General features: G+C 65.1%; 61 protein-coding genes and 2 riboswitches (2 of these 63 cut by a window edge). Of the genes, 30 read left to right on the forward strand and 31 right to left on the reverse strand.

What is annotated here, in order from left to right:
• The 8 genes from GGR40_RS02370 to GGR40_RS02405 form a co-directional block, all read right to left on the reverse strand.
• Positions 1-286 carry the 5' portion of an SRPBCC domain-containing protein gene (locus GGR40_RS02370; protein ID WP_429274590.1) on the reverse strand. The gene continues 161 nt to the left of window position 1, outside the view, so 286 of the gene's 447 nt are visible here — the first part of the coding sequence; its start codon is at positions 284-286; the stop codon falls past the left edge of the window.
• A 27-nt stretch (positions 287-313) separates the two neighbouring features.
• The gene (locus GGR40_RS02375; protein WP_429274591.1) at positions 314-964 is read right to left on the reverse strand and encodes a glutathione S-transferase family protein; all 651 of its coding nucleotides are present in this window, start codon (positions 962-964) and stop codon (positions 314-316) included.
• 13 nt (positions 965-977) lie between these two features.
• Entirely contained in the window at positions 978-1,469 is a 492-nt protein-coding gene (locus tag GGR40_RS02380; protein ID WP_429274592.1) for a VOC family protein, read from the reverse strand.
• Positions 1,466-2,092: a glutathione S-transferase family protein gene (locus GGR40_RS02385; protein WP_429274593.1), complete on the reverse strand. Its 627-nt coding sequence runs from the start codon at positions 2,090-2,092 to the stop codon at positions 1,466-1,468. Before GGR40_RS02385 ends, GGR40_RS02380 begins: the two co-directional genes overlap by 4 nt.
• Before the next feature lie 71 nt (positions 2,093-2,163).
• Complete coding sequence (locus GGR40_RS02390) at positions 2,164-2,976, reverse strand: VOC family protein (RefSeq protein WP_429274594.1); 813 nt, start codon at positions 2,974-2,976, stop codon at positions 2,164-2,166.
• Positions 2,977-2,979: 3 nt separating this feature from the next.
• Positions 2,980-3,351: a DUF1428 domain-containing protein gene (locus GGR40_RS02395; protein WP_429274595.1), complete on the reverse strand. Its 372-nt coding sequence runs from the start codon at positions 3,349-3,351 to the stop codon at positions 2,980-2,982.
• 14 nt (positions 3,352-3,365) lie between these two features.
• Positions 3,366-4,037: a glutathione S-transferase family protein gene (locus GGR40_RS02400; protein ID WP_429274596.1), complete on the reverse strand. Its 672-nt coding sequence runs from the start codon at positions 4,035-4,037 to the stop codon at positions 3,366-3,368.
• 29 nt (positions 4,038-4,066) lie between these two features.
• Positions 4,067-4,495 carry a VOC family protein gene (locus tag GGR40_RS02405; protein ID WP_429274597.1) on the reverse strand — a complete coding sequence of 143 codons (429 nt, stop codon included), beginning with the start codon at positions 4,493-4,495 and terminating at the stop codon, positions 4,067-4,069.
• Between the two features lie 71 nt (positions 4,496-4,566).
• Between GGR40_RS02405 and GGR40_RS02410 the strand changes: the two genes are divergently transcribed.
• The gene (locus GGR40_RS02410) at positions 4,567-5,283 is read left to right on the forward strand and encodes a winged helix-turn-helix transcriptional regulator (protein WP_429274598.1); all 717 of its coding nucleotides are present in this window, start codon (positions 4,567-4,569) and stop codon (positions 5,281-5,283) included.
• A gap of 63 nt (positions 5,284-5,346) precedes the next feature.
• Positions 5,347-6,336, forward strand: a complete 990-nt coding sequence (gene cobS / locus GGR40_RS02415; protein WP_429274599.1) for a cobaltochelatase subunit CobS — start codon at positions 5,347-5,349, stop codon at positions 6,334-6,336.
• 60 nt (positions 6,337-6,396) lie between these two features.
• Here the strand turns inward: cobS and GGR40_RS02420 are convergent, their stop codons facing one another.
• From GGR40_RS02420 to GGR40_RS02450, 7 genes are all read right to left on the reverse strand, one after another.
• On the reverse strand, positions 6,397-7,056 hold the full coding sequence (locus GGR40_RS02420; RefSeq protein ID WP_429274600.1) for a retropepsin-like aspartic protease family protein: 660 nt from the start codon (positions 7,054-7,056) through the stop codon (positions 6,397-6,399).
• 42 nt (positions 7,057-7,098) lie between these two features.
• A complete protein-coding gene (locus GGR40_RS02425) occupies positions 7,099-7,731 on the reverse strand; it encodes a retropepsin-like aspartic protease family protein (RefSeq protein WP_429274601.1) in 633 nt (210 codons plus the stop codon).
• Positions 7,728-8,900 carry a CCA tRNA nucleotidyltransferase gene (locus tag GGR40_RS02430; RefSeq protein ID WP_429274602.1) on the reverse strand — a complete coding sequence of 391 codons (1,173 nt, stop codon included), beginning with the start codon at positions 8,898-8,900 and terminating at the stop codon, positions 7,728-7,730. Before GGR40_RS02430 ends, GGR40_RS02425 begins: the two co-directional genes overlap by 4 nt.
• On the reverse strand, positions 8,893-9,537 hold the full coding sequence (locus tag GGR40_RS02435; protein ID WP_429274603.1) for a CoA pyrophosphatase: 645 nt from the start codon (positions 9,535-9,537) through the stop codon (positions 8,893-8,895). Before GGR40_RS02435 ends, GGR40_RS02430 begins: the two co-directional genes overlap by 8 nt.
• Positions 9,534-10,076, reverse strand: coding sequence for a DUF1285 domain-containing protein (locus GGR40_RS02440; RefSeq protein ID WP_429274604.1), 543 nt, complete (start codon positions 10,074-10,076; stop codon positions 9,534-9,536). Before GGR40_RS02440 ends, GGR40_RS02435 begins: the two co-directional genes overlap by 4 nt.
• A 51-nt stretch (positions 10,077-10,127) precedes the next feature.
• A complete protein-coding gene (locus GGR40_RS02445; protein WP_429274605.1) occupies positions 10,128-10,658 on the reverse strand; it encodes a GNAT family N-acetyltransferase in 531 nt (176 codons plus the stop codon).
• A 288-nt stretch (positions 10,659-10,946) separates the two neighbouring features.
• On the reverse strand, positions 10,947-12,119 hold the full coding sequence (locus tag GGR40_RS02450) for a PQQ-dependent sugar dehydrogenase (RefSeq protein WP_429274606.1): 1,173 nt from the start codon (positions 12,117-12,119) through the stop codon (positions 10,947-10,949).
• Positions 12,120-12,129: 10 nt separating this feature from the next.
• Between GGR40_RS02450 and GGR40_RS02455 the strand changes: the two genes are divergently transcribed.
• A complete protein-coding gene (locus tag GGR40_RS02455) occupies positions 12,130-12,762 on the forward strand; it encodes a ribonuclease HII (protein WP_429274607.1) in 633 nt (210 codons plus the stop codon).
• On the opposite strand, the gene GGR40_RS02460 is transcribed toward GGR40_RS02455, so the two are convergent.
• Positions 12,759-12,920 (reverse strand): hypothetical protein, encoded by a 162-nt coding sequence (locus tag GGR40_RS02460; RefSeq protein WP_429274608.1) that lies wholly within the window; start codon positions 12,918-12,920, stop codon positions 12,759-12,761. The two genes, GGR40_RS02455 and GGR40_RS02460, sit on opposite strands and share 4 nt — an antisense overlap.
• 342 nt (positions 12,921-13,262) lie before the next feature.
• Between GGR40_RS02460 and GGR40_RS02465 the strand changes: the two genes are divergently transcribed.
• The 3 genes from GGR40_RS02465 (at position 13,263) to GGR40_RS02475 (ending at position 16,203) form a co-directional block, all read left to right on the forward strand.
• Positions 13,263-14,396: a site-specific DNA-methyltransferase gene (locus GGR40_RS02465; protein WP_429274609.1), complete on the forward strand. Its 1,134-nt coding sequence runs from the start codon at positions 13,263-13,265 to the stop codon at positions 14,394-14,396.
• Between the two features lie 87 nt (positions 14,397-14,483).
• On the forward strand, positions 14,484-15,608 hold the full coding sequence (gene folP, locus GGR40_RS02470) for a dihydropteroate synthase (RefSeq protein ID WP_429274610.1): 1,125 nt from the start codon (positions 14,484-14,486) through the stop codon (positions 15,606-15,608).
• Positions 15,609-15,834: 226 nt separating this feature from the next.
• A complete protein-coding gene (locus GGR40_RS02475) occupies positions 15,835-16,203 on the forward strand; it encodes a hypothetical protein (RefSeq protein ID WP_429274611.1) in 369 nt (122 codons plus the stop codon).
• A gap of 100 nt (positions 16,204-16,303) precedes the next feature.
• On the opposite strand, the gene GGR40_RS02480 is transcribed toward GGR40_RS02475, so the two are convergent.
• A complete protein-coding gene (locus GGR40_RS02480) occupies positions 16,304-17,722 on the reverse strand; it encodes a sigma-54-dependent transcriptional regulator (RefSeq protein WP_429274612.1) in 1,419 nt (472 codons plus the stop codon).
• 210 nt (positions 17,723-17,932) lie between these two features.
• Here GGR40_RS02480 and GGR40_RS02485 point away from each other — a divergent pair, with 210 nt between their 5' ends.
• The 13 genes from GGR40_RS02485 (at position 17,933) to GGR40_RS02545 (ending at position 29,109) form a co-directional block, all read left to right on the forward strand.
• Entirely contained in the window at positions 17,933-18,076 is a 144-nt protein-coding gene (locus GGR40_RS02485; RefSeq protein ID WP_429274613.1) for an aa3-type cytochrome c oxidase subunit IV, read from the forward strand.
• A 14-nt stretch (positions 18,077-18,090) separates the two neighbouring features.
• On the forward strand, positions 18,091-19,212 hold the full coding sequence (locus GGR40_RS02490) for a Re/Si-specific NAD(P)(+) transhydrogenase subunit alpha (RefSeq protein ID WP_429275201.1): 1,122 nt from the start codon (positions 18,091-18,093) through the stop codon (positions 19,210-19,212).
• Positions 19,209-19,607, forward strand: coding sequence for an endonuclease domain-containing protein (locus GGR40_RS02495; RefSeq protein ID WP_429274614.1), 399 nt, complete (start codon positions 19,209-19,211; stop codon positions 19,605-19,607). The genes GGR40_RS02490 and GGR40_RS02495 overlap by 4 nt, the downstream gene beginning before the upstream one ends.
• A complete protein-coding gene (locus GGR40_RS02500; protein ID WP_232492118.1) occupies positions 19,607-19,891 on the forward strand; it encodes an NAD(P) transhydrogenase subunit alpha part 2 in 285 nt (94 codons plus the stop codon). Before GGR40_RS02495 ends, GGR40_RS02500 begins: the two co-directional genes overlap by 1 nt.
• The gene (locus tag GGR40_RS02505) at positions 19,891-21,306 is read left to right on the forward strand and encodes an NAD(P)(+) transhydrogenase (Re/Si-specific) subunit beta (protein ID WP_429274615.1); all 1,416 of its coding nucleotides are present in this window, start codon (positions 19,891-19,893) and stop codon (positions 21,304-21,306) included. Before GGR40_RS02500 ends, GGR40_RS02505 begins: the two co-directional genes overlap by 1 nt.
• A 91-nt stretch (positions 21,307-21,397) precedes the next feature.
• Positions 21,398-21,634: a hypothetical protein gene (locus GGR40_RS02510; RefSeq protein ID WP_429274616.1), complete on the forward strand. Its 237-nt coding sequence runs from the start codon at positions 21,398-21,400 to the stop codon at positions 21,632-21,634.
• Positions 21,635-21,678: 44 nt separating this feature from the next.
• Positions 21,679-22,851 carry a deoxyguanosinetriphosphate triphosphohydrolase gene (locus tag GGR40_RS02515; protein ID WP_429274617.1) on the forward strand — a complete coding sequence of 391 codons (1,173 nt, stop codon included), beginning with the start codon at positions 21,679-21,681 and terminating at the stop codon, positions 22,849-22,851.
• Between the two features lie 9 nt (positions 22,852-22,860).
• Complete coding sequence (locus GGR40_RS02520; protein ID WP_429274618.1) at positions 22,861-23,532, forward strand: NAD(P)H-binding protein; 672 nt, start codon at positions 22,861-22,863, stop codon at positions 23,530-23,532.
• Between the two features lie 94 nt (positions 23,533-23,626).
• A riboswitch (glycine riboswitch) is annotated at positions 23,627-23,726 on the forward strand.
• Between the two features lies 1 nt (position 23,727).
• Positions 23,728-23,848, forward strand: a riboswitch (glycine riboswitch).
• A 37-nt stretch (positions 23,849-23,885) separates the two neighbouring features.
• Positions 23,886-25,052 (forward strand): glycine cleavage system aminomethyltransferase GcvT, encoded by a 1,167-nt coding sequence (gene gcvT, locus GGR40_RS02525; RefSeq protein WP_429274619.1) that lies wholly within the window; start codon positions 23,886-23,888, stop codon positions 25,050-25,052.
• Positions 25,053-25,082: 30 nt separating this feature from the next.
• Complete coding sequence (gene gcvH / locus GGR40_RS02530; protein ID WP_429274620.1) at positions 25,083-25,454, forward strand: glycine cleavage system protein GcvH; 372 nt, start codon at positions 25,083-25,085, stop codon at positions 25,452-25,454.
• Positions 25,455-25,598: 144 nt separating this feature from the next.
• The gene (gcvPA, locus tag GGR40_RS02535) at positions 25,599-26,969 is read left to right on the forward strand and encodes an aminomethyl-transferring glycine dehydrogenase subunit GcvPA (protein WP_429274621.1); all 1,371 of its coding nucleotides are present in this window, start codon (positions 25,599-25,601) and stop codon (positions 26,967-26,969) included.
• Positions 26,966-28,564: an aminomethyl-transferring glycine dehydrogenase subunit GcvPB gene (gene gcvPB, locus GGR40_RS02540; RefSeq protein ID WP_429274622.1), complete on the forward strand. Its 1,599-nt coding sequence runs from the start codon at positions 26,966-26,968 to the stop codon at positions 28,562-28,564. Before gcvPA ends, gcvPB begins: the two co-directional genes overlap by 4 nt.
• Before the next feature lie 5 nt (positions 28,565-28,569).
• Entirely contained in the window at positions 28,570-29,109 is a 540-nt protein-coding gene (locus GGR40_RS02545; protein ID WP_429274623.1) for a DUF1453 domain-containing protein, read from the forward strand.
• A 15-nt stretch (positions 29,110-29,124) separates the two neighbouring features.
• Here GGR40_RS02545 and GGR40_RS02550 read toward each other — a convergent pair whose 3' ends face one another.
• The 3 genes from GGR40_RS02550 to GGR40_RS02560 all read right to left on the reverse strand — a co-directional run bounded on the left by GGR40_RS02550 (position 29,125) and on the right by GGR40_RS02560 (position 30,476).
• Positions 29,125-29,256 (reverse strand): entericidin A/B family lipoprotein, encoded by a 132-nt coding sequence (locus tag GGR40_RS02550; protein ID WP_429275202.1) that lies wholly within the window; start codon positions 29,254-29,256, stop codon positions 29,125-29,127.
• A gap of 123 nt (positions 29,257-29,379) precedes the next feature.
• The gene (locus tag GGR40_RS02555; protein WP_429274624.1) at positions 29,380-29,511 is read right to left on the reverse strand and encodes an entericidin A/B family lipoprotein; all 132 of its coding nucleotides are present in this window, start codon (positions 29,509-29,511) and stop codon (positions 29,380-29,382) included.
• A gap of 71 nt (positions 29,512-29,582) precedes the next feature.
• The gene (locus GGR40_RS02560; RefSeq protein WP_429274625.1) at positions 29,583-30,476 is read right to left on the reverse strand and encodes a DMT family transporter; all 894 of its coding nucleotides are present in this window, start codon (positions 30,474-30,476) and stop codon (positions 29,583-29,585) included.
• Here GGR40_RS02560 and GGR40_RS02565 point away from each other — a divergent pair.
• Positions 30,451-30,789, forward strand: a complete 339-nt coding sequence (locus tag GGR40_RS02565) for a hypothetical protein (protein WP_429274626.1) — start codon at positions 30,451-30,453, stop codon at positions 30,787-30,789. The genes GGR40_RS02560 and GGR40_RS02565 overlap by 26 nt on opposite strands.
• Positions 30,790-30,911: 122 nt before the next feature.
• Complete coding sequence (locus GGR40_RS02570) at positions 30,912-31,520, forward strand: YceI family protein (RefSeq protein WP_429274627.1); 609 nt, start codon at positions 30,912-30,914, stop codon at positions 31,518-31,520.
• 665 nt (positions 31,521-32,185) lie between these two features.
• On the opposite strand, the gene GGR40_RS02575 is transcribed toward GGR40_RS02570, so the two are convergent.
• Complete coding sequence (locus GGR40_RS02575; RefSeq protein ID WP_429274628.1) at positions 32,186-33,700, reverse strand: CpaF family protein; 1,515 nt, start codon at positions 33,698-33,700, stop codon at positions 32,186-32,188.
• A 109-nt stretch (positions 33,701-33,809) separates the two neighbouring features.
• On the opposite strand from GGR40_RS02575, the gene GGR40_RS02580 reads away from it, so the two are divergent.
• Positions 33,810-34,088: an HNH endonuclease gene (locus GGR40_RS02580; protein ID WP_429274629.1), complete on the forward strand. Its 279-nt coding sequence runs from the start codon at positions 33,810-33,812 to the stop codon at positions 34,086-34,088.
• 72 nt (positions 34,089-34,160) lie between these two features.
• On the opposite strand, the gene ilvC is transcribed toward GGR40_RS02580, so the two are convergent.
• From ilvC to miaA, 4 genes are all read right to left on the reverse strand, one after another.
• Positions 34,161-35,180 (reverse strand): ketol-acid reductoisomerase, encoded by a 1,020-nt coding sequence (gene ilvC, locus GGR40_RS02585; protein WP_429274630.1) that lies wholly within the window; start codon positions 35,178-35,180, stop codon positions 34,161-34,163.
• An 81-nt stretch (positions 35,181-35,261) separates the two neighbouring features.
• A complete protein-coding gene (ilvN, locus tag GGR40_RS02590; RefSeq protein WP_103729682.1) occupies positions 35,262-35,780 on the reverse strand; it encodes an acetolactate synthase small subunit in 519 nt (172 codons plus the stop codon).
• Between the two features lie 15 nt (positions 35,781-35,795).
• Positions 35,796-37,538: a biosynthetic-type acetolactate synthase large subunit gene (ilvB, locus tag GGR40_RS02595; protein WP_429274631.1), complete on the reverse strand. Its 1,743-nt coding sequence runs from the start codon at positions 37,536-37,538 to the stop codon at positions 35,796-35,798.
• A 170-nt stretch (positions 37,539-37,708) separates the two neighbouring features.
• A complete protein-coding gene (gene miaA, locus GGR40_RS02600) occupies positions 37,709-38,689 on the reverse strand; it encodes a tRNA (adenosine(37)-N6)-dimethylallyltransferase MiaA (protein WP_429274632.1) in 981 nt (326 codons plus the stop codon).
• On the opposite strand from miaA, the gene serB reads away from it, so the two are divergent.
• Positions 38,682-39,563: a phosphoserine phosphatase SerB gene (gene serB / locus GGR40_RS02605; RefSeq protein ID WP_429274633.1), complete on the forward strand. Its 882-nt coding sequence runs from the start codon at positions 38,682-38,684 to the stop codon at positions 39,561-39,563. The two genes, miaA and serB, sit on opposite strands and share 8 nt — an antisense overlap.
• A gap of 37 nt (positions 39,564-39,600) precedes the next feature.
• Here serB and GGR40_RS02610 read toward each other — a convergent pair whose 3' ends face one another.
• Positions 39,601-40,062, reverse strand: coding sequence for a GreA/GreB family elongation factor (locus GGR40_RS02610; protein ID WP_429274634.1), 462 nt, complete (start codon positions 40,060-40,062; stop codon positions 39,601-39,603).
• Positions 40,059-41,939: an ABC-F family ATP-binding cassette domain-containing protein gene (locus tag GGR40_RS02615; protein ID WP_429274635.1), complete on the reverse strand. Its 1,881-nt coding sequence runs from the start codon at positions 41,937-41,939 to the stop codon at positions 40,059-40,061. Before GGR40_RS02615 ends, GGR40_RS02610 begins: the two co-directional genes overlap by 4 nt.
• A 283-nt stretch (positions 41,940-42,222) precedes the next feature.
• On the opposite strand from GGR40_RS02615, the gene GGR40_RS02620 reads away from it, so the two are divergent.
• From GGR40_RS02620 to GGR40_RS02640, 5 genes are all read left to right on the forward strand, one after another.
• The gene (locus GGR40_RS02620) at positions 42,223-42,534 is read left to right on the forward strand and encodes an FtsB family cell division protein (RefSeq protein WP_429274636.1); all 312 of its coding nucleotides are present in this window, start codon (positions 42,223-42,225) and stop codon (positions 42,532-42,534) included.
• A gap of 173 nt (positions 42,535-42,707) precedes the next feature.
• Positions 42,708-43,775 carry a pyruvate dehydrogenase (acetyl-transferring) E1 component subunit alpha gene (pdhA, locus tag GGR40_RS02625; RefSeq protein WP_429274637.1) on the forward strand — a complete coding sequence of 356 codons (1,068 nt, stop codon included), beginning with the start codon at positions 42,708-42,710 and terminating at the stop codon, positions 43,773-43,775.
• A gap of 1 nt (position 43,776) precedes the next feature.
• Positions 43,777-45,168 (forward strand): pyruvate dehydrogenase complex E1 component subunit beta, encoded by a 1,392-nt coding sequence (locus GGR40_RS02630; RefSeq protein WP_429274638.1) that lies wholly within the window; start codon positions 43,777-43,779, stop codon positions 45,166-45,168.
• Between the two features lie 108 nt (positions 45,169-45,276).
• A complete protein-coding gene (locus tag GGR40_RS02635) occupies positions 45,277-45,978 on the forward strand; it encodes a hypothetical protein (protein ID WP_429274639.1) in 702 nt (233 codons plus the stop codon).
• A gap of 68 nt (positions 45,979-46,046) precedes the next feature.
• Positions 46,047-46,499: an EF-hand domain-containing protein gene (locus GGR40_RS02640; protein WP_429274640.1), complete on the forward strand. Its 453-nt coding sequence runs from the start codon at positions 46,047-46,049 to the stop codon at positions 46,497-46,499.
• Positions 46,500-46,508: 9 nt separating this feature from the next.
• Here the strand turns inward: GGR40_RS02640 and trmFO are convergent, their stop codons facing one another.
• Positions 46,509-47,849 (reverse strand): methylenetetrahydrofolate--tRNA-(uracil(54)-C(5))-methyltransferase (FADH(2)-oxidizing) TrmFO, encoded by a 1,341-nt coding sequence (gene trmFO, locus GGR40_RS02645; RefSeq protein WP_429274641.1) that lies wholly within the window; start codon positions 47,847-47,849, stop codon positions 46,509-46,511.
• A gap of 81 nt (positions 47,850-47,930) precedes the next feature.
• Between trmFO and GGR40_RS02650 the strand changes: the two genes are divergently transcribed.
• Positions 47,931-48,587 carry a hypothetical protein gene (locus tag GGR40_RS02650; protein WP_429274642.1) on the forward strand — a complete coding sequence of 219 codons (657 nt, stop codon included), beginning with the start codon at positions 47,931-47,933 and terminating at the stop codon, positions 48,585-48,587.
• A gap of 165 nt (positions 48,588-48,752) precedes the next feature.
• Here the strand turns inward: GGR40_RS02650 and GGR40_RS02655 are convergent, their stop codons facing one another.
• Positions 48,753-49,106 (reverse strand): DUF952 domain-containing protein, encoded by a 354-nt coding sequence (locus GGR40_RS02655; protein WP_429274643.1) that lies wholly within the window; start codon positions 49,104-49,106, stop codon positions 48,753-48,755.
• Entirely contained in the window at positions 49,103-51,847 is a 2,745-nt protein-coding gene (gene gyrA, locus GGR40_RS02660; protein WP_429274644.1) for a DNA gyrase subunit A, read from the reverse strand. Before gyrA ends, GGR40_RS02655 begins: the two co-directional genes overlap by 4 nt.
• Positions 51,848-52,160: 313 nt before the next feature.
• Between gyrA and GGR40_RS02665 the strand changes: the two genes are divergently transcribed.
• Positions 52,161-53,504: a hypothetical protein gene (locus tag GGR40_RS02665; RefSeq protein WP_429274645.1), complete on the forward strand. Its 1,344-nt coding sequence runs from the start codon at positions 52,161-52,163 to the stop codon at positions 53,502-53,504.
• Between the two features lie 84 nt (positions 53,505-53,588).
• On the opposite strand, the gene GGR40_RS02670 is transcribed toward GGR40_RS02665, so the two are convergent.
• On the reverse strand, positions 53,589-53,886 hold the 3' end of the coding sequence (locus GGR40_RS02670) for a carbonic anhydrase (RefSeq protein WP_429274646.1). Its footprint extends 356 nt past the window's final position; the window shows 298 of its 654 coding nt (coding positions 357-654); its start codon lies off the right edge, out of view; the stop codon is at positions 53,589-53,591.

Raw genomic sequence — 53,886 nt, forward strand, 5'->3', positions numbered from 1 at the left:
CGATCATGAACGGGCCGCTGGGCTGAAGGTCTTCTACCACCGCGTCGGTCGAGGCGAAACGGCGGCCCTCGTCATAGGCTAGGTAGATGCCGTTCTGCGGCATCACTTCGCCCTCGGGACCGTACATGGTCATCTTGCACACGCCACCGGGGCGCCGGTCCTGCTCGTCCACTTCGGCGCGCCAGGGAGTGGGGCACCACCATTCGTTCTGGCGATTGGCCATGACGTCCCACACCGTCGAAGGTGGCGCGGCGATGTAGCGGGTGACGGACAGTTCGGTCGACATGCTTGCTCTCCCAAATGTGAGTCAGGTTCAATCGCGGTCGGGCGCGCCCAGTGGAAAGAAGGCGCGATAAGGGCGCGCGGCTTCGACACAGGCGGCGACAGGCAGGAGCGACAACAGGTGCGCGCGCCACGCCTTCAGGCGCGGGAAGGTGTCCGCGATGGGGTGCACCCAGTCGGCATAGAACAGCGAAGGCGCTGCGGCGCATTCAATCAGCGTGACCTGCCCCTCTGCGGAATAATGCTGAAGCCATCCTTCCAGCCAGGCGTAGCTGCGTTCCAGCCGCTCGCGGGCTTCGCCGATGCGCGTCTGGTCTGGGCGGTCCCGATCGCGAAGGTGCTCGTTCACGATGTCTTGCATCGGCGTCATGACGTAGTTGTCGAACACGCGGTCCAGCATCCGGACGCCGATGGCAGCCTCGGCGTCGGATGGCAGCAGCACGTCAGGCTCCACATGGCGCAGCTGGACGTGTTCGATGATTGACGTCGCCTCGAAGATGAGGTTCTGCCCATCCTGCAGCACTGGGAACTTGCCCTGCGGCCCGGCCATGGCGACGATCCGCGCATGATCGGGATGGTCATCGTCGAGGATGCAAAATTCATGCTCCAGCCCCGCGCCGAGAAGAGCGATCTGCGCCTTCCAGGTGTAGGACGAGAACGGGTGGCCATAGAGCGCCAGCATCAGGGTTTCACCATCATCCGGCCACCGCAGCTTCGATGGCGGAGATGTCGATCCTGCGCATCGTCATCATCGCCTCCATTGCGCGTTTCGCGGTGGCGCGATCAGGGCTGGCCATCGCATCGGTGAGGGCGCGCGGGGTGATCTGCCAGTTGATGCCCCACTTGTCCTTGCACCACCCGCACATGCTTTCCGCGCCGCCGTTGCCGACGATGGCGTTCCAGTAGCGGTCCGTCTCTTCCTGCGTATCAGTAGCGACCTGGAACGAGAACGCTTCGGAATGCGGAAATTGCGGCCCGCCGTTGAGGCCGATGCAGCCAATGCCCATCACCGTGAACTCGACCACCAGCACATTGCCCGCCTTGCCATCCGGGTAATCGGAAGGTGCGTGCTGGACGGAGTCGACATGCGTATCCGGGAAGACGGTGGCGTAGAAGTTCGCGGCCTCTTCCGCGTCCCCGTCGTACCACAGGCATACGCGGTTTTTAGACGCGCGGTGAGATGTCATTTCTTCATCTCCTCTATCAGCTTGCCGTCGATGCTCTTGGCGGCGCGATAGGCGGGGCGTTCCTGGCATCGTTCGGCGTAGGCGACGAGCGGGGGCAGTGGGGGGATGAGGCCGAACGTCATGCCCCAGTCGATGGCGCTGCCCACATAGACGTCGGCCATCGTGAAGCGGGTGCCGCACACCCAGTCGTCCTCTGCCAGCTTTTCCTCGATCGCGGCGATGGTGCGGTCGAAACTGCCCCAGCCGGCCATCATCTCCTGCTCCGGCTTCGGCTCGAACTTGAGCGCGCGCGAGGTGATCGCTTGTTCGATCGGGCCGGACGCAAAGAAGGTCCAGCGGTAGTAGTCGGCCATTTCACCGTCGTTGGGGAGCAGGTGGGCCTCCGGGTTCATTTCGGCCAGATAGAGGCAGATCGCCGCAGCCTCGGTGACGATCCGGTCGCCGTCGTCGGCGTGATGGATCAGGGTCGGCACCTTGGCCATCGGGTTCGCGTCGAGGAACGCGGCGGGCTTGTCCTTCCAGTCGACAAGAACCTGTTCGTAGTCCGCCCCGGCTTCGTGCAGCGCCCAGCGGGCAATCTGCCCGCGCGACATCGGGTTGGTGAAGAAGGTATAGTCGGCCATCGGGATTCTCCCTTGGATGAGGGTGGAACATTGATGGAACAAAAGCGCGGCGTCAACCGCTCTTCGGCGTGCTATCCGCGAGGCCCTACAAGGCCGAACCATGCGCCTTGCGGGTCGAAGGCGTTGACGGTGAATTCTCCGCCGGGGATCTGCTGCGGTTGGCCCATCGGCCTGCCGCCGCCGTCCTTCACCGCTGCCAGCGCGCGGTCGATATCATCGACGCCGAAGTAATAGGTCCAGCCCGGTACTGGGGTGACCTCCGCCTGACGCATCACCGCGCCGATCGACACGCCCTCAAGCTCGAGAAAGCGATAGTCGCCGAGCGGCCCCATCGGCATCGCACCCTGCTGGCTCCAGCCGAAATGGCGGGTGTAGAAAGACACCGCCGCGTCGTCGTCCGGGGTGATGAGTTCGTTCCAGCGCACCGTCTGCGGCCTGTCCACCGAGAAGACGTCACTGGCGGCATCCGGTTCGTCGGCTGGCGGTTCGGGCGTCATCAGGTAGAATACCGCGCCTTGCGGGTCCGCGACCATCGCGAAGCGGCCGACGCCTTCCATGCTGGTGGCGCGGACGTGGACGAAGCCACCCTCCGCCTCGATGCGGGCAAGGGTGGCGTCGACATCGGGGACGTAGATGTAGCCGGTCCAGCCAGGTTTCGCGCCCTGGCCGATCATCTCGTCCGTCAGCACGAAGACGCCGCCGGCGTAGCCGTCGCGCGTGCCGTCCGCTTCGACCCGCTCGATCATGCGATAGTCCATGCCTGCCTGTGGCATGGCATTGGCGCCCACCTTCCAGCCGACGACGGCGGCGTAGAAGGCGGAAGCGGCGTCCGCGTCGCTTGTCATCAGTTCGTACCAGATGAAGCTGCCTACCGGGTTGCCCATGGTTCAGCCCTCCAGCGTGACGACAGAGGAGAACCCGCCGAAGATCATCCGCATTCCGTCGAACGGCATCGGGTTTTTCTCCGGGTCCATGCGCGGGTCGGTCTTCATGGCTTCCATGACGGCGGCCATGCCCTTTTCGCGGGTGTCCTTGTCGGGCCATTCGATCCAGGAGAAGACGACCGCTTCGTCATCGTGGCAGTCTACGGCGCGGAAGAAGTCGGTCTGCTTGCCTTCGGGCACGTCGTCCTGCCAACATTCGACGACGCGCGTGGCGCCGTGCTGCATGAAGACCTGATCGCCCGTTTCGGCATGGGCGATGAACTTGTCCTTATTGGCCTTGGGAACGGCGATCACGAAACCGTCTACATAGATCATGTCAGGCTCCTTCCTTAAGCGTTCTGCTTCCTGGGATTGTGCATGGCGAAGGGGGCAAGCTGCGCTTCGAGCGCGCGGGCAAATGGCGGGCGGGCCGTGCCGCGCTCCACATATGCAGCGAGAGCGGGCGGCAGCAGTGCCGGTTCCGGCACGGCGCGCAGCACCGTAACCATGGCGATGTCGGCGATGGAGAACTCTCCGGCCAGCCATTCGTCCTTGCCCAGACCCGTCTCCAGCCGAGACAACCGCTTTTCCAGCGCTTCCGTCAACGATGGCTTACGCAGTTGCGCCCACTCTTCCTTGCGCGAGAAGAAGGTGCAGTTGACGTATTCCATCACGAACGGCTCGACCGAGTTGAACGCCGCCAGCAGCCAGCTGAACACCCCGGCGCGTTGCTGCGTGCCCGGCGGGGGCAGGGCGCCTGCCTTCTCGGCAAGGTATATCAGGGAGGCGCCGCTTTCGAACACACCGATGTCGCCGTCGCGCACGAACGGGACCTGGCCCCACGGTTGTTCCTCGTAATACCAGTCGGGACGTTCGATGGCGCTTATCAGGCGCACCTTGTAAGGCAGGCCGTACTCCTCACAGGCCCAGCGAGGGCGCAGGTCGCGCACCTGTCCCTGCGCGAAGGAGGGCACCCATTCGTAAGCGGTGATCTCAAGGTCCGCGTTCGGATCGATCGGCATCGTCTCCTCCTTCGGCTGCCATGCTGCATTCAGGCGTCAGTCGGCAGTTCCATTTCTCCGGACGCCGCAGCCGGGTCCATCCACATCACTTCCCAGACATGGCCGTCCGGATCGGCAAAGGCATTGCTGACCATGAAACTATAGTCCTGCGGCGGATTGATGTCGGCAGTGCCCCCGGCGCCACGCGCTCTGGCGTTGAGGTCGGCCACTTCGTCGCGGTTCTCGCACGAAAGGCACAGCATCACCTCGCTTGATCCCGGATCGGGGATGGGGCGCGTGGTAAAGGTGCGCCACTTGTCGTGCGTCAGGAGCATCACGAAGATCGTGTCCGACCACACCATGCATGCGGCGGTGTCGTCCGAGAAGCGCGGCTCGTTGACGAAGCCCAAGGCGGAATAGAACGATTTGCCGCGCTCAAGGTCGGTGACGGGCAGGTTGACGAAAATCATGCGTGCCATCGCAGTCTCTCCTCATGCCGGGCGATTCGCCTCTTGTTTCAGCGTGACCCTGATAGTAACTAAAAGCAACCATGAAGTTACGAAAAGAAACTGCTTCTGCGAAGGCCCTGCCGGATGAACCTGCGCCGCGCGTACACGGGCGATGGTATGGCGATGGCTGCGGGGCGGCCTTCGCGATGGAACTGATCGGCGAACGGTGGTCGCTGCCGATCATACGCGAGATGATGCTGGGCGCGCGCCGTTTCTCCGAGGTCCGCGCCGAGCTGCCGGGCCTGAGCGCCAAGACGCTGACCGAGCGGCTGGAGAGCCTCGAACGAACCGGCATCGTCACCCGCGCGATGCTTCCGCCGCCCGCATTGGCGCAGGTTTATCGACTCACCGAATGGGGGCTGGCGCTTGAGCCGGTGCTGCAGGAACTGGGGCGCTGGGCAGTGCGCTCGACATTGCACGATCCGACGCTGCCGATCACGCCCGTTTCCCTGATGCTGTCCTTGCGGACCATGATCCATCCGGAGCGGATCGGAGATCTGGCCCTGATTGTGCGGCTGGACGTGGGCGACCGGCGTTTCACCGGTCGACTTGCGGACGGAGAACTGGCGATCGCGGTTTCCGCCGAGGGAGAAAGCCCGCCGGACCTGATATTCTCGGCAGATGCGGGCTTTCCGTTCCTGGCGGTGTTCTATGGCAAGTGGCCGGTCGAGGGTTCGGGGTTGCGGGTGGAGGGCGACCGGGCATTGGCCCAACGCTTCATCGACCTTTTCAGCCTCCCTCCCAAATGCGCGAGTTGAGCGCAGGAACTGGGCCAAAGCTTATTGCGATGCAGCGCCCGGTCCTTTACGCGAGTGACCGCAATGACTGACTCGAAGACCCAGACAGAGAATCGCGACGCCACCGTCCTGGCCGCTCCTGACATCGAACTCGACGTGCGCGAGACGTTCGGGATCGACATCGACATGAAGGTTCCGGCCTTCTCCATCGCTGACGAGCGCGTGCCCGACCTTGACGAGACTTACGTGTTCGACCCGGACACCACGCTCGCGATTCTGGCTGGCTTTGCCTACAACCGCCGCGTGATGGTGCAGGGCTATCACGGCACCGGCAAGTCGACCCACATCGAACAGGTCGCGGCGCGCCTCAAGTGGCCGTGCATCCGCATCAACCTTGACGCCCACATCAGCCGTATCGACCTGATCGGCCGTGACGCCATCGTGCTGCGCAACGGCATGCAGGTGACCGAATTCCGCGAAGGTCTGCTGCCCTGGGCGCTGCAGCACCCGGTGGCGCTGGTCTTCGACGAATACGACGCGGGCCGCCCCGACGTGATGTTCGTGATCCAGCGCATTCTGGAAACCGAAGGCAAGCTGACGCTGCTCGACCAGAACCGCGTGATTCGTCCCGACCGCAATTTCCGCCTCTTCGCCACCGCCAACACGGTGGGCCTTGGCGATACCTCGGGCCTCTATCACGGCACGCAGCAGATCAACCAGGGCCAGATGGACCGCTGGAATCTGGTCGTGGCGCTCAACTATCTGCCCGGCGAGACCGAAACCGGCATCGTTGCCAAGAAGGTGCCGCAGATCGACGCGGCCGTGATCGCCAGGATGGTCAAGGTGGCGGACTTCTCGCGGCAGGGGTTCATGAACGGCGATATCTCGACCGTGATGAGTCCGCGCACGGTCATCACCTGGGCGCAGAACGCCGCGATCTTCAACGATGTGGGCTTTGCCTTCCGCCTCTCGTTCCTCAACAAGTGCGACGAGACGGAACGGATGCTTGTGGCCGAATACTACCAGCGCGTGTTCGGGCAGGATCTGCCGGAAAGCGTCGTCGGCAAGGCCTGAGCCTTCCGGCTGGACCGGCACGAAAAGGGCGCGCTCGTGGTGAGCGCGCCCTTTTTCGCGTCACGTCTCTTCGGACGAACTTCCCACCGCCTGCGGATGATGCGGCACCAGGATCAGCGTGCGCCCTTCCACCCGCCAGCTGGCAAGGCGCGACAGCAGGTTCATGCCGATGACGTTGGCATCGCCAAGGCCGGGCGCCACCACCGCGTCGATCTCCCGCGCCACGACGCTGCCCATGCGCAGTTCGTCGATCACCGCAAGCCGGGCCTCCACCGTGCCGTTGGCCGTGCGCATCAGCACCGAACGGTTTAGCGGGTTGGCCTTCAGCCCTGCTTCCTGCGCAGTCTGAGGCGAAATCGCGGTCAGGGTGGCCCCGGTATCGACCAGGAAATCCCGCTTCACGCCGTTGATGCTGGCCTTGATCCAGAAGTGGCCGTCGGGCTGCATCGGCACTCGCGTTTCCCCGCCCGCCACGCTCTGGCGCTCTATGCCCAGCTGCGGGAACGCGAAGTCGGCGCCGGTGGTCAGGCGCGTCACTTGCGCGATGGTCAGCAGCATCGCCGCCAGCAGGCCTAGATTGCCCACGCCGCGCACGAAGCCGCCCAGCAGCGGCAGCACGCCACGCAGCATTCCGCCCACAACACTGGCGATAATGCTCGCAAACGCCAGCGCCAGTAGCGGCTGGCCGGCAAGGAAGTTCAGTATTGCGGGAAGGTCCATAAGGCGGTGCATACCACGAAAAGGCTTTCGCGACGCTGACCGTTATCCGGCCTTCGGCGTCAGGATAAGGCGGTTGCCCTCCACCCGCCAGCCGGCAAGCTGCGACAGCAGGTTCATGCCGATGACGTTGGTGTCGACTTCGCCGTCGGGCCCGATGGCGACTGGCAGCGAATGGGCCTCCACCCCGCCGAAGGACAGCGACGCCGCAGTGCCGCGCCGTGCGACGATGGACCCGTTCGCGGTTTCCAGGATCATGCCGCGGTCATCCGCGTCAGGCTCTATGCCGACCTGTTCGGCCACGCGGTGGGACATGCCGGTGTATGTCGCCCCGGTGTCGATCAGGAAGTCCACCGGCTGGCCGTTGAACTTCGCCTGCACCCAGAAGTGGCCGTCCGCGCGCATGGAGATCACCGTTTCGCGCCCTACGATCTGAGCCGGGCGGGTGCGGTCCAGCCACAGTGCCGCTTCCGACCGTTCGTTGTGTCCCGCCAGTTGCGCCACCGTCAGCAGCAGCACGGCGACAAGGCCAAGGTAGGCGCAATTGCGCATGGCCTGCCCCAGGCGGGGGCGGGTGACGGCGACCATTCCTGTGCTGACCGCCAGCAGGATCGCCGCGATCGTCAGCGCCAGCAGCGGTTGCCGTAGCAGGAACGCGGACAAGTCGCCCAGCGTCACCCGGCGGTTTCCGCCAGCGCCGCGTCAAGCAGTGCGTCGATGCGGTCCGCCGGGGGGAAGCCCTCGGCGATCCAGCGGTCCTCCACCCGGCGCAGGATGCGCGCCACGTCAGGCCCAGCGCCGACGCCGCGCGCGACGATCTGCCCGCCCTTCAGCGGCAGTTGCGGGATGTCCCATCCGTCCAGCGCGGAAACGTCCGCGCCGCCGATCAGCAACCGGTCGAGCGCGCCTTCGCGGCCCATGCGATAAGCAAGGGCGCGCGGGTCGCCCGGCTGGCCATCGCGCGCGGCGGCCAGCGCCAGTCGCTTCTTCTGCGCGGCGGAAAGGCGAAAGCGGGCAGCCACCTGCTCGGCCAGCGCGGGTTGCGCCGGAAGCAGCGCAGCGAGGCGGCGAACGGCGTCCGGCACGATATCCTGCGCCCGCTCCGTGGCGACAAGCGCGGTCAGTGCAACGGGATCGGCTTCGGGCAGGATGACCGCCAGTACACCCAGTTCATGCATCCGCTGCACGGTGGGGGCGGGATCGGCCAGACCCAGCAGGTTCATCGTCTCCATGCCCACGCGTTCGCGCGACAGGCCCTTGAGCGTCGGTGCCAGTTCCGCGCAGGCGCCTTCGGCCTCGTCGTCTGCGGGCGTGGAGCCGAAGCGCGCCTGAAAGCGGAAGTAGCGCAGTATTCGCAAGTGATCCTCGCGGATGCGCTGGCGGGCGTCGCCAATAAAGAGCACCCGCCGCGCGGCAAGGTCGGCCAGCCCGCCGAACCAGTCGAAGATTTCTCCGCTGGTCGGATCGGCGTAAAGCGCGTTGATGGTGAAGTCGCGCCGGGCGGCGTCTTCGCGCCAGTCGTCGGCAAAGGCCACCGTGGCGCGGCGTCCGTCGGTGGAGACGTCATGGCGCAGCGTGGTGATCTCCACAGGGCCGCCGGGCAGCACGGCCGTGACGGTGCCATGCTCGATCCCGGTGGGCACGGTGCGGATCGCGGCGGCGTTCAGGCGCTCGATGACGGCATCGGGCCGCAGCACCGTTGCCATGTCGATGTCCTTCACCGGCAGGCCCAGCAGCGTGTCGCGCACCGCGCCGCCGACGTAGCGCGCATTGCCGTTGCCCAGCGTGGCGACCAGCGCAGCAAGATCGTCGCGGTGCATCCAGGGAGCGTCGAGGGCATCAGGCATTGTCGGTGCTTTCGGAGTCAGTGCGTTCAGGCGCGGTCGGCCAGTCCAGCCGGACGGCAAGATTGTGAAGGATCGCCCCTGTAACGCCCCAGATGCGGTGGTCCTGCCGGGTGTCGTTCCAGACGATCTCGATGAAACTGTGCGTGCGTCCCTCGAACTCGACGCTGCGTGTGTGCTGGTTTGCCGGGTCGAGGATGAAGTCCACCGGAGCCTCGAACCACTGCGCCACTTCGGCAGGGTTTGGGTGGATCGGCAGGTCAGGCGGGATGACCGCTACCACCGGCGTGATCTCATACCCGCTGCCGGTGCGATAAAGGTCGCTGGGGCCGATCACGCGCACGTCTTGGGCGCGGATGCCCAGTTCCTCGTTGGCTTCGCGCAACGCGGCCTCGATCGGCGTCTCGCCGGGGTCGATGCGTCCGCCGGGGAACGCGATCTGGCCGGGATGGGCGCGCATCGTCGAAGGGCGATGGAGCAGCAGGACACCGGGGCGGGGCCGCTCGGTAATGGCGACCAGCACGGCGGCGGGGATGAACGTCTCGATATGGCGGATGCGGCTGTCGCTCCACAACCGCTGCGAAGAGGCGGCGTGGCCTGCCGCAAGGCGGCGGGCGATCTCGTCGAACAGGGCGCTCATGCCGGAACGAGCGGGAAGGTTACGCCGCGGCTTGTCACCGCCAGATCATTGCCCTGCAGGGCAATCTCGACAAGCTGTGCGTAAGTGCTGCGATTGAGGCGGGCGCGGGTGCCGTGGCGCACCGCAAGGTAGATCGCAGGCGTTTCGGGATCACCCTGCGCCGTGATCGGGTGCTCCGGCCCGGCGATCACCAGATCGTCTGTGTTCAGGCGGAAGACCAGCGCGTCACCGTCCTGCTTGACGTCGATGGCGATGAAGGCTGCATCGTCCACGGCGATCGACAGCTTCTGCGCAGGCGTGACCAGCCAGTGCCCGGCATCGTCGCGCATCAGCAGCGAGGCAAAGGCGCGCACCATCGCCGGGCGGCGAATTTCGCCGCCTTGATGAAACCAGCGGCCATCGGCGGCGATCCGCATTTCGCTGTCGCCGATTTCCGCAGGCGACCACTGATCTACCGGCGGCAGCCTGCGCGCAGCGACGAGTTTGGCGATTTCGTTCAGGCTCAGCGCGGCAAGATCGGGAGGCGGTTCGTAAGGCATCGGTCTGCGATGCCAGATAGGCGCGCCCGCGCCAAGTTCCAGACCGAAGTGTCAGCGCAGCCAGGGGCCGAGCATGCCCTTTTCCGGCAATACGGCCAGGTTCGGGCAGCGTACCAGCAGGCGGTGCCGCTCGAACGGGCCGGGCAGATCCCAGCCGGCAGTGCCTTCGTTGGAAAAGCCCCAGAAGCGGCCGTAATATTCCGGATCGCCGATCATGACCTGCGGCAGCGGTGCGCGGTCGTCGATGCTGGCCATGCTGGTGGACATCAGCGCCTGACCATAGCCCATGCCCTGATGGCCGGGCATGACCGCAACCGGGCCGACCATGATGAGCGGGCAGGGGCGGCCTTCGGGCGTGTTCAGAGCCACCGGCCAGCACTGGATGGTGCCGACAAGCATTTCGTTCGCGTCGAGCGCGGCAAAGCTGAGCGCGGGCAGCCAGTCCACGCCATCGCGCACCTTGTACGCAGTGCGCGTGTGTCGTTCCGGTTCGAACGCGGCGTCCAGCAGCGCTTCGACAAGCGCGGGATCGACATTGTCGAGCGGAATGATCGTGGCGGCGGTGGATGTGGTCTCAGTCATGGCGGGCGCGCGGTAGGGGTGATGCGCCGGTTTGTCGATACGTTTCGATGTGGAGCGCATCGTCCGCCTTCACTTGCCGCCGCAGTCGAAACCCGTCGGAGGGCCCGTCCGGCAGCCTCACCCCGGATGGGTGGCTGTCGGGCGGAAATGGCTGCTCGTGGCGTAACGAACCCCCAAGCGCATCATCGGGATGGCGAAAGCCCCGATGCAGTGCGGCTGGCAATGCCGATACCTAGCTGCATTCTGCGCAGAGGGCAGCGTCGGCGCCGTGCCCATCATGCCCCTTTCTCAGCGGGGAACGAGCCGTAGCAGGTGGCCGCTTTCAGCGCCTTTGCCGTCTTCCAGAAGCCATACTGCTCCGTCCGGACCCTGCCGGATTTCACGGATGCGGTTTTCAAGGGGATAGCGCGCTTCTTCGCGGGCCTTTTCGCCGGTAATGGAAACGCGCACCAGACCGGTTGCAACCAGGCCCGTGATCAGCGCCTGCCCCTTCCACGCAGGGAACGCGTCACCTGTGTAGAAGATGAAGTCTCCCGGCGCGATCACCGGGTTCCAGCTGATCGCCGGCTGGGCAAGGTCGGGGCGGGTGGAGTTGCGCGGGATCGGTTTGCCGTCGTAGTGGTCGCCGTCAGACACCAGCGGCCAGCCATAATTCGCGCCGGGTTTGACCAGATTGAGTTCGTCCCCGCCAGCCGGGCCGTGTTCAAGATCCCAGAGCCGTCCCTTGGCATCGAAAGCCAGCCCCAGGATGTTGCGGTGGCCGTAGGACCAGATCTGGTTGGTGGGTGCCGGTTTGTCGGCAAAGGGGTTGCCCGGCGCGGGCGTGCCGTCCGGAAGCAGGCGCACGACTTTGCCGAGGTTGGTGCCCAGATCCTGCGCTGGCGTGAATTTCTGCCGTTCGCCCGAAGCGATGAACAGGTATTTTCCATCGGGCGAGAAGCGCAGGCGATGCGAGTAATGGCCCCGGCCCGAAACCTTCGGGGTCTGGCGCCAGATCACCTTGAGGTTCTGCAATGCGCAACGGGTTGGTGCATCGCATACGAGGTCGGCCTTGCCCACGGCGGCGCCACGCGTATCGCTATCCCCCGCTTCCGCCCAGCTGAGGTAGACCACGCGGCGGTCCAGCATTTTGCCGGTCTGGCCCGGTGCGAAAATGAAGTCGCCAAGGCCGCCCTGGCCGCCGTAATCGACCTTGGGGACGCCGCTGACCTGGCCGATGCGCCCGTCAGGCGTGCGGAAGCGGATGGTGCCTTTCTTTTCGGTAACGAAAAGAGCGCCGGTCCCCTCGTCGAACGCCATGGCCCAGGGTTCGTCGAATTGTGCTACCGTCTCGACCTTGAACGGCGTGCCGGTTTCCGCCGTGGCGGGATCGGGCGCCTTTTCCCCGGTGGCGGCATTGCCGCAGCTTGCGAGCATTGCTGACAGCGGCGATAGGGCGATGAGAAGACGTCTTGCGATCATGACAGGCCCAATGCTTGCACCCCACACGAGTTCCGCACCGGAATTTCCAGCCACAAAACGTTACGTGATCGGCGTCGACGAGGCCGGTCGTGGCCCGCTTGCAGGGCCTGTTGTTGCAGGCGCGGTGTTGCTGTGCAAGCCGCGTCCATCCGGTCTGGATGATTCGAAGAAGCTTTCCGCCGTCCGTCGCTCCGAACTGGAGGCAACCATCAAGCGCCGTTGCCAGTGGGCGGTGGGCGTGGTCGATGTGGAGGACATCGATCGGCTCAACATCTTCGGCGCGACGATGCTGGCCATGACCCGCGCGGTGGCGGCGCTATGCGCAGGGCTGGGCGAGGATCCGCACGAAGTCCTGATCGACGGCAACATGACACCGCATGGACGCCGCGCGGAATGGCGGTGGAACGCGCGAGCGATCGTGGGAGGCGACGCGATCGAGCCGTGCATCTCCGCGGCGTCGATCATCGCGAAGGAGCATCGCGATCGGCTCATGCGCGATCTGGCGCGGGTGCATCCGCATTTCGGGTGGGAGCGTAACGCCGGTTACGGCACCCCGCAGCATCTTGCTGCACTGCGGGAACATGGCCCCACCCCGCACCACCGCCGCAGCTTCGCGCCGGTGGCTCAGCTTACGCTGCTTTAGGCGGCGAGCGCCAGGTCTTCGACTTCTGCGGTCGAAGTGGCGGGAGCAGCCGAAACGCCGACTTCTTGTGCAGACTTGTCGGCCAGGGTAGCGACATAGCGCTCTGCCAGGACGACGTCGCGGCGGTAGGAGAAGTAGAGCGAGATAAGCGAGAACATGGTATCGACCTTGGTTGGAAAATGCCGTTGCTGCGTTGCAACATCGACCGCCATTTGGATCGTTCATGCGGTTGCTGCAAATGCAACGTATCGGACGGTTGTTGCATAAAACTGCATCGCGACATTTGATGCGTGACAAAAAGTTATCCACGAGTCGCGAACGCCACACCCACCACATCTTGAGTCCTGCTGATTCTCAACGACTCAACATCTGGTATCGGATTCGTTTTGTTCCGTGTTCCGCCGGTCGTGAATCTCAAGGATTCCCGGCGAGTCGCACCTTGACGCAGAGTCCCGGATGACTCACCCTAAGGGTCATATCCACAGGTATTCGGAGCAGTCATGGGGCAGATTTTGGTCAAGGAACGCATTCGGGCACGGGCGCCTGCGCCTACCCCGAAGGAGCTGCTTCCGCTCGGCCGCATCCTGACCGGCGACTGTATCGAAGCCATGCGGACGATCCCCGATGCGTCAGTGGACATGGTCTTTGCCGACCCGCCGTACAACCTGCAGCTGGGCGGCGATCTCGCCCGCCCGGACGGCAGCCATGTCGACGCCGTGACCAACGACTGGGACAAGTTCTCCAGCTTCGCGACTTACGACCAGTTCACCCGTGACTGGCTGACCGAGGCGCGCCGCGTGCTGAAGCCCGAAGGGTCGCTGTGGGTCATCGGATCGTACCACAACATCTTCCGTCTCGGTGCGATCATGCAGGACATGGGGTTCTGGATCCTGAACGATATCGTGTGGCGCAAGGCGAACCCGATGCCCAACTTCAAGGGCACGCGGTTCACCAACGCGCATGAGACCCTGATCTGGGCCAGCATGGGCGAGAAGTCGAAGTACACCTTCAACTATCGCGCGATGAAGACGCTGAACGACGAATTGCAGATGCGCTCCGACTGGGTGCTGCCGATCTGCAACGGCGCGGAACGCCTGAAGAAGGGCGGGCGCAAGGTTCACCCCACGCAGAAGCCCGAAGCGCTGCTTTACCGCGTAATGCTGGCGACGACCAACAAGGGCGACGTGGTGCTCGACCCGTTCTTCGGTACGGGCACTACCGGGGCGGTCGCCAAGCGACTGGGACGCGAATGGATCGGCTGTGAGCGCGAGAGCGATTACCGTGAAGCCGCGCTCGAGCGTATCGAGATGGCGCTGCCGCTCGACGAATCCGCGCTCAAGACCATGCAGTCCAAGCGCACCGCGCCCAAGGTGGCGTTCGGCACCCTGATTGAGACCGGCTGGATTCAACCGGGCACGCAGCTGTTCGACAAGAAGCGCCGCCATGTCGCCACGGTGCGGGCGGATGGTTCGCTGCTGTCGGGCGACCTCAACGGTTCGATCCATGGCGTGGGAAAGGATCTGCAGGGCGCGCCTTCGTGCAACGGCTGGACGTTCTGGCATCTGGAGCACGAAGGCCAGATCAAGCCGATCGACGCGATCCGCCAGCTGTACCTGCTCGCCACGGAACCGTGATAGAACAGCCGTCGTCCCGGACTTGATCCGGGACGACGAAAGCCTCTGGCATTCTCTTTGCCCCAATCCCGCGCTAAGGCGCGGGGCATGACCCGCAAGCTCTACATCCGCCCCATCGCCCTTGCCGACAGCCCACAGAGCGAAGAAGGCGAGGCCATGCGCCTTGGCGGGTCGATGGTCTGGGCTAGCCGCTTCGCCCTCATCGTGCGTGAGAACGGGCGCATCGTATCGCGCGAACGGGTTTCCGGGGCGCAGATGCCGGCCGCGCTGGGCAGGCTTCCGGCGGACCTGGGCGCGGCGGCAGAGGCGCAGTGGTCCAACTTGCGCAAGGTCCACGCACCGCTGCAACTGGCGGTCAGGGGCGGCACTCGCACTATCCGCCTCGACCAGCCGCAGGTCATGGGCATCCTCAACATGACGCCCGACAGCTTTTCCGACGGCGGCAGGTTCCTCGACGACGTCGAGGTCGCGGCGGGCCATGCCTCTGCCATGCTGGAAGCGGGCGCAGCGATCATCGACCTTGGCGGCGAATCCACCCGCCCCGGCGCGGCGGCGGTGTGGGAAGGGGACGAACTCAAGCGCGTGGTGCCGATGGTGGAGCGACTTGCCGCGATGGGCGCGGCGATCAGCGTCGATACCCGCCGCCCGGCCGTGATGGAGGGGACGCTGGCGGCAGGCGCGCACATCATCAACGACGTATCGGCGCTGCGCTATGACCCGCGCAGCCTGGAACTGGCGGCGTCCTCGTGCGCGCCTGTGGTGCTGATGCATGCGCCGGGAAATGCAGACGACCTGCATTCCGGCGCCGACTTCGATGACGTGGTACTCGACGTGTTCGACTGGCTGGAGGCACGCCGGGATGCTTGCGTGGCCGCAGGCATCGCTGCGGACCGCATCGTGCTCGATCCCGGTTTCGGCTTCGGCCTGACGTTGGCGCAGAACCTTGCGCTGTTCAACGCGCTGCCGCTGTTCCATGCGCTGGGACAGCCGCTGCTGTTGGGCGTCAGCCGCAAGCGGATGATCGGTGCGCTGTCGAACGAGGCGCCGGCCCATCGGCGGCTCGGCGGATCGGTCGCCCTGGCGGTGAAGGCGATGGACGCGGGCGCGCACATCCTGCGCGTCCACGATGTGCCGGAGACGGTGCAGGCGGTGAAGGTATGGCGTGGTCTTCGCGATGCGGCGCTGACAGACTTCTCGCAGCTGCCGGATTGATGCTGCCAATCCTGCACGCCGGATGAACCGCAGATTTCCGCCAGATTAACGGCGGTTTGAACTTTGTGTGACCGCGTCATCACAACCTGCGTTCTTGCCGCAGGACGTCCCGCGACAGCTTCATTTCGTCTCTTAACCGGACGCCAATCGGCGATGTGCCCGTTTGTCCCATCGAGCGTGAGGCAATTCCGTCTTGCGCATGGAAAGCGACAAAGGGGATTCACCCATGAAGCAGACCACCATCATTCGCGCCGCTGCCGTGGCGCTTGCCATCGTTCCCGTTTCGGCCCCGATCGTGGCAGGGGCAGTCGTGCCTGCCATGTACGAGGAGCGCGTCGCCCGCGTGGAAGAGAACCGGATCATCCAGACTCCGCTGGGCGGGATCGAGAACAAGTACTGGTTCAACTACCGTGCCAACGTGAACGAGAGCCAGAAGGAACTCGCCACCGACCTGCGCAAGGCCAGCGATATCGAGGACCAGCGTGACGCCTGGGAGGAATATGGTTCCGAACTGCGCCACGAACGCGGCTCCTACACCAAGGCGATGGTGAAGCGCGGCTATCGCGTTCCGTCGGTCTACATCGAAGACCTCTGACGTCTTCGCCAGCGTTCCGCCCAAGGCGGTACTCCGAATCGGGTCGTGCGCGATGCACGGCCCGGTTTCGTATGTGAGGAAATAATGGCCGCGCGCCCGTTCAGGCGGCGTTGTCGATCCCCAGTTCGCTCAGCTTGCGATAAAGCGTAGAGCGCCCGATGCCCAGCCGCCGGGCAACTTCGGTCATGCGGCCGCGATACAGCCCGATGGCAAGGCGGATGACGTCCGCCTCGATCTCGTCCAGCGGGCGCAGGTTGCCGTCGGGCGTATAGAGCATGACGCCGGCGCTTTCGGGCATCTGCGGGGCTGTGGATGGACCTGTGCCCAGTATGTTGAGAAGCTGTGGAAAATCTTCCGACGTCAGCGCATCGCCATCGCAGAAGACCGCCGCCCGGAACAGCACAGCCTGCAACTGGCGCACGTTGCCGGGCCAGTCGTAAGCGGCGAGCAGCGACAGCGCGCCATCGGTGATGCCCAATTCGCGCAGGCCGGGCTGCTCGCCGATCCGGGCCAGGAAGAAGCGGGTGAGGGCGGGGATGTCGCCGGTCCGCTCACGCAGGGGGGGCAGTTCCACCTTGGTGGGCGACAGCGCGGTCAGCAGTTCGGGCAGGAAGTGGCCCTGATCGGCAAGATCGGCCAGCGGCAGGTTGCTTGCCGCGATCAGCCGCACATCAATGCGGAACGAATGACGCGCGCCGATCGGGCGACAGTCGCCCTTCTTCACGGCGTCAAGCAGGCGTTCCTGGATCGAAGCGGGCAGGCGGTCGATCTCGTCCAGCGCGAGCGTAGCGCCATCGCAATGCTGCAGGGCGCCGATCTGCCGGTCGAACGCGCCGGGGAAGGCGCCTTTCTCATGCCCGAACAGGACCGATTCGATCGAGTTTGCCGGAACGCCGCCGATGTTGATGATCCGCAGCGGCATGCGCGCGCGCGGGCTGGCCGCATGCATGGCGCGGATGAGCATTTCCTTGCCCGTGCCGCTTTCGCCCTCGATCAGGACTGGAGAATGACCGCGTGCCGCCTTGGCCGCGACGGCCAGCGCCTTGCGGAAGTTGGGTGCCGCGCCGATCATCGATTCGAAATCGGGGTTCGACGGCATCTTCTCCGTCAGCGGGGCAAGCTCGTCGCGCGGGGCTTCGCGGGTGGTTGCCGATCGCAGCGCGTGCATCAGGCGGTCGGGTGCCACCGGTTTCACCAGATAGTCGGTCGCCCCGGCGCGCATCGCCTCTACCGCCAGTAGCGGCGAAGTGCTGGCCGTCAGCATCAGGATGGGCAGCGCGGGACGGCGCGCTTTCAGTTCGGAAATAAGCGCGCAGGCATCGTCGCCGGGCACCCACTGGTCGAGGATGATCGCGGACAACTGCATCCCCTGCCGGGTGCCCAGCGTCGCGATCGCGGTCTCGGCATCGCGCACGATCAGCGTGCGCCACCCCTCCCGCGACGCCAGCGCGGAGATCAGGCGGCTCTGGGCCGGCTCGTCGTCGATGAGCATGAGGAGGCGCTGGTCAAGATCCGCCATTGTAATGCCGCTTCGCGTCGCCTCTTCCGGTTGAGCCTAGAGTGATACTCACAACGGGTAAATACGGGCTTAAGCTTGAGAAGGGAATGCGCGGAAGCGGATGTTCATTGCCGATTAGCGACACCACGATGGACGTTCTTGGCACTTGAGCATGGCGGTAGGGGAAGCTAGGATCGCTGAACAAGACAATTTTCTGGGGGCAAGCGACAGATGGCTTCGGGTAACGACAGCACTTCGGTCAACGACATCAAGGCCGCTACCGAGACTTACAATGGCTTCATTAAGGCAGCCACCTGGGGCACGGTGGTCATCATCCTCATTACCGCCTTCGTCGTCGGCCTGATCGCTTCCTGACGGTGGCGGCACCGTTGCGGATCGCGGTTCCCGCAGAGCGCACACCGGGCGAAACGCGGGTCGCCGCGACGCCGGAAACGGTCCGCAAGCTCGTCGCGCTGGGTGCCGTGGTTGCGGTGGAAAGCGGGGCGGGCCGCCACGCCAGCATCCCGGACGAAGACTATCGCGCTGCCGGCGCCGAACTGGGCAGCGCCGATACGGTGTTGGCCGGGGCTGACATCGTGTTCGCGGTGCAGGCCCCCGATCCGGCGCTGCTTGGCGGCGTGACGCCGGGCGCATGGGTGACTGCGATCCTCGATCCTTTCACGCGGCGCGACCGCGTGGATGCCTATGCCGCCGCCGGGCTGGAGGCGCTGGCGATGGAATTCATGCCGCGCATCACCCGTGCGCAGTCGATGGACGTGCTGTCCAGCCAGTCGAACCTTGCCGGTTACAAGGCGGTGCTGGTCGCTGCGGGTGTCTACGGCCGGGCTTTTCCGATGATGATGACGGCGGCGGGCACGGTCAGCGCCGCCAAGTGCTTCGTCATGGGCGTGGGCGTCGCCGGGCTGCAGGCCATCGCCACCGCCCGTCGCCTGGGTGCGCAGGTCTCCGCTACCGACGTGCGATCCGCCACCCGCGAACAGATCCAGTCGCTGGGCGCCAAGCCGATCTTCGTCGAGAACGTCGCCGGGATCGAGGGTGAAGGCTCGGGCGGCTATGCCGGCGAGATGAGCGAGGAATACCAGCGCGCGCAGGCGGAACTGGTCTCTGCCCACATCGCGCGGCAGGATATCGTCATCACTACCGCGCTGATTCCCGGCCGTGCAGCGCCACGTCTGGTGACGGACGCGCAAGTCGCCTCGATGAAGCCGGGCAGCGTCATCTTCGATCTTGCCGCGCCGCAGGGCGGGAATGTCGAAGGGACCGTGCCGGACCAGATCGTGGAACGGCACGGGGTGAAGATCATCGGCTATTCCAACACGCCCGCGCACCTGCCGGCGGACGCATCGGCCCTTTATGCGCGCAACCTGTTCAACTTCGTCTCGGCGTTCTGGGACAAGGAACAGGGCCGTCCCATCCTGGACGAGGAAATCGGCGACGCCATCCGCCTGACACGCGGCGGCAGCGTAGTGAACCCGCGGCTGCAGGGTTGAGGGAGCGAGGTTTTCCGATCCTCCCCCGTCGGGGGCGGGGAACCACCGCTCAGCGGTCGCTATGGCGGCTGCTGCGCTGCAGGCCGCTCAGGCGCCAGTTCCGGCGGCAGCATCCGATCGGTTCGTATGTGGCGGATTTCTACTGCGATAGCGCGAAGACGATCATCGAAGTCGACGGCCCCTCTCACGACATGGGCGATCGGCCGCAGCATGATCTGCGCCTAGACGAATGGATGAGGGCAAAGGGCCTAAGGGTTCTGCGCATTCCCGCTGCATTGGTACTGCGAAATCCGCAGGAGGCGGCATTCTGGACTGCATGTGCCGCCTCGCCCCCTCCGTCAGCGCTGCGCGCTACCACCTCCCCCACACGGGGAGGATCGTCTGGAGTTGTATGATGGACTTCGTCTCGATCCTGTCGATTTTCGTGCTGGCCTGCTTCGTGGGCTACTACGTCGTGTGGTCGGTCACACCGGCACTGCATACCCCGCTTATGGCGGTGACTAACGCGATCTCGTCCGTGATCGTGGTCGGCGCGCTGGTGGCCAGCGCGGCTTCCGGATCGCCGCTGGCCAAGTGGCTGGGGCTGGGTGCGGTGGTGCTGGCTAGCGTCAACATCTTCGGTGGCTTTGCCGTCACCGAACGAATGCTGGCCATGTACAAGAAGAAGGATCGCAAGTGATGGAGGCGCACGCGATCAATCCCTGGGTGGCCTTCGCCTACCTTGTTGCCGGAATCTGCTTCATCCTTGCACTGCGCGGGCTGTCGTCGCCGGCGACGAGCCGGCAGGGCAATCGCTATGGCATGATCGGCATGACCATTGCGGTGGTCACGACGCTGCTAACCCACGAAATCGCCAGCCTCCCCGAGATCCTGGGCGCAATCGCCATCGGCGGCGGCGTCGGTTTCGTCATCGCGCGGCGGATCAAGATGACGGCGATGCCGCAACTGGTGGCCGCGTTCCATTCGCTGGTCGGGCTGGCCGCCGTGCTGGTGGGCATTGCCGCCTACTACAATCCGGCGGCGTTCGGGATCCTGGAGCCGGGCGGGCTGGACATTTTCAAGGGCAGTCGGATCGAGATGGGGCTGGGCGTCGCCATCGGCGCGATCACGTTTTCGGGGTCGGTCATTGCCTTCGCCAAGCTCAACGGCAACATGAGCGGATCGCCCATCCTGCTGCCGGGGCGCCATGTCATCAACCTGAGCGCGCTGGTGGCCATCGTCGCGCTGGTCGGCCTGTTCCACCTGAATACGCCGGGGCTGTTCTGGGCCATCGTGCTGCTCTCCTTCGCGATCGGGTTCCTGCTGATCATCCCGATCGGCGGCGCGGACATGCCGGTCGTCGTCTCCATGCTGAACAGCTATTCGGGCTGGGCGGCGGCGGCGATGGGCTTCACGCTGCATAACACCGCGATGATCGTGACCGGCGCGCTGGTCGGTTCGTCCGGCGCAATCCTGTCGTACATCATGTGCAAGGCGATGAATCGCAGCTTCATTTCGGTCATCGCCGGTGGGTTCGGGGCAGAGACGGGGCCATCCGGCGGCGGCGAAGCACGCGAGCAGCGGCCGTGGAAGCGCGGCTCGGCGGAGGACGCCGCGTTCCTCATGAAGGAGGCCGAGACGGTCATCATCATCCCCGGCTACGGCATGGCGGTGGCGCAGGCCCAGCACGTGCTGCGCGAGATGGGCGACCAGCTCAAGGCGCACGGCGTCAACGTCAAGTACGCCATCCACCCGGTGGCGGGCCGCATGCCGGGACACATGAACGTCCTGCTGGCCGAGGCCAATGTGCCTTATGACGAAGTCTTCGAGCTGGAGGACATCAACGGGGAATTCGCACAGGCCGACGTCGCATTCATCATCGGCGCCAACGACGTGGTGAACCCCGCCGCCAAGACCGACAAGTCCTCTCCGATCTACGGCATGCCGGTTTTCGACGTGGACAAGGCCAAGACGATCTTCTTCATCAAGCGGTCCATGGGCGGGCAGGGCTATGCCGGGGTCGACAACGATGTGTTCTACATGGACCAGACGATGATGCTTCTGGCCGATGCCAAGAAGATGGTCGAGGACATCAACAAGGCGCTCGCCGACTGACCCCTGCGTCCGACAGTGGAGACGTGCCGACCTCCTCGGGCGCCGCAACGGGTATTTGTGCGTGCTTGCGAGAGGTGTAAGGGCGCAAGCCATGAACCGCCTCGTCACGACGTTCGCTCTCATCGCCGTCCTGCTTGCTGCCGCATGCATGGGCCGCCGCCTGGTGCGTCACCTGTCGCTTGGCCAGATCCACAAGCTTACCGCCCTGCAGCGCGAAGACCGGTACCCCGAAGGACTGGTGCGCGCCGCGCGCGAAATCGACGATCTGCGCGTCGTCAAGGTAACGGGCACCTCGCTGCTCTTGTGCAGCACCGGCCTATCCCGCTAGGGCGCTGACGGGCCATCCTTTTCGTTGCACTCGCGGAGTTCCGATTGACACCTCCTGACCTTCGCGCACCTTATGCTTCCGACCCGTCCCGTTCGCGCGGGCGTGAGTTCTCGATCGAGAACGGCCTTGCCCGCGGCGCGCGCAGCCCCTACCAGCGCGACCGCGACCGCATCATCCACTCGATCGCGTTTCGCCGTCTGCGCTACAAGACGCAGGTCTTCGTCGCGCCCGACGGCGATCATTATCGCGTTCGCCTGACGCACAGCCTGGAAGTGGCGCAGATCGCCCGCGTCATCGCCCGCATCCTGGGCCTGGATGAGGATCTGACCGAAGCGCTGGCGCTGGCTCACGACATCGGCCACCCGCCCTTCGGCCATGCCGGAGAAGACGCTCTCGACGCCGCGCTGCACAAGGCAGGCGGCTTCGATCACAACGCCCATACCCTTCGTACGTTGATGCGGATCGACAGCCCCTATTGCGAGCATGACGGCCTGAACCTGACGTGGGAAACGCTGGAAGGGCTGGCCAAGCACAACGGCCCGGTGCTCGAACCGACCTGGGCGCTGGCCGAACTGGACGCCGCCTACAACCTCGACCTCGGTAGCCATGCCTCGCTTGAAGCGCAGGTGGCGGCGCTATCGGACGATATCGCCTATGACAATCACGACATCGACGATGGCCTGCGTGCCGGGTTCCTCGACCTTGACGAACTGCTGGCCCACCCCTTCGTGGTCGATCGCTGGAACGAGGTGGAGCGCCGCTATCCCGGAGTGCCGCTGGATCGCCAATTGGCCGAACTGATCCGCAGCCAGATCGGCGTGATGGTCAACGACCTGGTCGCGCAGACGCAGAAGAACCTTGTGGGCATCGGCAGCATCGAAGACGTGCGGGCCGCGGGCAGGGCGCTGGTCGCCTTCTCACCCGAGATGGCCGAGGGTGAGCGTGCCTTCAAGCGCTTCATGTACGAAAAGCTCTATTACCATCCCGAGCAGGTGGAAACTGCGCGCCGTGCGCGTGCGCTGCTGGCCGAACTTTATTCCGCCTACTCGCAGGAGACGGTGCTGATGGAGGAAAGCTGGATCGACACGATGCCACGCTTCGAGCCTGCCCGCAGCCGCCACATCGCCGACTACATCGCCGGCATGACCGACCGTTTCGCCATCGCCCGCCATGCCGAGATATATGGCCGCACGCCCGAGGGCCTGAGCAATGTCTAGGGCCTGACGGTGGCGCAGGGGGTGGTTCGCATATGCCTGGTGGGGGCCACCGGGCTGGTCGGCTCCGCGCTGATGGCAGAGGCTGTCGGGCGCGATGACGTGCGGATCGTCGGCGTCGGTCGGCGCGAGGCGGTGTTGCCGCCGGGCGCGCGCATGGAAATGCTGGTGGGCGAACCGATCGACTGGCCGCAACTGATCCGCGCGGCGCAGGCCGAAGTGCTCGTCTGCGCGCTGGGCACCACGATAAAGGCGGCGGGCAGTCGCGAACAGTTCCGCGCCGTGGATCATGATCTTGTTCGCTTCACCGCGGAAGCCGCGCGCGAGGCCGGGGTCGAGCGCATGATCGTCGTCTCTTCGGTTGAGGCTGCGCGCGAGAGCAGCAACTTCTACCTCAGCGTCAAGGGAGAAACCGAGGACGCGCTGGGTCGGCTCGGTTTCCACCGCCTCGACGTGCTGCGGCCCAGCCTGCTGCGCGGCGCGCGCCATGAACAGCGGCCGCTGGAAGGCGCATGGCAGATAGTCGCGCCGGTGGCCGACCGCCTTGCGCTCCATGGCCGCCTGCGCCGCTTCCGCTCAATCCGCGCGCGCGACGTGGCGCGGGCGATCCTGACCTTCGCGCGTGAGGAAGCGCAAGGCCGCTTCGTGCATGAACACGATGCGCTGAGGCAGGCGGCGCGATGACTGTTCCTCACCGCCTGCAAGGGGACAAAGTGGGCGCTTGCGCGCAACGCCCGTTGACTTGCGTGCCACGCTCACCCAAGGCTCCGCTCACTCGCTGACACGCGCGGGAGAGACCCTGGACCGATTCGTCGGAATAGGGCGCCGAAGGAGCAACCGCCCCGGAATCTCTCAGGCAAAAGGACCGCGCAGCGTCTAAAGCGAGCCTCTGGAAAGTGCTCCGCCCATTTCGGTCGTGGCCGCCGACGGTGTAACCCGGCCCGTCCCATGAGGGGTGACGCGGGGGAAGCTCTCAGGTTTCCGTGACAGAGGGGGCACCGATGTTGGTGGTCCATATCTGCGCGCGGAGTCGTGTCTTGAGCGAATTTCCTGTTTCCGACCAAGCCCCTGATGACGATTTCGTGGAAGAGATCGAAGTTCTTACCCTGCCGCTCGATGCCTGGCATCGCGAGAAGGGCGGCCGCATGGTCGAATTTGCCGGCTACTACATGCCCGTCCAGTACGAGGGCATCATGGCCGAGCACTTGTGGACGCGCGAGAACGCGGGTTTGTTCGACGTCAGCCACATGGGTCAGGTCCATGTCTCCAGCGAAGCGGGCCTGACGTCCGAGGTAGAGGCGGCGCTGGAATCCGCGCTGCCGATCGACCTTTCTACGCTCAAGGTCGGCGCGCCGCGCTACTCCCTGCTGCTGGACGAAAACGGTGGCATTCTGGACGACCTGATGGTCACACGCTGGGCGACCGGGTTCTATCTGGTGGTCAACGGCGCGACCAAGTGGGACGATCTGGGCACCCTGCGCGAACTGCTGCCGGACGACGTAACGCTCAACCATCTCGATGAAAGCGCGCTGCTGGCGCTGCAGGGGCCCAAGGCTTTCGCCGCACTGGAACGCCATGTCGAGGGCGAGGTGCCGCTGGCGTCGCTGACCTTCATGAAGGGTGCAGCCTACAAGCTGGGCGGCGTCGATGCATGGATCAGCCGCTCGGGGTACACCGGCGAGGACGGTTTCGAGATCGCCATTCCGAGCGAATCCGCCGCTCACGTTGCCGAACTGCTCTGCGGCGAGCCGGAGGTGAAGCCCATCGGCCTCGGCGCGCGCGACAGCCTGCGTCTTGAGGCCGGCCTGCCGCTTTACGGCCATGACCTGTCGCCTGAAACCAGCGTCGTCGATGCGGACCTTAAGTTCGCCGTCAACAAGCGCCGCCGCACCGAAGGCGGCTTCCCCGGTGCCGACCGCGTGCTTCGCGACTTTGCCGAAGGCACCGCCCGTCGCCGCATCGGCCTCGTCCTTGAAGGACGCATGGCGGCACGTGAAGGCGCCAAGGTTTTCCAGGGCGAACAGGAAGTTGGCGTAGTGACTTCGGGTGGTTTCTCACCTTCTCTGCAGCAGCCGATCGCCATGGCCTACGTCGATACCGCCCTGATTGCAGAGGGCACGCCGCTTACCATCGAAATGCGGGGCCGGACGCTCGAGTGCAAAGTCGCGCTGATGCCCTTCGTACCCCACCGCTATCACCGCTGAGGCTAAATCCTCCAAGCAAAGGACTTTCCCATGACCCGCTATTTCTCCGAAGACCATGAGTGGATCGAAGTCGAAGGCGACGTCGGCACCGTTGGCATCACCGACTATGCGCAGGGCCAGCTGGGCGACATCACCTTCGTCGACCTGCCCGCCGAAGGCGCGACCGTCGGCAAGGGTGATTCCGTGTCGGTCGTCGACTCGGTAAAGGCCGCCTCGGACGTCTACACCCCGGTTTCGGGCACCATCGCCGCGGTCAACGACGCCTTGGCCGACCAGCCGGAACTGGTGAACACCGACGCCGAAACCGGTGGCTGGCTGTTCCGCGTGACCCTATCCGACGCCGCCGAACTCGGCGCGCTGATGGATGAGGCTGCTTACAAGAGCTACGTCGACAGCCTCTGACCTCCCGATCCTCCCCCGTCGAGGGGGAGGAGGACCGTCCGCAGGACGGTGGAGGGGGGTGGCGCAGCGCCAGTCCCCTCCGTCAGCCGCTTCGCGACTGTCACCTCCCCCGCCCGGGGAGGATCCTGATGAGAGACCGCCTCAATGCGCTACCTTCCCCTGACCCCGGCCGATCGCGCCTCCATGCTGGAGACCATCGGCGCTGCCACCGTCGATGACCTGTTCGTCGACGTGCCCGCCGAGCACCTGCTTGCCGGCTCAATCGAGGGCCTGCCCGCCCATGCCAGCGAGATGGCCGTCGAACGCCACATGACCGCGCTGGCTGCGAAGAACCTGAGCGCGGGCGCCGCGCCGTTCTTCATCGGTGCCGGTGCCTATCGTCACCATGTCCCCGCCTCGGTCGACCATCTGATCCAGCGCGGCGAGTTCCTGACCGCCTACACGCCTTACCAGCCGGAAATCGCGCAAGGTACGCTGCAGGTGCTGTTCGAGTTCCAAACCCAGGTCGCGCGCCTGTTCGGCACCGACATCGCCAATGCATCGATGTACGATGGCTCGACCGCGTGCTGGGAAGCGATCCTGATGGCCGCGCGCGTCACCCGCAAGGGCCGCGCCGTCCTGTCGGGCGGCCTGCACCCGCACTACGGCGAAGTGGTGCGCACCATGGCGAAGTTCACGAAGGACGATATCGTCTCCCTGGCGCCGGAACTGACCGCCGATCCGGACGATGCCGCGCTGATCGCCGCGATCGACGACAAGACCTCATGCGTGGTCGTTCAGTACCCCGACGTACTGGGCCGCATCCCCGACCTTGCGGCGATTTCCGACGCGGCCCATGCCGTGGGCGCGCTGGTCGTTGCTGTCGTGACCGAGCCGGTGGCCCTGGGCCTGATCGAGGCGCCGGGCAACCTTGGCGCCGACATCGTCGTGGGCGAGGGCCAGTCGCTGGGCGTAGGGCTGCAGTTCGGCGGTCCGTACCTTGGCCTGTTCGGCTGCCGCGAGAAGTTCGTGCGCCAGATGCCGGGGCGCCTCTGCGGACAGACTGTCGATGCAGAAGGCAAGCGCGGCTTCGTGCTGACGCTGTCCACGCGTGAACAGCATATTCGCCGCGAAAAGGCGACGAGCAATATCTGCACGAATTCAGGCCTTTGCGCGCTGGCTTTCAGTATTCACCTGACATTGTTGGGCGGCGAAGGGCTGGCACGACTGGCTGCGGTGAATCACGCCAGGGCACAGGCGACGTTCGAGCGTCTTGCGAAGGTACCGGGCGTTTCGATCCTGAACGACGCCTACTTCAACGAAGCGACGGTGATTCTGCCGCGTGATGCCCGCGAAGTGGTGCGCGAACTGGTTGACAGGCAAGTGCTTGGCGGCGTGTCGCTGGGCCGACTGTTCCCGGTGGCCGACGGTCTGCACAACAGTCTGCTGGTCGCTGCGACCGAGACTACCACCGACGAAGATATTGAGGCTTTCGCCACTGCGCTGGAAGCCGTTCTTGCAGGAGCGAGCGCATGAACGCCCCCAACGCATCCGGCTGGCGCCCGTCCATGGGCGGCGCCGGAGAGGCTAAATTTGCAACGTCGTCAGGTGACTATGGCCTGATGCTCGAAGAAGCTCTCAGCTTCGAGCTGGGCAGCGCCGACAAGTGCGGCGTCGACATCGACGCAGCCGATCGTGCCCCCGCCGCCGGTCTGGGCAAGTTCTTGCGCAAGGCGGCGCCTGCACTGCCGGGTCTGACCGAGCCGGAAACCGTGCGCCACTACACCCGCCTGTCGCGCCAGAACTATGCCATCGACCTCGGGCCGTTCCCGCTCGGCTCGTGCACGATGAAGCACAACCCGCGTCTGAACGAGAAGATGGCCCGCCTGCCCGGTTTCGCCGATGTGCACCCGATGCAGCCCCAGACCACCGTGCAGGGCGCGCTGGAAGTCATCGAGCAGCTGGCCGACTGGCTCATCACGCTGACCGGCATGGCTTCTGTCGCGATGAGCCCCAAGGCCGGCGCGCATGGCGAACTGTGCGGCCTGCTGTGCATCCGCGCCGCGCTGGATGCACGCGGTGAGACCCGCGACGTGGTGCTGGTGCCGGAAAGCGCCCATGGTACCAATCCCGCCACTGCCGCGTTCGCGGGCTTCAAGGTGGAATCCATCCCGGCAACCCCGGCGGGCCGCGTGGACGTGGCGGCGTTGAAGGCCAAGCTGGGGCCGAATGTGGCGGGCGTGATGATCACCAACCCGAACACCTGCGGCCTGTTCGAGCCGGACATGCGCGAGATCGCCGATGCGGTCCACGCGGCGGGCGGCTACGTCTATTGCGACGGCGCCAACTTCAACGCCATCGTCGGCAAGGTGCGTCCGGGCGATCTTGGCGTCGATGCCATGCACATCAACCTGCACAAGACCTTCTCCACCCCGCACGGCGGTGGCGGTCCCGGTGCCGGCCCGGTGGTGCTCTCCGAAGCGCTGGCGCCCTTCGCGCCGCTGCCGTTCGTGACGCGCGGTGCCGACGGTTCGATCCACCTGGTCGAGGAGGAGAACGCGGATGAGGGCCACGCGCAGGCGTTCGGTCGCATGGTCGCCTTCCACGGGCAGATGGGCATGTTCACCCGCGCGCTGACCTACATCCTCAGCCACGGCGCGGACGGCCTGCGTACGGTGGCCGAGGACGCGGTGCTCAACGCCAACTACGTGCTGCGTTCGTGCGAGGATCTGCTGCCCGCGCCCTTCGCCGACAGCGGGCCGTGCATGCACGAAGCGCTGTTCAGCGACGCGGGGCTGGCCGATGGCTTCTCCACGCTCGACATCGCCAAGGGCCTGATCGACGAGGGTTTCCACCCGATGACGGTCTACTTCCCGCTGGTGGTCAAGGGCGCGATGCTGGTCGAGCCGACCGAGACCGAAAGCAAGGCCGGTCTGGACCGCTTCATCGGTTCGCTGCGCAGCCTTGCCGAGCGGGCGAAGGCGGGCGACGAGAGCCTGCACTCCGCGCCGCACTTCGCGCCGCGCAGGCGGCTTGACGAAACGCTGGCCGCACGCAAGCCGGTGCTGGTGTGGAACGGCGAACCGGGCGTGCCCGGCACGCCGTCGCTGAGCGAAATCGGCGGAAGCTGACGCATATGGGGGAAGGTGAGCGCGGGCTGATCACGTATCTGCCGCTGGCGATATTCGTGGGCATCATGGCACTGCGCATGATGCGGATGAAGAAGGCCCGCGCACTGCGCCTTCCCCTGTTATGGATCATGCCGATGATCGTCATCGTGGCGGTATCGCTGGCGCTGGCCGGCATGCCGCCGAGCGACCTTGGCTGGCTGTGCCTGTCCGCAGGGGCGGTCGTCGGCGGCGCCATCGGCGCGCAGCGGGCGCGGCTGATGCACCTGCATATCGAGGGTGAGGGCGACAAGGCGCGCGTGATGGTGCGGCAGTCGCCGCTGGCCATCCTGCTGATCGCCGTGGTGTTTCTGGTGCGGCGCCTGATCCTGCCGAGTGGGTTTCAGGCAGGTGTCCATGCACCCGCACACGCGGCGCGCCCTGTGGGCAACGCGCTGCTGATGCTGGATGCCACGCTCGGGTTTGCGCTGGGCATGGTAGTGGCGCTACGTCTGGTGCTCTGGATCAGGGCACGCAACATGGTGAAGCACCATGTTTTCGACGCCTGAGGCGCCGAATCCAGCTTAGCGGAGTGCGTCCGAACCGGCCTGGCCGACGGACTCGATGTCCCGACCCACGCCCTTCACCGTATTGCAGGCGGTGGCGGTTAAAAGAATGCCGCTCATCACAATGGCGGCAAGAACCTTCCTGTTCATCGAAAGCATGTTCCCTGACTGGTCGATGACCGACTAGCCGAACATGCGATGCTGTGGAAGCGGGCTTCGGAAGAGAGGCAGGCGGACCCCGATCGGTGGCTGTGGAGCCCGCCCGCTTACCCGTTACTTGATGGCGTCTTCGCCGGCCTGGCCGACCGACTGGACGTCACGACCCGCACCCTTGACGGTGTTGCAGGCAGCAGCGGAGAAAACGATGCCGCCTGCGACGAGGGCGAGAACGAGCTTCTTGACCATGTGATGTTCCTTTTTTCGGTGCGTGCGGGCGCTTGCCCGGTCGCGCATCGGTGTGAACACGCAAGGGCAGTTCAGGTTCCTTGCGCGGCGTCTTCTGTGGCGCCTTCGTCCGCTGCGGAGGTGGGCGAGACGCGGCGGGACAGGAAATGTTCGCGCGAGGTGATGATGAGGCCCGCCGCGACGATGATCGGCGCGCCCAGCCACATCGCCGTCGAGGGAACGTGGCCCCAGATCGTCCAGCCATAGAGCGTGGCCCAGATCAGCGACGAATAGTCCATCACCACCACGGTTGCCACCGGCCCGAAGCGCAGGGCCGAAGTCAGCAGAAACTGCGCCAGCGTGCCTGTGAGGCCGATCGCGGCAAGCAGCATCCATTCGCGCGGGCCATGTGCGCTGGCGTAGAAGGGTAGCGCCGTGGCGGCGATCAGACCGCCGAAGAACACGAACCAGAAGACGCAGGTGATCGGCGCCTCGGTGCGCGACAGATCGCGGATCTGGAAGCTGATGATCGCCACCATCAGGCCTGCGCCCAGCCCCGCAGCCAGCCCGAGTGCGGGCAGGGGAGCGCTCTGCGCGGCCGCACCTGGCTGCGTTATCACCAGCACGCCAACGAAGCCGAGCACCACCGCCGTCCAGCGCCACGGCCCCACCCTTTCACGCAGCACGAGGGCGGTGATGAGCACCGCGAACAGCGGCGTGGTGAAGCCCAGCGTCGTGCCCACCGCCAGCGGCAGCAGCGTGGCCGCGCCAAGGTTGCAGCATAGGCCCAGCGTGCCGCTGAGCGCGCGCTTGGCGTGGCTGCCGATCCGCCGGGTGCGCAGGATGCCGAGTTCTCCGCGGAGCGCCAGCCATGCCAGGATGAACGGCACCGACATGCCCTGCCGCCAGAACACCAGTTCGGGCAGGGACACGCCGGCTTCGGCGGCCAGCTTCACCAGCATGAACATCGTCGCCAGCATTGCCATGGCAGCAAGGCGTAGCGCGATGGCCAGCATGGGGCGGTCGGTTCTTGGGGAAACGGTCACGACTGCGGGCTTTAACTTCGTCCCGCGCGGAGGCAAGGCGTGGAGCATGGAAGATTCGCGGATTCTGATGACCATCTGCGGCGCCGTTGCCGCGCTGATCGCGGTGGTGGCGTGGGTGGGCGACCATCGACGGCACCGGCGCAAGCATATCGATCGGGTGGGCTTCATGCCGTGGACGGCGATCTTCTTCTTCGCGTTGATGGCGGCGGTGTTGTTGCTGGGCCTTTCCGCTCGGGGATGGCTGGCAGGCTGAGCCATCGGCCATGCAAACCGTTCGACAAACCTGAACAAGTGCATCGACTTTATCGGGCTGTTTTGCAGGCCGAGGGGGTGGGATCACAGGCTTCCACTCAGGATACCTTGCCGGAGAATACCATGAACCGCATTTTCGCGTCCGCGCTGGCCGCCGCTTCGCTCGCCGTTGCCGCGCCGATCGTCGCGCAGCAGGCCGACACCAGCCCCGCCGCCGTCCAGGCCGGCACCTATGCCCTCGACTCCGCGCACACGCTGGTGCGCTTTACCGTCGATCACTTCGGCATCAGCGAGTTCTTCGGCACGCTGCCGGGGGCAACCGGTACGCTGTCGCTGGACACGAAGAACCTGGCTTCGGCCAAGCTGGACGTTTCGGTGCCGGTCGCTTCGGTGTCCACCACCAACAAGACGCTGGACGAGGAACTGGTCAGCGCCGACTGGTTCGACGCCGCGAAGTACCCGACCATGCGTTTCGTTTCCACCAAGGTGACGAAGACCGGCGCGCGCACCGCCGACATCGCGGGCAACCTGACGCTGCACGGCGTGACGAAGCCGGTCGTGCTCAAGGCGACGTTCAAGGCCGCCAACGTGAACCCGATGAAGAAGGTCTACACGCTGGGCTTCAACGCGGTGGGTACGATCAAGCGCACCGAGTTCGGCGTCACCAAGTACGCGCCGCTGGTGAGCGACGAGACGCAGATCGCCATCACCGCGGCGTTCGAGAAGCAGTAAAGGCCACTCTCCCCGACGCAGGGAGTGATAGTCCGAAAAAGTCGGGGAGGGCGTTTGCCGTAGGCGCAAGGCGGCGATGCCCCTCTTCGCTAAGCGAACGGCGCTCTTCCCCATGTCGGGGAGGAGGGCTGCTCGCAAAAGCCTTTCCTACATCGCGCAGATCGCGTTTACCCTTGTGGATGAAACCGCAACCTCATCGCCGGGGCCACATCCGCGTCCCGGCCTTCGCCGCCGTGCCCGTACGCGCCCGCAAGGACGGTTGGACGCCTGCGCGACAGGCCGACTTTTTGGGCGCTTTGGCTGAAACCGGCTCGGTCGCACAGGCGGCAAGTCGCGTGGGCCTTTCGCGGGAAAGTGCCTATCGCCTGCGCCGAAAACCCGGTGCGGGCGGTTTTGCAACTGCGTGGGACGCGCTGACGCAAAAGGCCGGACCCGCGAAATCGCGCCGCCGGCGAAAGGTCACACCCGAAGAGCGCCACGCGCGCGCCACGGCGGGCCTTCTGAAGCCCCAAATCCATCGCGGAAAACATGTCGGAACGGATCTAAGTGACGACAATCGCGCGCTTATATCCCTGCACGGGCAGTTCGCGCGATCACGCCGGCGGCGGCCGTCGGCACGCTGCAACAGCACACCGGTTCGCACGCATCCTGCATCAACCAGCGGGTCAGAGGCAGGCTTCGAGATAGGCCTGGTCGAAGCCGAACTGGCGCGCCTTTTCCAGCGTGTAGGGGCGCAGGCCGGAGGGGCGGAACTCGCCGATGATCTTGCCCTCGTCCGTCTCGTCCAGATACTCGAACTTGAAGAGTTCCTGCGTGACGATGACGTCGCCCTCCATGCCGATCACCTCGGTGATGTTGGTGGTACGGCGCGAACCGTCGCGCAGGCGCTTCACCTGCACGATCAGGTCGACCGATTCGGCGATCTGGCGGCTGATGGCTTCCTTGGGGATCTTGATGTCGCCCATCAGGATCATGTTTTCCATACGGCCCAGGCATTCGCGCGGTGAGTTGGCGTGGAGCGTGCACATCGATCCGTCGTGGCCGGTGTTCATCGCCGCCAGCAGGTCGAAGCACTCGGCGCCGCGGATTTCGCCCAGGATGATGCGGTCAGGACGCATACGCAGGGCGTTCTTGACGAGATCGCCGATGGTGATCGCGCCCTGTCCTTCAAGGTTCGGAGGGCGCGTTTCGAGCGGCAGCCAGTGCGGCTGCTGCAGGCGCAGTTCGGCGGCGTCTTCGATCGTCAGCACGCGCTCGCCCGGGTCGATCATCTTCGACAGCGCGTTGAGCATGGTGGTCTTGCCCGAACCCGTACCGCCGGAAATGACGATGTTCATCCGGCAGGCACCGGCGATCTTGAGCGCGGTGGCCATCTTCTCGCTCATCGAGCCGAAGCCCTGCAGCATGTCGATGGTGATCGGCTTTTCGGAGAATTTACGGATCGAGATGGCCGTGCCGCGCAGCGACAGCGGCGGGACGATGACGTTGACGCGGCTGCCGTCCTTGAGGCGCGCGTCGGCCAGCGGCGTCGTCTGGTCAACGCGGCGGCCCACCTGATTGACGATGCGCTGGGCGATCTGGAACAGGTGCTGCTCGTCGCGGAACTTGGTGGGTGCAAGCTGGAGCTTGCCCTTGCGCTCGATGTATGTCTGGTTCGGCCCGTTGACCATGATGTCCGAGATTTCGGGGTCGTTGAGCAGTTCCTCCAGCGGCCCGAAGCCCAGCAGTTCGTCGATCAGCACCTTCTCCAGCGCGAACTGTTCGCGGCGGTTGAAGGTGATCTTCAGTTCGGCCAGCACTTCCATGATGATCGGACGGAATTCCTCCGACAGTTCATCCTTGGTGAGGGTGGCGGCGGCCTCGGGGTCCACGCGCTCCAGCAGGCGGGGGAGCACCTGTTCCTTGATCTTGTGGATCGAGGCTTCGAAGCCGTTCTGCTCGGACTGTTCGTGGACGGCGTTGGCGCGGTCGGCCAGACGGGACATGGCATCGTCGCGAGAAGGAGCGGGGCCCTCGGTGGCGGGAAAGGGATCGCCCGGCATGGGCACGCCGCCGGGCAGACCGCCCTGACCGCCGCCGGGTTTGCCGGGGCCGCCGGTCAGCGGCTTTGCCACTCCGAACGCAGGGCGGGCGCCTTGGCCCATCCCACCGATACCGCTGCGCCGACCGAATGCCGTCATGAAATCAACCTTTAGCGCGGCCCTTTTCGAGGGCCTGATTTTGCCTCGTTGAAGCGATGTTAAGGTTGAAACTTTGATAACTTCCTAATGGCCCGGGCGTTGGAGCACCATGGACGAAGAGGTAAGGCAATGCTGGCTGTGCGCACGCCCGCTGGGGCGCAAGGTGGAGTGGCATCATCCCGTGCCCAAAAGCCGGGGCGGGCGCGAAACGGTGCCGCTGCATCCCATCTGCCATCGCACCATCCACGCAGCGCTGAGCAATGCGCAGCTGGCGCGGATGGACCCGGATGCTGCGGAACTGATGAAGGTGGAGGAGATCGCCCGCTTCGTGCGCTGGGTAGCCGGCAAGCCGCCGGACTTCCACGCTCCCACGCGGAAGAAACGGTGATGCAAAAAATCGCAAAAACGGGCGGGCGGCCTTTCGACCACCCGCCCGCCGTTTACGGATATGTCCGCAGGATCAGTTCTTGGTCTTGTCGACCAGGGCGTTGGCGCCGATCCAGGGCATCATCGCGCGAAGCTTGGCGCCGGTCTCTTCGATCGGATGGCGCTGGGCGATCTTGCGCGAGGCCTTCAGTTCGGGCTGGCCGGCGCGGTTGTCGAGCACGAAGTCCTTGACGAAGCGGCCGGACTGGATGTCGTCCAGGACGCGCTTCATTTCCTTCTTGGTCTCTTCGGTGATGATGCGCGGGCCGGTCTTGATGTCGCCGTATTCGGCGGTGTTCGAGATCGAGTAGCGCATGTTGGCGATGCCGCCTTCATACATCAGGTCGACGATCAGCTTCAGTTCGTGGAGGCACTCGAAATAGGCCATTTCCGGTGCATAGCCGGCTTCGACCAGGGTTTCGAAACCGGCCTGGACCAGCGCGGTTGCGCCGCCGCAGAGCACGGCCTGCTCACCGAACAGGTCGGTTTCGCATTCCTCGCGGAAGTTGGTCTCGATGATGCCCGAGCGACCGCCGCCGACGCCCGAAGCGTAGGCCAGGGCCACGTCCTGCGCGTTGCCGGTCACGTCCTGGTGGATCGCGATGAGGCAGGGCACGCCGCCGCCCTTCAGGTATTCGCCGCGCACGGTGTGGCCGGGGCCCTTGGGTGCGATCAGAAACACGTCGATGTCGGTGCGCGGCTCGATCAGGCCGAAGTGGACGTTCAGGCCATGCGCGAAGGCCAGCGCGGCGCCGGGCTTGAGGTTGTCATGAATGTCGTCGGCGTAGATTGCGGCCTGATGCTCGTCGGGAGCCAGGATCATGAGCACGTCGGCCCATGCGGCGGCTTCCTTGTTCGACAGCACCTTGAAGCCGGCGGCTTCGGCCTTCTTTGCGGTGGCCGAACCTTCGCGCAGGGCGATGGCGACGTTCTTGGCGCCCGAATCGCGCAGGTTCTGGGCATGGGCATGGCCCTGGCTGCCGTAACCGACGATCGCGATCTTCTTGTCGGCGATCAGGTTGATGTCGCAATCGGCGTCGTAATAGACCTTCATCGTTCTTCCTTCCGTCATCCCGGCGGGGCGGGACGGTTGTTGATCAGGCGCCGCCCTGCAGGGCAGACGCAAATTGAGTATTCAGGCTTCCTGCGGGCCGCGGGCCATCGCCACGATGCCGGTGCGGCCGACCTCGACAAGGCCAAGGTCGCGCATCAGCGCCACGAAGCTGTCGATCTTGTCCGGCGCGCCGGTCATCTCGAAGATGAAGCTTTCGGTCGTGGTGTCGACTGGACGGGCGCGGAACACTTCGGCGATGCGCAGCGCCTCGACCCGCTTGTCGCCGACGCCCGCGACTTTCACCAAAGCCAGTTCGCGCGCCACGTGTGGGCCAACTTCGGTAAGGTCGACGACCTTGTGAACCGGCACCAGCCGTTCAAGCTGGGCGTGGATCTGGTCGATCTGGCTGCGAGGCCCGTGCGTGACGATGGTGATCCGACTCACCGCGTGGTTGTCGGTGATGTCGGCCACGGTCAGGCTGTCGATGTTGTAACCGCGCGCAGTGAACAGGCCGGCGATCTTGGCGAGAATGCCCGCCTCGTTGTCGACCGTGACGGTGAGGACGTGCCGTTCCTCGGCTTCATGCTGGATATGCATCATGGTTCGTCTCGTTCCTCAGACCAGCGCTTTGGCTTCGTCGTCCATCGTGCCGGCGACGGTATCGCCGTAGAGGATCATGTCGGTATGCGCCGCGCCCGAGGGGATCATCGGGAAGCAGTTGGTTTCCTTGTGGACCAGGCAGTCCACGATGACCGGGCCGGGATGGTCGATCATCGCCTGGATGCCGGCGTCGAGTTCGCTCTCGTTCTCTATGCGAATGCCCTTCCAACCGTAGGCTTCGGCCAGCTTCACGAAGTCGGGCAGGCTGTCCGAATAGGAGTTGGAGTAGCGGCTTTCGTAAGTCAGTTCCTGCCACTGGCGGACCATGCCCATCCACTCGTTGTTGAGGATGAAGACCTTGACCGGCAGGCGGTACTGCGTGGCGGTGCCCAGTTCCTGGATGTTCATCTGGATCGAGGCGTCGCCGGCGATGTCGATGACCAGGCTTTCCGGATTGCCGCACTGCGCGCCGATTGCGGCGGGCAGGCCATAGCCCATGGTTCCCAGACCTCCCGAAGTCAGCCACTTGTTGGGGCTGAAGAACGGGAAATACTGCGCCGCCCACATCTGGTGCTGGCCGACCTCCGTGGAGATCACCGGATCGCGATGCCTCGTCAATTCATACAGACGCTCGACTGCGAGCTGTGGCATGATCGCCTGCGCGTTCGATGGGTAGGACAGGCTCTTCTTCTCGCGCCAGCCGTTGACGCGGGCATGCCATGCGGAAAGATCCTGGCCTTTGCGCGCGCCCCACTCCGCCAGCATCTGGTCGAGGACGGTGGCGCAGTCGCCGATGATCGGCAGGTCCACCGGCACAGTCTTGTTGATGGAGGCGCGGTCGATGTCGATATGGATCTTTTCCGAGTTCGGCGCGAAAGCATCGAGGCGGCCCGTCACGCGGTCGTCGAAGCGGGCGCCAACGCAGACGATCAGGTCCGCCTGGTTCATCGCCATGTTCGCCTCGAACGTGCCGTGCATGCCCAGCATGCCCAGCCAGTCGGCATGGTCCGCCGGGAAGGCGCCAAGGCCCATCAGCGTCGAGGTCACGGGCGCGCCGGTCTTCGCCTGCAGTTCGCGCAGGAGAGCGGTGGCGCGCGGGCCGGAGTTGATGACGCCGCCGCCGGTGTAGAACACTGGAGCCTTGGCATTCGCCAGCATCTCCACCGCGCGCGCGATCTCTTCCGACGTGCCCTCAGTGCGCGGGTTGTAGCGCTGGTGACGCTGGATCGGGCCATCGCTCCAGGCCGCCATGGCGATCTGGACGTCCTTGGGGATGTCGATCAGAACCGGGCCGGGGCGACCGGTCGTGGCGATCTGGAACGCCTCGTCCACGATCGCGGCAAGATCCGCCGGATCCTTCACCAGATAATTGTGCTTGGTGCAGTGGCGCGAGATGCCGACGGTGTCCGCTTCCTGAAACGCGTCCGAGCCGATCAGCGCGGTCGGAACCTGACCGGTGATGACGACGAGGGGGATGGAATCGAGGAATGCGTCAGCAATGCCGGTGATGGCATTGGTCGCGCCGGGGCCGGAAGTGACCAGCACGACGCCGGGCTTGCCGGTGGAACGCGCGTATCCTTCAGCGGCATGTGCCGCGCCGGCTTCGTGGCGGACAAGAATGTGCCTAAGTCGTTCATCGCCGAAGAGGGCATCGTAGATCGGTAGCACGGCACCGCCGGGATAGCCGAATACGAACTCGACCCCCTGCTTGACCAGGCTTTCGACCAGGATGCTCGCGCCGCTGCGCTCTTCAGTCACGACATATTCCTTCACAAATTCGTCCGGGGTGGAGGCACCGGCAGTTCCGGTTGCTTCCAATGAAATCCGACCCGGCACGTCGGCTTGAGCGTACCGGGTCTTCCATCATTGCCCTGCATGACTTCCATCATCAGGACAGGATTGGCCTCTAGGCATGTGGATATGTCAGGTCAACCCGGAAAACGCAATAAAATGTCATTTATTAGGTTTGCATTGTAATTTTCAAATTGAACCCGCAGCCAATCTGCTGGGGGCTGATGTCGCAGCCATGTGAATTGTCGCTTGGCATAATTGCGCGTCGCCTGAGAGCCGCGGACGATGGCATCTTCCAGCGTCCAGTCGCCTGCGATGACGCCGCGCAGTTCAGGCACGCCGATTGCCCGCATCACCGGCAGGTCGGGATCGAGGCGACGCGTCAGCAGGGCTTCCACTTCCGCAAGCGCACCGCGATCGATCATGCGCTGAAACCGCAGGTCGCAGCGGGCGTAGAGCCATTGACGGTCGGGCAGCAGAATGGCCGGATGAAGTACGATGGCGTCCCCGATGCCGCCGGTGGTCTGCGCCTGCCAGTGAGCTAGTCCGTGCCCGGTGGAGCGCACGACTTCGAGCGCGCGGGCCACCCGCGTCGTGTCGGCGGGCGACAGACGCGCGGCGCGTTCGGGGTCTTCGATTTGAAGCGCCGCGTAGGCTTGCGCTACGGGCAGGGCGCGGATCACCTCCCGTACTTCGGGGTCGATCGCGGGGATCGGTGCGATGCCGTCAAGGAGTGTGCGGATGTAAAGGCCGGTCCCCCCGACCAGGATCGGCACAGCACCCTCTGCGTGGATGGCGGCGACGGTTGCCGCGGCGGTGCGGGCCCAGTCGGCGGCGGAGCAGCTCTGCGCACCGTCCCAGGCGCCGAACAGGCGGTGCTCCATGCCGCCCATGTCCTCTTCGGTGGGACGAGCGCTGAGAATGTTCAGATCGGCGTAGACCTGAGAACTGTCGGCGTTGACCACCACCGCGCGGCGGCCGCGCCGTTCCAGTTCCTGCGCGAGGGCGACCGCACAATCGCTCTTGCCGCTGGCGGTCGGCCCTGCGATGAGCGCCAGCGGCGGCCGGTCTCCGGCTGAGATATCGTATGGCGCATCAAGGGGTTTCGCAGTGCTCATTGCCCGGCTGATAGCAGAACCGGATCATCTTTCGACCAGTCTCGAAGCCGCGAAGGCGCAGATGGGGCAGGGCGGCGTGCGGATCGCCGATGCCGCCATGCTCGATTTCTGCGGGCAGACGATGCAGATCGATTCGCCCGACGACGATGCGGACGTCCTTCGCGCCGCGCTCGATGCGCATTTCGGCAGGACCGACGGCCTTGTCACGACGGATGAGCCGGTGGTGCCGCGCGTGTTCATCTCCGACATGGATTCGACCATGATCGGGCAGGAATGCATCGATGAGCTTGGCGACTTCGCAGGCCTGAAAGAACGCATCGCCGAGATCACCGAGCGGGCCATGCAGGGCGAACTCGATTTCGAGCAGGCCCTGCGTGAGCGCGTCGGCCTGTTGAAGGGGCTTTCTACCAGCGCTATCGACGAATGCCTCGACACGCGCATCCGCCCGATGCCGGGCGCGAAGATCCTGGTCGAGACACTGAAGAAGCTGGGTTGCCGCACCGTGCTGGTCACCGGCGGCTTCCACCACTTTGCCGATCCGGTTGCCGCGCAGCTTGGCTTCGAGCACGTCGTCGGCAACCGGCTGGAAGTGGCCGATGGCAAGCTGACCGGAGGCCTGGTGGGGGGCATCGTCGATTCGGCGGTGAAGAAGGCGACGCTGCTGGCGGAACTGGATGCAGCGGGCGAAGGTGTTACCAGCCTTGCAACGGGCGACGGCGCGAACGACATCCCGATGCTGGAAACGGCGACCTATGGCATCGCCTATCACGCCAAGCCCAAGGCGCGCGCCGCATCGAACGGCTGGATCGATCGCGGCGACCTGACCAGCGTGCTTCGCCTGCTGGGCATTCCCGAGAAGGACTGGGTTCGCTGAGAAGGCCGTGGTCCCGGACCTGATCCGGGACGGCGGGTTACGCGGCGCCGACTTCGACGACCTCGATCGCCTCTTCGCGACCGTTGAAATCGACAAACTCGCCAGCCTGCGCGCCCAGCAGGGCTTTGGCGAGGGGGGCCGCGTAAGCCAGCCGGTCCTGCGCGGGATCGGCTTCGTCATGGCCGACGATGACGATTTCGCGCGACTTCCCGCTCAGCAGGAAGCGGACGCGGCTGCCGAAGCGGACGGTGTCTCCGGCGGGCACCGGCTGGACCTGTGCTGTGTCTAGGCGGGCGTGCCAGTAGCGCAGATCCCGCTTGGCGGCGTTCAGAGCGGTCTCCTCGGTGAGGGCGGAAACCTGCGCCTCCAGCTGCGCGATGCGTTCGACGATCAGTTCCCGGCCACGGGCAGTGACCAGATTGGGGCCGGGCGGGATCGGCACCTCGAACTTGGGTTCCAGATGCTCCTCGTCCCCGTCGCGCCGAAACGCAACGCTCACTTGCCGCGACCCATCAGCGTTTCGAGTTCCTCGTGGACTTCCAGCCATTCGGTCTCGGCAACTTCAAGGGCCTCAGCGGCAGTGCCATGCCGCTTGCCTAGCGCGCCGATCGCCAGCCCCTTGAGGTCGCCCTTGGCGGACGCCGGATCGGCCAGTGCATCCACCACAGCGTCCACTTCCGCCTGCGCTCGCTTCATACGCGTTTCGGCGGCTGTGACCTTCTTGCGCAAGGCCTTCAGTTCCTCGCGCGCGATGGCACCGGATTTCTTTGCAGGTGCATCGCCCGCCTTCGACACGATTTCGGCCTTGGGCTGGTTCCGGCCCAGCACGAAGTCGATGTAGTCCTCCATCGACCCGTCGTAGTTGGTCGCCGTGCCGCCATCGACCAGCACCAGCCGGTCTGCCGCCAGTTCGACCATGTGGCGGTCGTGGCTGACGAGGATCACCGCGCCTTCGAAGTCGTTGAGCGCCTGCACCAGTGCTTCGCGCGCATCGACGTCGAGGTGGTTGGTCGGCTCGTCGAGGATGAGCATGTGCGGCGCGTCACGCGTCACCAGCGCCAGCGCAAGGCGCGCGCGCTCTCCACCCGACAGGGTCCGTGTCTCTGCCGTGGCACGGTCGCCGGAGAAGCCGAAGCGGCCCAGCTGGCCGCGCACCGCGACCGGCGGCTTGTCCTTCATCGCCTGCGTCATCAGTTCGAGCGGCGTGGAGTCCGAAGGCAGCTCCTCCACCTGATACTGGGTGAAGTAGCCGATGCGGATCTTGGGCGAGAAGTTAATCTCTCCCTCCATCGGGTCCAGCTGCCGGGCCAGCAGGCGCGCCAGCGTGGTCTTACCGTTGCCGTTGCGGCCCAGCAGCGCGATGCGGTCTTCCGGATCGATGCGCAGGTTCAGACGCTTGAGGATCGGATTTTCCGCCTCGTACCCGACGGCGGCAAGGTCCAGCGTGATGAGCGGCGGGCGCAGTTCATCCGGGCTGGGGAAGTTGAAGCTGAGCGAGCTGTCTTCCGCCATCGCGGCGATCGGCTGCATCTTCGCCAGCATCTTCGCACGCGACTGCGCCTGCTTCGCGGTGGATGCGCGGGCCGAGTTGCGCGCGACGTAATCGGCCAGCTTCTTCTTCTGCGCTTCCTGGTTGGCCCGCGCCGCAGCGGCCTGCGCCGCACGCTCCGCCCGGATGCGCTCAAAGCTGTCGTAGTCGCCGGGGTAAAGCGTCAGCTTGCCCTGCTGCAGGTGCAGGATATGGTCGACTACGGTATTGAGCAGGTCGCGTTCGTGGCTGATGACCAGCAGCGTGCGCGGATAGCTCTTGAGGAAGTTTTCCAGCCACAGCGTCGCTTCGAGGTCGAGGTGGTTCGACGGTTCGTCAAGCAGCATGACGTCCGGTTCCGAGAACAGCAGGGCAGCCAGCGCCACGCGCATCTTCCAACCGCCCGAGAAGCTGTCGAGCGGACGCGACTGCATCTCCTCGTCGAAGCCCAGGCCGACGAGGATGCGCGCGGCGCGGGCGGGGGCGGTATAGGCATCGATGGCGATCAGCCGCTCGTGCACGTCGCCGAGGCGATTGGGATCGGTACACGTCTCCGCCTCGGCCAGAAGGGCTGTGCGCTCGGTATCGGCTTCGACCACCGCCTCGAACGGAGTGCGCGTGCCGCTCGGCGCTTCCTGAGCGATATAGCCCAGACGCGCGCGGCGCGGCATGTCCACCGAACCGCCGTCGGGGTCGAGTTCACCGATGATCGTCTTGACCAGCGTCGACTTGCCCGCGCCATTGCGGCCGATCAGACCGATCTTGCCGTTCTGCGGAAGTGTGGCCGAAGCGCCGTCCAGAATGGTGCGGCCGCCCAGGCGCACGGTGATATCACGAATGCTCAACATGGCGGGGCGCGTAGCAGGGTCGGCGAGAAAGCGGAACCGGGGATGAAGAGGGTCGAAGCGAGGAATCTGAAGCCGTCGCCTTAGGCCCGCAGACTGTCGTTGTGGCACGCGGTGAACCCCGGCATCATCTGTTGCCTTGAACACACTTGATGCGCCCATCAACTTATCAACATCAAAACTTTGCTGCAGCGTTTCGCGCAATTCTCCTCCGCCTGTCGCAAAGCGCAGGAATCCGTTAGAGTTTGGGCTTGCAACCCCGAATCACTTATGATTCAAACGACTGATGCGAACCGTGCGACAGGACACCAACTTAGCTAGAGAACGCCTCGTCAAGGGTCTTGCCCTGGCGTTGCTCGTGCTGATGGGGCTGTGGTGTGTCGCCGGGCCCAGCGGGCTTCTCGCCTGGGGCGAAAATCAGCGTCTTCTCGAGCAGCGTCAAAACCAGCTTGGCGACCTCAAGGTCGATCGCGATCATCTGAAGAACCGCGTCGCATTGCTCAATCCCCGCAAGATGGACCCCGACCTTGCCGGAGAACTGGTGCGCAGCAACCTGAACGTCGCGCGCCCCGACGAAATGGTCATGCAACTGCCCTGACCGTTCGTGCGTTGTCTCTGGTTGGAGAGGCGCGATAATGCTGTTTTCTGCAAATCTTGTTGCAAAAAAGTCCACGTTTGACGCTCGATTTCGAGCGTCTGCGCTTTCGCTTTGGCTGCGTCCTTCCTATACCGCCCGGACTGAAACGATCGCACCAACGTTGGGAGCATGCGTTGCCCAAAGCAAAGACATCGGCGGCTGAAACCGCTGCCGCAGAAGAGGATTTCGCGCTGCACAGCCTTCAGGCAACCCTGGATGCCGACAAGCGCTACACGCCTTCCAAGGAAGAGCTTCTGCATTTCTACGAGCAGATGCTGCTCATCCGCCGCTTCGAGGAAAAGGCAGGCCAGCTGTACGGCCTCGGCCTGATCGGCGGTTTCTGTCACCTCTATATCGGCCAGGAAGCCGTCGCCGTCGGCCTGCAGTCCGCGCTCGACAACGACAAGGACTCGGTCATCACCGGCTACCGGGACCATGGCCACATGCTCGCCTACGGCATCGACCCCAAGGTCATCATGGCCGAGCTGACCGGACGTGAAGCGGGCATCTCGAAGGGCAAGGGCGGCTCGATGCACATGTTCTCCGTGGAGCATCGCTTCTACGGCGGTCACGGCATCGTCGGTGCGCAGGTTTCACTCGGCGCAGGTCTGGCGTTCGCGCACAAGTACCGTGAAGACGGCGGCGTCGCGATGGCTTACTTCGGCGATGGTGCGGCCAACCAGGGCCAGGTCTACGAAAGCTTCAACATGGCGGCGCTGTGGAAGCTGCCGATCATCTTCGTGATCGAGAACAACGGCTACGCCATGGGCACCGCCGTGAAGCGCGGGTCCGCAGAAACGCACTTCCACCGCCGCGGCACCTCGTTCCGCATTCCCGGCATGTCGGTCAACGGCATGGACGTGCTCGAAGTGCGCAAGTCGGCCGAAGTGGCGCTGGAATATGTGCGCGCGGGCAATGGCCCGGTCCTCATGGAGCTGAACACGTACCGCTATCGCGGTCACTCAATGTCGGACCCCGCAAAGTACCGCAGCCGCGAGGAAGTGCAGGAAGTGCGCGAGAAGCGTGATCCGATCGAACACGCCAAGACCGAGCTGCTTGCCCTGGGCGTGACCGAGGAAGCGCTGAAGGAAATCGACAAGCGCGTGCGTGCGCAGGTCGCCGAATCCGCCGACTTTGCAGAGAACTCGCCGGAACCCAACGCCCCCGAACTGTATACCGACGTCCTGGTGGAGAGCTACTGAGATGGCGATCGAACTGAAGATGCCCGCTCTCTCCCCGACCATGGAAGAGGGCAAGCTGGCCAAGTGGCTGGTCAAGGAAGGCGACGAGGTTTCCTCGGGCACTATCCTTGCCGAAATCGAGACTGACAAGGCAACGATGGAATTCGAATCCATCGACGAAGGAACCGTCGGCAAGATACTGATCGCCGAAGGAACCGAAGGCGTGAAGGTCGGCACGGTCATCGCGCTGCTCGCTGGGGAAGGCGAAGATGCGTCTGCCGTCGAGGCGCCCAAGGCCGAAGCGAAGACCGACGCGCAGCCCGCCTCGGGCGAAAAGCCGGCAGAGGACAGGAAGCCTGCCGAAAGCGGCACCGCCAACCTGCACTCCGATCTGAAGACCGCGCGCGATCCCGAACTGCCCCGCGGCACCAACATGAAGACCTCGACCGTTCGCGAAGCCCTGCGCGATGCGATGGCCGAGGAAATGCGTCGCGACGACCGCGTATTCGTGATGGGTGAGGAAGTCGCCGAGTACCAGGGCGCCTACAAGGTGACGCAGGGCCTGCTCGAAGAGTTCGGCCCGACCCGCGTAATCGACACCCCGATCACCGAATACGGCTTTGCCGGCATCGGCACGGGTGCGGCGATGGGCGGCCTGCGTCCGGTCATCGAGTTCATGACGTTCAACTTCGCCATGCAGGCGATCGATCACATCATCAACTCGGCCGCTAAGACCAACTACATGTCCGGCGGCCAGATGCGCTGCCCGATCGTGTTCCGTGGTCCCAACGGCGCGGCATCGCGCGTGGGTGCGCAGCACTCGCAGAACTACGGTCCGTGGTACGCCAACGTCCCCGGCCTCGTCGTCATCGCGCCTTACGATGCGTCGGATGCCAAGGGCCTGCTCAAGGCCGCGATCCGTTCGGAAGACCCGGTCGTGTTCCTTGAGAACGAGCTGGTCTATGGTCGTTCGTTCGAACTGCCCGAACTGGACGATCACGTCCTGCCGATCGGCAAGGCCCGCGTCATGCGCGAAGGCAAGGACGTGACGATCGTGTCCTACTCCATCGGCGTCGGCCTCGCTCTCGAAGCAGCAGAACGGCTGGCAGAGGAAGGCATTGACGCCGAAGTCATCGATCTTCGCACGCTGCGTCCGCTGGACAAGGAAACGGTGCTCGCCAGCCTTGCCAAGACCAACCGCATGGTCGTGGCAGAGGAAGGCTTCCCGGTCTGCTCGATCGCGTCGGAAATCATCGCGATCTGCATGGAAGACGGCTTCGACAACCTCGACGCGCCGGTCGTGCGCGTCTGCAACGAGGACGTGCCGCTGCCTTACGCCGCGAACCTCGAGAAGCTGGCGATCATTGACGCCGACCGCATCGTCGCGGCGGTGAAGAAGGTCACCTACAAGTAATCCCCACGCTCCGGCGTCGGAATGATGCACGGGCGGCGGTGTTCTGGCACCGCCGCCCGTGTTGCGTTTTGGGTTTCCCGCGGGCCGGGCACCGACTAGGGAAGCGGCGTGACCGACTCTCCGACCCCCACGACAGCCCCGATGATCGCCGCCTCGAACGAGGACATCCTCATCCAGTCGCTGCCGACCGTGTCGCGGCTGGCACTGGTCTATGCGCCCAGGTCTGCACGCGAACAGACGCTGGCGCTGCTGGCGCTCGATGCCCGGCTGGCCCATCTGCTGCGCCATTCGCGTGAGCCGATGATGGCGCAGCTGCGTCTGGCGTGGTGGCGTGAATCGCTGGGCCAGTCTGCCGACCAGTGGCCGGAGGGGGAGCCACTGCTCGCGCTACTCAAGAGCTGGAACGGCCATCATGGCGGTCTTGTCCCGCTGATCGACGGGTGGGAAGCCATGACCGGCGCCGCCCCGCTGCCGCCCACCGCGCTGGAAGCAATGGCACAGGGGCGGGGAGAGGCTTTCGCTGCGCTTGCCGAAGCCCTGGGGCGCAGCGCGGAACGGGCGGCTGCCCTGAAGCTGGGCCGTGCCTGGGCGCTCAACGATCTGGCGATGCGTCTGGGACACGCCAGTGAGCGCGCTGCCGCCCGCAAACTGGCGCAGGCCAGCGGAGGCGCGCGGCTGTCGCGTTCGCTGAGGCCACTGATGGTGCTGCATGGACTGGCGGCGCGACGCCTGGAAAAGGGCGATGAATCCGGCGCCACCTCGCCCGCTGCGATGCTCAAGGCGATGCGACTGGGCCTGCTCGGGTTCTGATTGCAGGGTTGTAATTTCCTTCCGGGGCGTCGCCGGTTCTAGGGTTGCGTGGTCATGGATACCTCGCAATGAATCGCTTCCTTCTCGGCGGCCTTGCCGTCTTCGTGCTTCTGGGCATTGGCCTGTTCTGGTGGCAGGGCCATGCCGAGGTGGAGGCTGCCGCCCCCGATCCCGCGCCGATGGCGACCGGGCCCGCCGCCTTGCCCAGCGCCGACGTTGGCGAAATGGTCGGCCCCGAACTGCCCGAGGCGACTGACCTTAGCCGCGAACAGCGGCGCTTCGGCCGCTACGACCGCGACCGCGACGGCAGGATTTCGCGCAGCGAAATGCTGTCGACCCGCGCCGACGGATTCCGCAAGCTCGACAAGGATGGCAACAACCTGCTGACGTTCGAGGAGTGGGCGGTCGCCACCGTCGACAAGTTCGACGGCGCCGATGGCGACCGCGACGGCTTCCTCACCGCTGCCGAATTTCGAAGGACCGCACCGCCGCCCAAGCCCAGGCCGAAATGTTCGTGCTGATCGGGCTGGTTAAGCCAGACCCGCCAGCCACGGCATGATCGCTGCCTTGGCGCGCTCGGTATAGGCTTCCTTGCGCTGCTTCTTGCGAACGTCGTGCAGCGGCGGGAACAGGCCGAAATTGACGTTCATCGGCTGATAGGTTTCCGCTTCGGCATCGCCGGTGATGTGCGAGAGCAGAGCGCCCAGCGCAGTGGTGCGCGGCGGCGCCTGCCATTCGCGCCCTGCCAGTTCGCTGGCTGCCATCAGGCCTGCCATCAGCCCCACGGCGGCGCTTTCGACATAGCCTTCGCAGCCGGTGATCTGTCCGGCAAAGCGCACATTCGGCGCGGTCTTCAGGCGCAAGGTGCGGTCCAGCAGCACGGGCGAATTGAGGAAGGTGTTGCGGTGAAGCCCGCCAAGCCGCGCGAACTCGGCGTTCTCAAGGCCGGGGATCGTGCGGAACAGGCGGACCTGCTCGGCATGCTTGAGCTTGGTCTGGAAGCCGACCATGTTCCAGATCGTGCCCAGTTTGTTGTCCTGGCGCAGCTGGACGACCGCATAGGGCCATCGCCCGTTCGGGTGCTCGGGGGTCGCCCAGTGCGGATTGTCGAGGCCGACCGGCTTCATCGGGCCGAAGCGCAGGGTGTCCACGCCGCGCTCGGCCATGACTTCGATCGGCATGCAGCCGTCGAAATAAGGGGTGTTCGCCTCCCACTCCTTGAACGCGGTCTTCTCGCCCGAGACCAGCCCGGCGTGGAACGCGAGGTACTGCTCCCTGGTCATGGGGCAGTTGATGTAGTCCTTCGTCTCGCCCTTGTCCCAGCGCGAGGCCATCCAGCATACGTCCATGTCTATGGTTTCGCGATAGACGATGGGAGCGATGGCGTCGAAGAAGGCGAGGCTGTTGGCACCTGTGGCCGCGCCGATCGAGCCGGCCAGGGCCTCGGCAGTAAGCGGGCCGGTGGCGACGATCACCGGGCCATCAGAGGGCAGGGCGTCGATGCGCTCACGCATGATCTCGACATTGGGCAAGGTGGCAAGGCGTGCCTCGACTTCGGCGGAGAAGACGTCGCGGTCCACGGCCAGTGCGGACCCTGCCGGCACTTCCGCCTTTGCCGCTGCGCCCATGATCAGCGAATCGCATTGGCGCATTTCATGGTGGAGCAGGCCCACGGCGTTCTTTTCATGATCGTCGGAACGGAACGAATTGGAGCAGACCAGTTCAGCCAGTCCATCGCCCTGATGCGCGGGGCTGCGCTCACCTGTCCCGCGCATTTCCGAGAGGCGCACCCTAAAGCCGCGGCGGCCGAGTTGCCATGCCGCTTCGCTTCCGGCGAGGCCGCCGCCGATGATGTGGATCTGATGGGTCATGCGCGCCGCCTATACTGTCTGGCAGCGATGGAAAACCCCTGCGGCATCTGCCATGGCACACAGGGATCAATTGGAGACCTCATGCTGCACCGCGCCCTGATCGAACGCCGGCCCTGGCTGCTGGCAAGCATCGCCTCTGCCGTGGCCTGGGAGTGGTTGGGCGCGGCGGGTAGCACGCTGCCGGGCTTGTATCTGATAGTGCTGAAAGGCACGCCGCTGGCGCTGCTGGCGGTCTACGCGGCGCTGCGTCATCGGGGTAACGATACACGCTCGCTGGCAGGGATGCTGGGGCTGGAAGCGGTCGGATCCGCGCTGTGGTACGATGTGCCCGTGATCGGGCTGAATGCGATGCTGGTGGCGTTCCTGATCGGGTTGACGATGTTCCTCGTCCACCGCCGGGCCGTAGTGGACGGGGGCCGCAAGGCGTCGGCGTTGGCGCTGACGCTGGGCACGCCGCTGCTGTGCTTCTTCGCGGCAGACCGGGCAGGCGTGGGTGTACCGCTGTTCCTGGGGCTGGGCCTCGGCGGTATGGCAGCGTCCGGCTGGATCAGTACCTTTCCACGTTCGCGCGTGGGCCTTGGCGCAGGGCTGATCGTGGCGGGCGTGGTATTGGAGATCGCAGCCGCCGGTGGCAGCGCGCTGCTGGCGGCGGTGGCCTGGCCGTTGTTCTATGTCGGGAATCTGGTGCTGGCCACCGGCGTGACAGGCGAACTACGGATGCGAGGGGAGCGGTTCTGAAGGTCGTTCATCCGCAGTCGCCTGCTGCGGCGGTACTCGTGCCGCTGCGCTGGGCATGCCCAGCACCCCAGCGCCCAAAAACCCGATTTCCTGATTCTGCCGACCACTGCCCGTCTTCGCTGGACAATCGGTTTTATGTTGTAGGGCAGCGTTTCATCCCCGCACTCAATGCGGCAGTTGCAGCGTTCCGTCGGCGTCGCGAGCCACCGGCGCGTGTGTAATCACGGCGGAAAGTGGCAGGTCGGCGTAAATATGCGGGAACAACGCGCCGCCGCGTGACACTTCCCACTTAACCGTATCACCCAGAACCGTCAGGTCTACCGCAGCGACATGCAGGTCGGCCTGGCCGGCAAAATGCTTGTTCAGCGTGCCCTGCGCCTGTTCGGCGGTGGACATGTGGATGTAGCCGTCAGCAAGATCTACCGGCGCGCCAGCGAAAGTCCCGTCGGCGAGCAGCCTTGCAAGCTGCTCGCCGGTCAGGATCTTGTAGGCGACGGTGTTCCGGTGCGCGTCGCTCACGCTTCAGCGTCCGGGGTTTCCGAGGCTTGGGGTGCAGGCGTCTCGACCACCGGCACGTCGCCTTCGGGCTCTTCGTCAAGGCGGACAGCGCTGACCACATGCTCGCCCGTCGAGACGGTGAACAGGCGCACGCCCGCCGATCCGCGACCGATCACGCGCAACGAGTCGAGCGGGAGGCGGATCAGCTTCGCCTGGTCGGTCACCAGCATCAGCTGCTGTGCACGGGTGGCCGGGAAGCTGGCGACGACAGGGCCGTTGCGGCCGATGTTGTCGATGTTGGTGATGCCCTGGCCGCCGCGACCGGTGCGCCGGTATTCATAGGCCGAGGACAGCTTGCCGTAACCGTTGGCGCAGACCGTCAGGATGAACTGCTCACGCGTTTCCAGTTCGGCCATGCGTTCTGCGGGCAGCGTGGATTCGCCTTCCTTATCGCCCTTCCACGGGGCGAAGCGCAGGTACTGTTCGCGGTCTTCGGCATCGGTGCCGACGCGGTGCAGGATCGACAGCGAGATAACCTCGTCATCGCCCTTCAGCGTCATGCCGCGCACACCGGTTGATGTGCGGCTCGTGAATTCACGCACATCGTCGGCGGGGAAGCGGATGGCCTTGCCCTGGCGGGTGGCGAGGAGAACGTCGTCGCTTTCCTCCAGCAGAGCTACGCCGATCAGGCGATCGTCGCTGCCTTCGTCGAAGCGCATTGCGAACTTGCCGTTGCTGGGAATGTTCGCGAAGGAATCCATCGCGTTGCGGCGCACGTTGCCCTTGGCCGTGGCGAACACAACCGACAGCTTGCTCCAGTCCGCCTCATCTTCGGGGAGGGCGAGCACGGTCTGGATCGTCTCGTCCTTGTCCAGCGCGGGCAGAAGGTTGACGATCGGACGACCGCGCGTGGTCGGGCCGCCTTCGGGCAGCTTGTAGACCTTGAGGCGGTAGACCTTGCCTGCCGTCGAGAAGAACAGCACCGGATTGTGCGTGGATGTGACGAACATCGTCGTCACGGCGTCCTCGTCCTTCGTTGCCATGCCGGCGCGGCCCTTGCCGCCACGGTTCTGGGCGCGGAAGGTGGAGAGGGCGGTGCGCTTGATGTAGCCATCCATGGTCACGGTGACGACCATGTCCTCGCGCTCGATCAGGTCTTCGTCGTCGATGCCGTCGAAGGCGGCGGTGATCTCGGACAGGCGCGGTGTGGCGTAGGCATCGCGCACGGCCTGCAGTTCCTCGCGCATGACGCCGTAGAGCTTCACGCGATCGGCCAGGATCGAGAGGTATTCTTCGATCGCGACGGCAAGCTGCTTCAGCTCATCGCCGATCTCGTCGCGGCCCAGGGCGGTCAGGCGGTGCAGGCGCAGGTCGAGGATCGCCTTCACCTGCACTTCGGACAGGCGATAGATGCCGCCCTCGGCTTCTGCCTCAGGCTCAATCGCCTCGACCAGGCGGATGTACTGCGCGATGTCGCCGATCGGCCATTCCTTGGCGAGCAGCTTGGCGCGGGCTTCTCCGGGGTTCGAGGCGCCCCGGATGATCTTCACCACCTCGTCCATGTTCGACACGGCGACAACGAGGCCGAGCAGGATGTGGGCCCGGTCACGCGCCTTGTTCAGTTCGAACTTGGTGCGGCGGGTGATGACCTGCTCGCGGAACTGGATGAAGCTTTGCAGGATGTCGCGCAGCGCCAGGATTTCCGGGCGGCCGCCGCGAATGGCAAGCATGTTGGCGGCGAAGTTCGACTGCGCCGGCGTGCTGCGCCACAGCTGATTGAGCACGACTTCGGGCGAGGCATCGCGCTTGAGGTCGATGACCACGCGCACGCCCTCGCGGTTGGATTCGTCGCGGATGTCCGAGACGCCCTCGATCCGCTTGTCCTTTGCCGCCTCGGCGATCTTCTCCACCAGGTTGGACTTGCCGACCTGATAGGGGATCGAGGTGAGGACGATGGAGCGGGCGTCCTTGCGGTTGCCGCGGCCTTCCTCGACGTGGCTGCGGCAGCGCTGGATGATCGAGCCGCGCCCGGTCAGCGCTGCATTGCGCGCGCCGCCCTGGCCCAGGATCAGCGGGGCGGTGGGGAAGTCGGGGCCGGGGATGATCTGGAACAGTTCCTCGGACGTGATGCCGGGGTTGTCCATCATGGCGAAGCAACCGTCGATCACTTCGCCCAGGTTGTGCGGCGGGATGTTGGTCGCCATGCCGACCGCGATGCCGCCCGCGCCGTTGACCAGCAGGTTGGGGAAGCGTGCGGGCAGGACGGTGGGTTCCTGGCGCGAACCGTCGTAGTTGTCGGCGAAGTCGACGGTGTCCTTGTCGAGATCGTCGAGCAGAGAATTGGCGACACGGGCGAGGCGCGCTTCGGTGTAGCGCATCGAGGCCGGCGGATCGGGGTCCATCGAGCCGAAGTTGCCCTGACCGTCGATCAGCGGCACACGCATCGACCAGTCCTGCGTCATGCGCGCGAGGGCGTCGTAGATCGCGCTGTCGCCGTGGGGGTGGTAGTTGCCCATCACGTCGCCGACGATCTTGGCCGACTTGCGATATGGACGCCCGGCGACGAAGCCGCCTTCCTGCGAGGCGTAGAGGATGCGGCGGTGGACGGGTTTCAGGCCGTCGCGCACGTCCGGCAGCGCGCGGCTGACGATCACGCTCATCGCGTAGTCGAGGTAGCTGGTCTTCATCTCGTCGACGATATCGACGCGGGTGAATTCGCCCTCGGGGCCTACGGGCAGGATTTCGTTGGTGTCGTCGCTCACGCGGGTTGGATCGCTTTTGCTACGGAAGAAGAATGATGGACCGCACTAGGACATGCATCCGGGGAATGCCACCGGAACAGGTGGTCGGGCAGGGCGATGCGCGCCTTTTTCCACATATAAGGATCGCACGCGCGCGTGAACGCGGGAGGGAACCTGAACGCCTGCGACGAATTGCATTCAATGCGCGTTAAGTGGCGAAAAGCTAATTCGCTCGCATGGTTGCCAAGGGACCAAATCCCGGTCAAACCGGCAACCGCCTTATTTGCATCCCGCTCGGGCGGGATTTTGTTTGTCCTTGAGAGGAGTAGCCTTGATGGCTCGCAAGTTCCTTGTTTCCCGTGTCGCCCTTGCCGTCGCGCTGTCGAGCGGCCTGGCAATGACGGTCGCCACCCCCGCGATGGCCGCGAAGAAGGAGAAGGAAGCCGCAGGCGGCAAGTTCTCCCCGGAGTTCGTGAAGGCTGCACAGCCCCTGCAGAAGGCCATGGAGGCGGGCATCGCTGCACTCGGCGGTCAGCAGACCCCGGAAGCTCTCGCCAAGGCCAAGGCCGCGATCGACGGGGCCGTGGGCGGTGACGCCAAAGCCGCGTTCCAGGCTGCCGTGCCTGCCGCGACCACCCCGGACGACAAGAACGCGCTGGGTTCGATGATGCGCAACTTCGGCATCATCTCGCAGGATCTTGCGATCAAGCAGGAAGGCAACAAGCTGCAGCTGGCCAGCGGCAAGCTGCCCGCTGCCGAAGTGGGTAAGACCAACTACGACGCCGGTATCACCGCCTACCAGCTCAAGGACTATGCCAACTCGGCCACGTACCTGAAGGCGGCGAAGGACGGCGGCTACGTCGATTCGACCGGTCAGCTCGATGCCGTGCTGGCGGACGCTTACAAGAAGAACAACAATCCCGAAGCCGCACTGCAGATGGCGAAGGACGATGTCGCCGCCGCACAGGCCAAGGGCCAGGCCCCTTCGGAAACCGCGCTGCGCTCGGTCCTGCAGCAGACCTATACCGCCAAGCAGCTGGCCCCGTCGGTAGAATACGCTGCGCTTCTCTCGCAGTATTACCCCGGCACCTGGAACACCTCGCTGTCGGTCGTCCGCCAGCTTGCCTCGCTTCCGCGTGACCAGAACCTCGACCTGATGCGCCTGATGTTCTTGACCGGCGCGATGAACGACAAGCGCGACTATTTCGAGTACCTCGAAAACGTCGATCCGCGCGCATTCCCGGGTGAGGCGACCAAGGTCACCAACGACGGTATCGCCAAGGGCAAGATCACCGCTGCGGAAATCCCGGACAAGGCCAATACCGAAGGCCGCGTCGCGGGCGACAAGGCCTCGCTTCCCGCGACCGAGCGTGACGCCAACAAGCCGGGCGCGACTGCCGCGACCGTCGTGGGTGCGGCCGACGTCTTCCTGAGCTACGACCAGCCCGCCAAGGCAGAGGCGCTCTACACCAAGGCCGCTGGTCTCTCCGGCGCGGACGCCAACAAGGTCGCGCTGCGCCTTGGCATGGCGCAGGCCCAGCAGGGCAAGTATGCCGAAGCCGAGGCGAACTTCGCCAAGGTCACCGGTACCCGCGCGCCGGTCGCGAAGATGTGGTCGGCCTATGCCAAGAGCAAGGCCAACCCGGCTCCGGCGGCTGCGGCACCGGCTGCGAACTGATCCTTCGCGAATAGCTGACACGGAAAAGGGCGCCGGAAAACCGGCGCCCTTTTTTGGTTTTCGGAACGACCGAACGCGTGATCGTCAGGCGGCGGGCGCGAACTCTCCGGTGCTCTCGTCCAGCAGGTGCAGCACACCGTCCGAAATCGCGAAGAACGCGCCCCGCAGCTTGAGTTCGCCCTTTGCGACCTTGCTGTTCACGCAAGGGAACGTCATCAGGTTTTCCAGGCTGACCTTGACGGCAGCCTGTTCCATGGCACGCTCTGCGATGCGCCCGGTGGTGCCGTGTTCGTGTGCGACGGGGATACGCGCCTCGTCGAGCATGGAAATCCAGTCGGCCACGAAGCCGCCCTGGCCGATCTCGGCGTCCTTCAGATCCTGC

The organism is Novosphingobium gossypii, from assembly GCF_050433305.1.
Classification (GTDB): Bacteria; Pseudomonadota; Alphaproteobacteria; order Sphingomonadales; family Sphingomonadaceae; genus Novosphingobium; species Novosphingobium gossypii.

Bases quoted from the DNA above. Each gene is read 5' to 3' on its own strand.
- GGR40_RS02380 (WP_429274592.1), bottom strand. From the start codon at position 1,469: ATGACATCTCACCGCGCGTCTAAAAACCGCGTATGCCTGTGGTACGAC.
- GGR40_RS02480 (WP_429274612.1), bottom strand. From the start codon at position 17,722: ATGGCGGATCTTGACCAGCGCCTCCTCATGCTCATCGACGACGAGCCG.
- folP (WP_429274610.1), top strand. From the start codon at position 14,484: ATGACCCGCAAGCTCTACATCCGCCCCATCGCCCTTGCCGACAGCCCA.
- GGR40_RS02555 (WP_429274624.1), bottom strand. From the start codon at position 29,511: ATGGTCAAGAAGCTCGTTCTCGCCCTCGTCGCAGGCGGCATCGTTTTC.
- GGR40_RS02505 (WP_429274615.1), top strand. From the start codon at position 19,891: ATGGAGGCGCACGCGATCAATCCCTGGGTGGCCTTCGCCTACCTTGTT.
- GGR40_RS02640 (WP_429274640.1), top strand. From the start codon at position 46,047: ATGAATCGCTTCCTTCTCGGCGGCCTTGCCGTCTTCGTGCTTCTGGGC.
- ilvC (WP_429274630.1), bottom strand. From the start codon at position 35,180: ATGAAGGTCTATTACGACGCCGATTGCGACATCAACCTGATCGCCGAC.
- GGR40_RS02615 (WP_429274635.1), bottom strand. From the start codon at position 41,939: ATGTTGAGCATTCGTGATATCACCGTGCGCCTGGGCGGCCGCACCATT.
- ilvN (WP_103729682.1), bottom strand. From the start codon at position 35,780: ATGATGCATATCCAGCATGAAGCCGAGGAACGGCACGTCCTCACCGTC.
- GGR40_RS02440 (WP_429274604.1), bottom strand. From the start codon at position 10,076: ATGCCTTACGAACCGCCTCCCGATCTTGCCGCGCTGAGCCTGAACGAA.
- GGR40_RS02560 (WP_429274625.1), bottom strand. From the start codon at position 30,476: ATGGCAATGCTGGCGACGATGTTCATGCTGGTGAAGCTGGCCGCCGAA.
- GGR40_RS02550 (WP_429275202.1), bottom strand. From the start codon at position 29,256: ATGAACAGGAAGGTTCTTGCCGCCATTGTGATGAGCGGCATTCTTTTA.
- trmFO (WP_429274641.1), bottom strand. From the start codon at position 47,849: ATGACCCATCAGATCCACATCATCGGCGGCGGCCTCGCCGGAAGCGAA.
- GGR40_RS02500 (WP_232492118.1), top strand. From the start codon at position 19,607: ATGGACTTCGTCTCGATCCTGTCGATTTTCGTGCTGGCCTGCTTCGTG.
- GGR40_RS02390 (WP_429274594.1), bottom strand. From the start codon at position 2,976: ATGGGCAACCCGGTAGGCAGCTTCATCTGGTACGAACTGATGACAAGC.
- GGR40_RS02375 (WP_429274591.1), bottom strand. From the start codon at position 964: ATGCTGGCGCTCTATGGCCACCCGTTCTCGTCCTACACCTGGAAGGCG.
- GGR40_RS02450 (WP_429274606.1), bottom strand. From the start codon at position 12,119: ATGATCGCAAGACGTCTTCTCATCGCCCTATCGCCGCTGTCAGCAATG.
- GGR40_RS02485 (WP_429274613.1), top strand. From the start codon at position 17,933: ATGGCTTCGGGTAACGACAGCACTTCGGTCAACGACATCAAGGCCGCT.
- GGR40_RS02395 (WP_429274595.1), bottom strand. From the start codon at position 3,351: ATGATCTATGTAGACGGTTTCGTGATCGCCGTTCCCAAGGCCAATAAG.
- GGR40_RS02460 (WP_429274608.1), bottom strand. From the start codon at position 12,920: ATGTTCTCGCTTATCTCGCTCTACTTCTCCTACCGCCGCGACGTCGTC.
- GGR40_RS02405 (WP_429274597.1), bottom strand. From the start codon at position 4,495: ATGGCACGCATGATTTTCGTCAACCTGCCCGTCACCGACCTTGAGCGC.
- miaA (WP_429274632.1), bottom strand. From the start codon at position 38,689: ATGAGCACTGCGAAACCCCTTGATGCGCCATACGATATCTCAGCCGGA.
- GGR40_RS02385 (WP_429274593.1), bottom strand. From the start codon at position 2,092: ATGGCCGACTATACCTTCTTCACCAACCCGATGTCGCGCGGGCAGATT.
- GGR40_RS02570 (WP_429274627.1), top strand. From the start codon at position 30,912: ATGAACCGCATTTTCGCGTCCGCGCTGGCCGCCGCTTCGCTCGCCGTT.
- GGR40_RS02475 (WP_429274611.1), top strand. From the start codon at position 15,835: ATGAAGCAGACCACCATCATTCGCGCCGCTGCCGTGGCGCTTGCCATC.
- GGR40_RS02455 (WP_429274607.1), top strand. From the start codon at position 12,130: ATGCTTGCACCCCACACGAGTTCCGCACCGGAATTTCCAGCCACAAAA.
- GGR40_RS02430 (WP_429274602.1), bottom strand. From the start codon at position 8,900: ATGCCTGATGCCCTCGACGCTCCCTGGATGCACCGCGACGATCTTGCT.
- GGR40_RS02545 (WP_429274623.1), top strand. From the start codon at position 28,570: ATGGGGGAAGGTGAGCGCGGGCTGATCACGTATCTGCCGCTGGCGATA.
- gcvH (WP_429274620.1), top strand. From the start codon at position 25,083: ATGACCCGCTATTTCTCCGAAGACCATGAGTGGATCGAAGTCGAAGGC.
- GGR40_RS02400 (WP_429274596.1), bottom strand. From the start codon at position 4,037: ATGCCGATCGATCCGAACGCGGACCTTGAGATCACCGCTTACGAATGG.
- gcvPB (WP_429274622.1), top strand. From the start codon at position 26,966: ATGAACGCCCCCAACGCATCCGGCTGGCGCCCGTCCATGGGCGGCGCC.
- GGR40_RS02410 (WP_429274598.1), top strand. From the start codon at position 4,567: ATGAAGTTACGAAAAGAAACTGCTTCTGCGAAGGCCCTGCCGGATGAA.
- GGR40_RS02620 (WP_429274636.1), top strand. From the start codon at position 42,223: ATGCGAACCGTGCGACAGGACACCAACTTAGCTAGAGAACGCCTCGTC.
- GGR40_RS02565 (WP_429274626.1), top strand. From the start codon at position 30,451: ATGAACATCGTCGCCAGCATTGCCATGGCAGCAAGGCGTAGCGCGATG.
- GGR40_RS02650 (WP_429274642.1), top strand. From the start codon at position 47,931: ATGCTGCACCGCGCCCTGATCGAACGCCGGCCCTGGCTGCTGGCAAGC.
- GGR40_RS02630 (WP_429274638.1), top strand. From the start codon at position 43,777: ATGGCGATCGAACTGAAGATGCCCGCTCTCTCCCCGACCATGGAAGAG.
- cobS (WP_429274599.1), top strand. From the start codon at position 5,347: ATGACTGACTCGAAGACCCAGACAGAGAATCGCGACGCCACCGTCCTG.
- GGR40_RS02420 (WP_429274600.1), bottom strand. From the start codon at position 7,056: ATGGACCTTCCCGCAATACTGAACTTCCTTGCCGGCCAGCCGCTACTG.
- GGR40_RS02435 (WP_429274603.1), bottom strand. From the start codon at position 9,537: ATGAGCGCCCTGTTCGACGAGATCGCCCGCCGCCTTGCGGCAGGCCAC.
- GGR40_RS02580 (WP_429274629.1), top strand. From the start codon at position 33,810: ATGGACGAAGAGGTAAGGCAATGCTGGCTGTGCGCACGCCCGCTGGGG.
- GGR40_RS02665 (WP_429274645.1), top strand. From the start codon at position 52,161: ATGGCTCGCAAGTTCCTTGTTTCCCGTGTCGCCCTTGCCGTCGCGCTG.
- GGR40_RS02445 (WP_429274605.1), bottom strand. From the start codon at position 10,658: ATGACTGAGACCACATCCACCGCCGCCACGATCATTCCGCTCGACAAT.
- GGR40_RS02510 (WP_429274616.1), top strand. From the start codon at position 21,398: ATGAACCGCCTCGTCACGACGTTCGCTCTCATCGCCGTCCTGCTTGCT.
- GGR40_RS02465 (WP_429274609.1), top strand. From the start codon at position 13,263: ATGGGGCAGATTTTGGTCAAGGAACGCATTCGGGCACGGGCGCCTGCG.
- GGR40_RS02575 (WP_429274628.1), bottom strand. From the start codon at position 33,700: ATGACGGCATTCGGTCGGCGCAGCGGTATCGGTGGGATGGGCCAAGGC.
- gcvPA (WP_429274621.1), top strand. From the start codon at position 25,599: ATGCGCTACCTTCCCCTGACCCCGGCCGATCGCGCCTCCATGCTGGAG.